The organism is Roseateles sp. GW821-FHT02E12 (genome assembly GCF_059421665.1).
Genome location: NZ_JBWKVK010000005.1, coordinates 402,761 through 459,323, shown reverse-complemented (window position 1 = coordinate 459,323; position 56,563 = coordinate 402,761). Strand labels below are relative to the sequence as shown.

The following is a 56,563-nucleotide window of genomic DNA, read 5'->3' as shown; positions in this document are numbered from 1 at the left end:
TTGAGCCACATCGCTGCCAACCCCGTGCCCAGCAGCGCCAGCGCGCTGGGCTCGGGCACAGGCGCATTGCCAATGCCGTCGCTGAACAGGAAGGCGTACTGGTCGCCCGTGCCGGCCCCAAACGAGAACACCGGATCGATATAGGCACTGGCGGTCGCGGTCGGCCCGGACACCGCGGCGGCGAAGGCGTCGGCCGTCAGCGTGACGAGGTAGATGTGGTTGGCTTTCAGCGTCAGATCGACCCTGTGGCCGAAGCTTTCGACGAAGCTGCCCTGCAGCGCGCCCGAATCAATGCCCTCGCTGAAGACCGGTACCTGGCCCAGGCTCAGGTCTTCCAGCGCCCACAGCGCCTTCACAGCAAAGCCGGCAAAGAGGTCGACGGTGTTGGACGACCCGGATGCCCGGCCAGCCACGTCGACATGCACCTGCACATCCGAGGGCTGGATCGACGTGCTGTCGACGACCTGCATCTGGAATTTGAGCTGGGCGCTCGCGCGCCCGGTGACACCCGGCTCGACCAGCACCTCGCTGAGCAGCCAGGGGCTGGGCGTGGCCGCAGCATCGACCTTCACCTGGCCGCTCGAGCCAAAGAGCGAGAAGCTGCCGAAGCCGTCGACCTGGACAGGCAGCGGCGGCACATGATTGAAGAAGACGCTGCCCGCCACCGAGGACGGCGCCAACGGCCCTGCCCACCCACTGCCGGCCACGGCCAGCAACACGGCAGCTGCGCAGCGCGCAACGATTCGAGACTTGGACATGTACGTCTCCCAGCTCGTCAACGAAGCCGAGAGGTTATGCCCGCGCGGGTGAGCACCGTCAGCCTGCATTTCTAGGGGGCCGGGCACGGCACGCACCAATCGCAGAAGCTCAGGCGATTTGCTTCGTTGGCACCAGGGCAGGCCCTGCCTAGAGTGCCGGGCATGACCACCGTCGCGGCCACCCTCAACACGCCTCCCACGCTCATCCTGCAGCGCGTGGGCCAGTCGCGCGGTGGCCGGCCGTTGTTCGAAGGACTGGACCTGGCCCTGCACCCCGGCCAGTTGCTGTGGCTGCAGGGCGCCAATGGCAGCGGCAAGACCAGCCTGCTGCGACTCATCTGTGGCCTGAGCGCCCCCCGCGCGGGCCGGGTGCATGTCGAACACGATCTGCTCTACATCGGCCATCGGCCCGCCTTGAAGGACGTGCTCACCGTCATCGAGCAGCTGCGCAGCAGCGCAGCGCTGGCCGGGCACCCCTGCAGCGAGGCCGAGGCCTTGGCCGCGCTGGCGCCCGTCGGCCTGGACGAAGCCGCGGGCCTGCGCCTGGCTCAGCTGTCCGAAGGCCAGCGCCGCCGCGCCGCACTGGCCAGGCTGTGGCTGCCGCAGGTGGCACCGCTGTGGGTGCTGGATGAACCACTGGCCGCGCTGGACGCAGCCATGGCCGACCGCCTCGCGCAGCGGCTGGACCGACATGCCAACGAGGGCGGCAGCGCCATCTTCACCAGCCACCAGCCGCTTCCGCTGAAGCGGCCCGTGCGCAGCCTCAACCTCGGGAGGCACTGATGAGCGCCGCTCTGCAAGCCGCCGCGGCACTCGCCCGGCGGGAGTGGTCGAGCACGCTGCGTCAGCCGGCTGAATGGCTGACGCCACTGGGCTTCGTCGTCACCGTGGCCGCGCTGTTCCCGCTCGGCCTCGGGCCCGACCCCGCGCGGCTGCGAGAACTGGCGCCGGGCCTGCTGTGGATCACGGCGCTGCTGGCCAGCCTGTTGTCGCTGCCGCGCCTGTTCGCACCCGACCTGGCCGACGGCAGCCTGGAGCAATGGTGGCTGGCGCCGTTGCCGCGGCCGCTGGCCGTCGGCCTCAAGCTGGCCGTGCACTGGGGCTTGAGCAGCCTGCCGCTGGTGCTGATCGCACCGTTGCTAGCCCTGGCCTTCGGCGTGGACGACCCGTGGCCGCTGGGCCTGAGCCTGCTGCTGGGCACGCCCGCGCTCGCACTGCTGGGTGGCCTGGGCGCGGCGCTGGTGCTGCATGCGCGCGCCGGCGCCGGGCTGCTGGCGCTGCTGCTGCTGCCGCTGGAGGTGCCGGTGCTCGTCTTCGGCACGGCCGCGGCGCAAGGCGGCGCCAACGCCGACACGGCCCTGTTGCTGCTCGGCGCGTGGCTGGCCGTGCTGCTCGCCCTCGCCCCCTGGGCCACCTCGGCGGCCTTGTCACTGATGCTTGATTGATGCTCGACTGATGCCTTCCTCACATCCGATCTGGCGCTACGCCAGCCCCACCCACTTCCTTGCCCTCAGCAGCCGGCTGATGCCGGCACTGTGGGTGCTGGCCGCGCTGGGCATCGCCGCGGGCCTGGCGCTGGGCCTGTTCTGGGCCCCCACCGACGAGCAGCAGGGCGAGGCCTACCGCATCCTCTACCTGCACGTGCCGGCCGCGTGGATCGCGATGGTCTGCTACGGCGCGATGGCCTTCTGGGCGCTGTGGGGCCTGGCGTGGAAGACGCGCCTGTCCTTCGTGCTGATGCGCGCGCTGGCACCCACGGGCGCCTTGTTCGCGGTGCTGACGCTGCTGACCGGCGCGCTGTGGGGCCGGCCCACCTGGGGCACCTGGTGGGTGTGGGACGCACGGCTCACGTCGGCGCTGCTGCTGGCGTTGCTCTACGTCGGCTTCATCGCGCTGACCAGTGCCGTGGACACGCCCGACGACCCACGCCGCGGAGACCAGGCCGGCGCGCTGCTGGCCCTGGTGGGCGCGCTGAATCTGCCGGTGCTGTACTTCTCGGTGAGCTGGTGGAACACGCTGCACCAGGGAGCGTCGATCAGCACCCGGGGCAGCCAGATCGCGCCGGAAATGCTGGCCAGCCTGCTGCTGTCGACGCTGGGCTTCTGGGCCTATGCCGGCGCGGTGGTGCTGACGCGCGCACGGCTGCTGCTGCAGGCCCGCGTGGAAGCCGAGACGCAATGGCCGCAACCGCTGGCGGCCGTGGGGAGCGCGGCATGAGTGAATTGTTCGGCACCCACGCCTTCTACGTCTGGGCATCGCTCACGGCTGTCGCAGTGGGCATCGCGATCGAACTCTGGTCTTTGCGACGCAGGGCCGCACGATGAAGCCCCGCCACCTGCGCCTGCTCGGCCTGCTGGCCATGCTCAGCCTGCTGGCGCTGGCCGGCGGCCTGGTGTTGAAGGCCTTCCGCCAGAACCTCGTCTTCTTCGTCACGCCCAGCGAGATCGTGCGCGGCGAGGCACCGGCCGGCACGCGCTTTCGGCTCGGCGGCCTGGTGGCACCGGGTTCGGTACACCGGGACGCAGACAGCATGCGCTTCACCGTCACCGACGGTGCGCGCGAGGTGGCCGTCAGCTACCGCGGCCCGCTGCCCGACCTGTTCCGCGAGGGCAAGGGCGTTGTCGCGCAGGGGCGGCTCGCCGGCGTGCAGTTCGTCGCCGACGAGGTGCTGGCCAAGCACGACGAGAACTACATGCCGCCCGAGGCCGCCGCGGCGCTGAAGCAGGCCTCTGCGCGATGACGGCGGAGCTGGGTCAGTTCGCGCTGCTGCTGGCGCTCGCGGTGGCATTCGCGCAGGCGGTGCTGCCGCTGTGGGGCGCGCATCGCGGCCACGCGCGCTGGATGGCACTCGCCCGGCCCCTGGCCGCGGTGAGCTTCGGTCTGGTCAGCAGCGCATTTGCTGCGCTGGTGGCCAGCTTCGTCGTGCTGGACACCTCGGTCGCCTACGTGGCCGCCAACGCCAGCCGCGAGCTGCCGCTGGGTTACCGCATCACGGCCACCTGGGGCGGGCACGAAGGCTCGCTGCTGCTGTGGGTGTGGATCCTGTCGGCCTGGGGTGCGCTGGTGGCGGCGCGCAGCAACGGCTTGCCCGCCGCGTTTGCGGCGCGCGTGCAGAGCGTGCTCGGCTCGGTAGCCACCGGCTTCATCGCGTTCATCGCGTTCACGTCCAACCCGTTCGCACGCCTGCTGCCCGCGCCCGCCGATGGCCGCGACCTGAACCCGCTGCTGCAAGACCCAGGCATGGCCGCCCACCCGCCGCTGCTTTACCTGGGCTACGTGGGCTTCGCGGTGGGCTTCGCCTTCGCTGTGGCCGCGCTGCTGGAAGACGAGCTCGATGCCCGCTGGACGCGCTGGACCCGGCCCTGGGTGCTGGCCGCGTGGTCGGCGCTGACGGGCGGCATCCTGCTGGGCAGCTTCTGGGCCTATTACGAGCTGGGCTGGGGCGGCTTCTGGTTCTGGGACGCGGTCGAGAACGCGGCCTTCATGCCGTGGCTGCTGGGCACAGCGCTCATCCACTCGCTGGCCGTGGCCGAGAAGCGCCCGGGCTTCCTGCGCTGGAGCCTGTTGCTGGCGCTGCTGGCCTTCTCGCTGTCGCTGCTGGGCACTTTCCTCGTGCGCTCGGGCGTGGTCAGCTCGGTCCACGCGTTCGCGAGCGACCCGGCACGCGGCCTCTTCATCCTGGCGCTGCTTGGCGTGTCGGTGGGCGGGTCGCTGGCGCTGTTTGCCTGGCGGGCGCACCGCGCGCCGCCGGCCGAGGGCTATGCGCTGGGCTCGCGCGAGTCGCTGCTGCTGCTGAACAACCTGCTGCTGGCCACGGCCACCGGCACCGTGCTGCTGGGCACGCTGTACCCGCTGGCCGCCGAGGTGATTGGCGGTACCAAGCTGTCGGTCGGCACGCCCTATTTCGACACCGTGTTCCCGCCGCTGATGCTGCCGCTGGTGGCGCTGCTGGTGATCGGGCCGCTGGCGCGCTGGCGCGTGGCTGCGCTGGGCGCCGTGAAGCCGCTGCTGCCGCTGGCCCTGGCTGCGCTGGTGGGCGCCGCGGCGCTGGCCTTCGCGCTGCAGGGCTCGCTGTGGCTGGCGGCGGGCGTGGCCACGGGGCTGTGGGCGCTGGGCGGCACGGTGGACCTGGCCTGGCGCCAGCGCGCTGCCTGGCGGCAAAGCCTGTCGCTGTGGCTGGCGCACGCCGGCATCGCCATCTTCGTGCTGGGCGTGACGCTGGTGCGCAGCCTGGAGCAGGCGCATGACCTGCAACTCGCGCCGGGCGAACAGGTGCGCGTAGCCGGGCACATGCTGCGCTTCGAGACGCTGGAGGCCGTGGACGGCAGCAACTACCGCGCGGCCCAGGCCCGGCTGATCTGGCACCGCGGCGGCGAGCCCGTCGTGCTGACGCCGCAAAAGCGCGTCTACGCCCGTCGCCAGGTCGCGATGACCGAGGCCGCCATCGACCGCAGCCTGTGGCGCGATCTGTACGTGAGCCTGGGCGAGGCCGATGCCGATGGCCGCTGGGCGCTGCGCGTGCAGGTCAAACCCTTCATGGCCTGGGTGTGGATAGGAGCGCTGCTGATGGCTGCCGGTGGGCTGTGGGGCGCACTGGCGCACCACCGCCGGCCGCGCACGCAGGCTGCCGCAGAAGCAACCACGCAACCCACGTCACCCCTCATCGCACCCACGCTGTCCACACCATGAAGCTCCGCCTCGCCCTCGTGCCGCTGCTCGCTACGGCTGCCCTCGTCGCCTTGCTGGCGCGCGGCCTGCTGCAGCGCGACGCCCAGGCCGAGACCGTCTCGCCGCTGATCGGCAAGCCTGCGCCAGCACTCAACCTCGAACGCCTGGACGGCGAGGCCGCACCGCTGCAAGGCGAGGTGTGGGTGCTGAACGTGTTTGCTTCCTGGTGCGCTCCCTGCCGCGCCGAGCTGCCGGTGTTGGCAGAGCTGGGTAGCCAAGGTGGCGTGCGCGTTGTCGGGCTGGACTACCGCGACACGCCCGAGCTGGGCCTGGCCTTCCTGAAGCGCCATGGCAACCCCTACGCGCTGACCTGGCGCGACCCGGAAGGGCGCGGCAGCCTGGCCTGGGGCGTGACGGGCGTGCCCGAAACCTTCGTCATCGACCGCCGCGGCATCGTGCGGCTGCGCCACACCGGGCCGGTCACGGCCGAGGACCTGAACAAGCGCCTGCTGCCGCTGATCGAAAGGCTCAAACGTGCGTAGCGTCATCGCACTGATCCTGCTGGCGATGACGCTCAGCGCGCACGCCCAAGACCTCGACACCCGCGTCGAGCGCCTGGCGCAAGAGCTGCGCTGTGTCGTCTGCCAGAGCCAGAGCGTTGCCGAGTCCAACGCGCCGCTGGCCGTGGACATGAAGCGCCAGCTGCGCGAAGGCCTGGCCGCCGGCCGCAGCGAAGCCGAGCTGCTCGACGAGCTCGTGCAGCGCTACGGCGAGCAGGTGCTCTACCGCCCCGCCCTGCACGCCGGCACGGCGCCGCTGTGGTTCGGCCCGCTGGCCCTGCTGGCCATCGCCTTGCTCGTCTACCTGCGGCAGGGCCGGCAGCGCAGGGAGCCGCAATGACGCTGTTCATGCTCGCCGCCGCCGCGCTGACGCTGGCCGCCCTGCTGCCGCTGGCGCCCGCGCTGCTCGGCCCCCGCAGCGTGCCAGGCCCACGCGCCTGGCGCACTGCCACCACACTGGGCCTGGCCTTGCCGCTGGCGGCCGCCCTGCTCTACGCCCAGATCGGCCGCCCCGATGCGCTCGATCCACCACCGCCGGCCGCGCCCGCCAACCCCGTGCAGCAGATGGTGCAGCGCCTGGTCGACCGCCTGCAGCGCGCGCCCGACGACGCCGACGGCTGGGCGCTGCTGGCCCGCGCCTACGAACAGCTCGGCCGCCCGCAGGACGCCCTGCCTGCCTACGTGCAGCTGGAACGCCTGCGGCCCGACGACCCGCAGCCGCTGAGCCAGCACGCCGTCACGCTGGCGCTCGTGAAGGGCCAAGGCCTGGATGGCGAGCCCGAGGCGCTGCTGCAGCGCGCGCTCAAGCTGAACGCCAAGCATGTGCCCACCCTCGCCCTGCTCGGCAGCGCCGCGGTGGAGCGTGGCGACAACTCAGCCGCGCTCGGCTACTGGCGCCGCGTGCTGGCCGAGGTGCCGGCCGACAGCGACATGGCGGCGGCGCTGCGCGACAGCATCGCGAAGGTCCAGGCTCGCTGAACGGTGGCTACATTGCCGGCAGCCCGCCACCCGTTCGCCAAGGCCTTGTTGAACGCCCAACCACTCGACCCTCCGCAGCCCATCGGCTTCTGGGAAGCCCTGCGCTTCTGGCTCAAGCTCGGCTTCATCAGCTTTGGTGGGCCGGCCGGGCAGATCGCCATCATGCACACCGAGCTGGTGGAGCGCCGCCGCTGGATCAGCGAGAAGCGGTTCCTGCACGCGCTGAACTACTGCATGCTGCTGCCCGGCCCCGAGGCCCAGCAGCTCGCCACCTACATCGGCTGGCTGATGCACCGCACGCGCGGCGGGCTGGTGGCTGGCGCGCTGTTCGTGCTGCCGTCGCTGTTCATCCTCATCGCGCTGTCCTGGGTCTATCTCGCCTACGGCAAGCTGCCCGTCGTGGCGGGGCTGTTCTATGGCTTGAAGCCCGCAGTGACGGCGCTGGTCGTGCATGCCGCCCACCGCATCGGCACGCGGGCGCTGAAGAACGGCTGGCTGTGGGGCATCGCCGCGGCGGCCTTTGTCGCCATCTTTGCGCTGGGCGCACCCTTCCCACTCATCGTGCTGGGGGCCGCCGCCATCGGCCGCTTCGGCGGCCGGCGGGCGCCGCACATCTTCGCCATCGGTGGCGGCCACGGCGCGGCCCAGCAGGGCTATGGCCCGGCGCTCATCGACGACGACACGCCCACGCCGCCACACGCGCTCTTCACCCGCGCCCGGCTGACCCGCGTGCTGACCATCGGCATCGGCCTGTGGGCAGCGGCCATGGCCGGCCTCGTACTCGCCTACGGCCTGCAAGGCGCGCTCACGCAGATGGGCTGGTTCTTCACCAAGGCCGCGCTGCTGACCTTCGGCGGCGCCTACGCGGTGCTGCCGTACGTCTACCAGGGCGCCGTGGAGCAGCACCAATGGCTCAGCGGCGCGCAGATGATCGACGGCCTGGCGTTGGGCGAGACGACGCCGGGACCGCTGATCATGGTGGTCGCCTTCGTCGGCTTTGTCGGCGGCTGGACGAAGCAACTCTTCGGGCCCGATTCGCTCTTCCTCGCCGGCGCTGCTGCCGCCACGGTGGTGACCTTCTTCACCTTCCTGCCGTCCTTCGTCTTCATCCTGGCCGGTGGGCCGGTCATCGAATCCACGCACGGCAAGCTGCAGTTCACGGCACCGCTGACGGCCATTACGGCCGCGGTCGTCGGCGTGATCCTGAACCTGGCCCTGTTCTTCGCGTATCACGTGCTCTGGCCCCAAGGCTTTGCCGGCCGATTCGATGGGGCGTCGGCCCTCATCGCTGTTGGCGCCGGCATCGCGCTGTTCCGCTTCAAGCTCGGCGTCATGCCTCTGCTGGCCCTGTGCGCGCTGCTGGGCCTAGGCGCCAACTGGCTGCAAGGCGCATGAGGCGCCGCGAGGCCTGCGCCGCACTGGCCGCCACGCTCGGCATGCCGGCCTTCGCCGCGCCCGACGACGGCGCCCTGCCCGCAGCGCTGGCCATCGCGCGCCGGTACACCGCGCCACCGGCGCCTCACTACGCAGCGGCCTTGCTGATCAGCGCCCAGCGGCGACTGGCCGCGCCGGCCCAGGCGCCCGACCTGGCCCGCGCGGCACGCGCCGCCACGCAGGGCTTGCGAGATGCCATGGGCGAACCGGGCCAAGCCCTGCCCACCGACTGGCCGCGCCTGGCCGGCTACGCCGCGCTGGCCGAAGCCGCCACCCAGGACGGCGACACCGCGGCCGGCGCGCTGGCCGTGAAAGCGCTGCGTTCCGTGCTGACCGACACCGCCCACGGCCCTCGGCTCAGCGGCCTGCGGCCTTGGACGGACGACCTCTTCCTGGCCACGCTGCTACTGGACCGCACGGCACCGCTTCTGCCGGCCCCGGAACGCGCCCGCGCGGCCGCCGCACTGGGTGCCACCCTGCAAGGCCTGACCGAACTGCTGCAGCGCCCGGACGGCCTCTTCAACCACGCCGAGGGCTCGCCGGTCGCCTGGGGTCGGGGCAACGGGTTTGCGGCCCTGGGGCTCGCCCTGGCGCTGGCCGGCCCGCTGCAGGCGTCAGGCGCTGCCGCGCCGCCGCGGACGAGCCTGCAACGGCATCTGCTGGCCCTGCTGCCCCTGCAGGGCCCCGACGGCCTGTGGCGCCAGGTGCTGGACCACGACGGCGCTACCCCCGAGTTGACCGTGACGGCCATGAATCTCGCAGCGCTTGCGACGGCACGCCGCCACGGCTGGCTGCCAGCGAGAACGACTGACGCAGCCATCACACGCGCGTGGGCAGGTGTGCGCTCGCGCATCGATGCAGAGGGTGGTTTCCAGGACGTCTGCGCCGGTACGCCAGCCGGGCCGACGCTGGACTTCTACTTGCAGCGCCCCATCCTGCACGGCCGCGACGAACGCGCCGCCGCGATGGTGCTGACGGCGGCACTTTCACTCGGGTGAACCCGGGGCCATCTATGCCGTTTTCAGCGGCTGCTATCTCGCGTCGAGATAGCAAATGGTTTCGCTGCAACGCATTCCGAAAACGCGATAGCTGCGGGCAAAGAAGGCATATCTGGCGCATGTAACCGCTTCGTACCATGGTTTTCAGCCGGCCCCTCAGAGGGCCGTCTTCATTAAGAAAACCACGGAGACCCCATGCCAAAGATCCCCTTCACCCCGACCCGACTCGCCTTGCTGCTGCAGGCCCTGGTGCTGCTGCCCGCAGCTGCTCAGACGGCACCCAATGACAGCGATGCCAAGCTGGACACCGTCGTCATCAGCGGCATCCGCGCCTCGGTGCGCAAGGCGCTGGACACCAAGGAGGCGTCCAACAGCATGGTGGAGGTCATCGCCTCCGAGGACATCGGCAAGCTGCCAGACACCACCATCGCCGAATCTCTGGCGCGCCTGCCTGGCCTGTCCGCCGGCATCGACCGCGGCAACGCCAGCCAGATCGTCGCGCGTGGCCTGGGCCCGCGCTTCGTCGGCGCCACCTTGAACGGCCGCGAGTTCGCGTCATCTGAACCCGACCGCGCCGTGCGCTTCGAGATGTTCCCGGCCGAGTCGGTGTCGGGCGCCACGGTCTACAAGACGCAGTCGGCCGAGATCGTCGAAGGCGGCATCGCCACCACCATCGACCTGCAGACCGTGCAGCCCCTGGCCTACCGCGAGCGCACCGTGTCGCTGAAGGCTGATGCGCTGTACTACCAGCTGGGAAAAAGCATCCAGGGCGCCAAGAAGTACGCGCCGCGCCTGGGCGGCATCTATGTGGACCAGCTCCTCGACCGCACGCTGGGCGTGGCGCTGGCCTTCAGCTACTACGACCAGCCCTCGCTGGAGGACCGCGTCGACAACTGGGGCTTCAACGAGACCCACTCCGCCGACGTGACCGGCGACGGCAAGGTGGACAAGACGCCCTGGGGCTTCCAGAACGGCGTCAAGAAGGGCACCGACAAGCGCTCCAGCCTGCTGGGCAAGATCGAATACAAGCCCAACAGCGCGGTGGCCATCACCGGCGACGTCTACGCCGCACGCTCCAACATCCTCGAGCCCACCCTCGTGCACGTGGAAGGCAATGTCGGCAACTGGGACGGCTGGCAGAGCGGCTCTTTCAGCAAGGTCACGACCGATGGCGGCTACGTGACCGGCGCGACGGTGTCGGGTGTGAACCTCGACAACCTGAACGCGCGCTGGAAGCAGAACATGCGCAACTTCGCGGCGGGCCTGAACGGCAAGTTCAAGCTCGACGACTGGCAGCTCGATGCCGACGTGGCCCGCTCCACTGCCGCCCGCGACACGATGTGGACGGCCGTGCAGATGAGCATGCTGCAGCCTGGCAGCGTGACCTGGAGCTTCCCGCGCGATGGCTGGATGACCTACAGCTTCAGCGGCGACAGCGGCAACCCGGCCGCCTTCTCCACCAACGTCACCGAGCAGTGGGGCCCGAGCTATGCCGGCAAGCTCAACGACTCGCTGAACTCCCAGCAGTTCAACGCCAGCCGCGCCGTGAAGTGGGGCGACGTGAACAAGCTCAAGTTCGGCCTGCGCGCCACGCAGCGCGACAAGTCCTACGCCCAGACCTCGTGGAACTATTCGGGCGCGGCCACCATCCCGACCAGCGCGTTCCAGCGCGTGCAGGTCGACGGCCGGCCCGACTTCATCGAGTTCGCCGACGGCTTCGGCAGTGCGGTCAGCAAATACTTCGGCGCCAACACGCTGAGCGCCGACGGCCGCAGCCCCACCGCCAGTGACCTGGTGCAGAACAGCTGGCGCGCCAAGGAGAGCAGCAGCGCCGCCTTCGCCCAGGCCGACCTGAACGGCAGCGCCTTCGGCGACCTGAGCTACCGCGGCAACGTGGGCCTGCGCGCCGTGCACACCAGCCAGACGGGCTACGGCATGGAGCAGGTCAACGGCGGCGCGCCCACGCCTGTCTCGGCCGGCACCAGCTACACCCGCTTCCTGCCCAGCCTCAACCTCATCCTGAACCTGGATCAGGACGACGTGAACCAGCTGCGCTTCGGCGTCTCGCGCGCCATGGCCCGCGCGCCGCTGGACGTGATGAACGCGGCCCACACCGTCAGCATCGACCCCAACGGCGTCAACCCGACGACGGTCTCGGGCGGCAACCCGCAGCTCAAGCCGATGATGGCCAGCCAGGTTGACCTGACCTTCCAGCGCTACTTCGACAAGGACAGCCTCGTCTCGGTCGGCCTGTTCTACAAGAAGATCAGCGACTACATCGGCATCGCCTCGGTGGCCGGCACCTTCAACGGCAAGGCGGCCTACTACACGCAGCAGGTCAACCGCGACGGCGGCAACGTACAGGGCGTGGAGCTGGTCTACCAGCAGGCCTTCACCAAGCTGCCCGAGCCCTGGAACAGCCTGGGCCTGCAGGCCAACTACACCTACAGCGACAGCAACATCAAGGAAAACGGCGACCGCAGCGGCGGCAGCTTCACGCCCATCGCCACCAACGGCTTGATGAAAAGCAACGGCGGCCTGACCCTCTGGTACGCCCGCAACGGCTTCGAGGCCCGCCTGGCCGCCAACCACCATTCGGCCTACAACCGCGCGCCGACGTGGGACTCCACGGCCTTCCAGCTGAACGGCGCCGAGACCTGGGTGTCGGCGAACGTGTCGCAGCAGATCACACCGCAGCTGCAGGCCCGATTCGGCATCGAGAACGCGACCAACCAGCGCGTGACCTACACGGACCCGCTCAACCCCTGGCACCAGTCGAACTTCCAGTTCGGGCGGCGGTTCAACGTGGGGCTGACGTACAAGCTGTGACGGGGCTTGGAGGGCACAGCGGCGGCAGCGCGGCCGTGCCCTCAACTCGCCGAACGTCGGCGCAGGCCAACGGCTCGGCCCGCCTGCGCCCGACCCGCGGGGCAATACTCATCTGGCAGAGGCCAGGAGCCGCCCGACCAGGGCGGTGAGGTCACGGAACGTGTCTTCCTTTTCAAGCACGGCGCGCACACCTGCGGCCGTTGCTTGTTCGCGCAACTCGTCAGTGATCAGGCCCGAGCTGATGACCACCGGCAACCCGGGGCGGGTGGAGGCAATCTCGCGTGCGACATCAAGGCCCGAGCGGCCAGGCATGTTGTAGTCGGTCACGAACAGATCCACCGCATCGGGCGCGCCGCTGATGGCTGCAAGCGCCGCGGCTACCTCGGTGAAGCCGCTGCAGCGATAGCCGGCGCGCTCCAGAAGGCGCACGACAACCAGCATGACCGTCTCGTCGTCGTCGAGATAGATCACGTGTTCGCCGTGCCCGCGGGACGGCGCATCCGACAGGCGCTCGACGTTCATCGCCGGCAGCGGTGGGTTGACTGCGGGCAGGTAGAGGTGGAAGGTGCTGCCCTGGCCAGGAATGCTGTTCACGGCAATGCCGCCCTGGTGAGCCACGACGATGCCATGGACGACCGCCAGGCCCAGGCCCGTACCCTGACCGGTCGGCTTGGTCGTAAAGAAGGGCTCGAAGATCCGCTCGCGCGTCGCGGCGTCCATGCCCCGGCCCGTATCACTCACCCACAGATGGGCATAGGGGCCGGCGACCAGGCCGGACAGGGCTCTGGCAGTGGCTGAGTCCAGATGCACCGCCTCAAGGCCGATGACGATCTTGCCGACACCGCCACCCAGCGCATGCCAGGCATTCGTGCTCAGATTCATCACCACCTGCTGGAGCTGGGTGGCGTCGCCATCGACGTGGAGGGGCTCATCGCTCAGGCGCAATTCGAGCTCAACCCCTGCCGGCAGGGTCACGCGCAGCAGGCCATAGGTCTCATCAACGATCGGCCGCAGCGCGACGTTGCGCAATTGCTGTGGCTGGCGGCGGCTGAAGGTCAGGATCTGGCGGACGAGATCACGCGCACGCAGGCCGGCCTTCTGGATTTCACCAAGCATCGTCAGCACCGGATGGCCGTCATCGACTTCACCCCGCGCGAGCTCGACGTTGCCGAGGATCGCGCCAAGGATGTTGTTGAAGTCGTGGGCGATGCCGCCCGCCAGCGTCCCGAGGGACTCCATCTTCTGAGCCTCGCCCAGCTGCGCCTCGAAGCGCCTCAGCTCGGCCTCCGCCTCTCGATGAGCGGCTCGGCGAGCGGCTTGCACGAGCTCACGCTCGAGCACCGGCGCCAACCGGCTCATGTTGTCCTTCATCACGTAGTCGTTGGCGCCGGCCTTCATCGCGACCACGGCCGTTTCCTCACCGATCGTGCCGGAGACGAAGATGAAGGGAATGTCCAGACCGCTGGCGCGGAACGTGGTGAGCGCTTCCAGGCCACTGAAGCCCGGCATGCTGAAGTCGGAGATCACCGCATCCCATGGGCCCTGGACAAGGGCCGATTGCAGCGCAGCCAGATCCTGCACCCGATGGAATTCAGGCGCGAAGCCGGCGCGCCGCAGCAGGCGCATCGCCAGGCGTGCGTCGTTCTCCGAGTCCTCGACGGCAAGAACCTTGATCGGCCGTGCGTCCACGGGGGCACCCTTCACGCTGCGCGCCGTCCCGCCAGGCGGGAGCTGAGTGCCTTCGGGCGGCTGGGCGGCGCTCATGACGAGACCGGCCGCGGCGGCAATTGGTTGAGCGCGAGCCAGTAGATGCCGAGCACCTTGACCGCCTCGACGAACTCGGTGAAATCAACAGGCTTGCGAACATAGCTGTTGGCGCCGAGCTTGTAGCCCGAAACGATGTCCTGCTCTTCCTTCGAAGAGGTCAGGATCACGGCGGGAAGCAGCGCCGTGCGGGGGTCGGCGCGCAGCGCCTTGAGCACGCCAAGCCCATCCAGTCTGGGCAGCTTCAAATCGAGAATGACCAGCGTTGGCAGCGGCGCACCCGCACGATCGGCATAGGCCCCGCGCGCGAATACGAAATCGAGCGCTTCCACGCCGTCGCGGGCGACGGCCAGCGGATTCATCAGATGGCTGCGCTTGAACGCACGCAGCGTCAGCGCGACATCGTCCGGGTTGTCCTCAACCAGCAGGATGACCTTGCTCTCGTTGTTCATCGGTTCGCTCCAGGAAACGGAAGAAGAAGCTGGCCCCGCCACCGAGACTGGCCTGCGCCCACAGCGGCCAGCCATGGCGGCGCAGCACGCGCTGAACGATCGCCAGGCCGACGCCGGTGCCGGGGAAATCGCTTTCGTGGTGAAGGCGCTGGAACGCGCCGAACAGGCGGTCGGCGTAGGCCATGTCAAAGCCGGCACCGTTGTCGGCGACAAAGCAGACCCGCCCTCCACCCTCCTGGCGGGCGCCCACGCGAATGACGGCGTCGACGGTCTTGCCCGTGAATTTCCAGGCGTTGTCGAGCAGGTTCTGCAATGCGATGTGGATCAACTCCCGGTCGGCCTGCACCGTGATGCCCTCGTCAATCTCCCAGCCCACGCTGCGCTCGGGTTGCGTCCGGGCCAAGGTGGCCGCCATCTCGCGGGCCATGGCGCTGATATCCACCTCCTGGATTCGCAGCTCGGCCCGGGTCACGCGCGCCAGGCCGAGCAGCTCATCGATCAACCGCCCCATGCGCTGGCTGGCGGCGCGGATGCGGTGCAGGCTGTCGCGGGCCTCTTCATCGAGCTGGTCGCCATAGTCCTCGAGCAGGGCCTGCGAGAAGCCATCCATGCTGCGAAGCGGGCTGCGCAGGTCGTGCGAGACCGAGTAGCTGAACGACTCGAGCTCGTTGTTCAGCGAGACCAGTTCTCGATTGCTGAGCTCGAGCTGGCCGAATGAGTCGCGCAGCGCGCGCGTCATCGCGTCAAAGTGGCGCGCCATCTCACCGAGTTCATCGGCATTGCCTACATCCAGCTCAAACGACCAGTTGCCAGCGGCCACTTCGCGGGTGGCCTGCTCAAGCTTCGCAATCGGGAGGAGCACGTCGCGCCGGAAAATCCAGACGGCGGCCACCGTGATCAGCGCCATCAAGCCCAGCCCAGCGGCCGTCACGAAGACAACACGCCGCTGGGTCTCATCGATGCGCAGGCCCGCATCGTCGATCAGCTGCGCCGCGTCGACGAGGCTCCTTTGCTGCAGGATCAGCAGCCGGCTGGAGACCTGGACCTCGAAGCGCTGCTGGATCTCGTCGGCGACGCCACCGGCCCCTCGTACGGGGTCAACCTCACCGAACAAGCGGTGGCTGGCCTCGCCGTTCGCCCGCAACTCGGCCAGCGTCCTTACCGCGGCTTCATCGAGATGGACCGGCCGGGCGAGCAGCCCCTCAAGCCGCTGCCAGACGGCCTGCTCCTGAAGCCGCGCGCGTTCGCGACGGTTGAGCAGGTACTCGAAGGTCACCATGCGCATGTCGTTGAGCGCACTGGCAATCGCAGCGCTGTGGTGACGCTGCTCGACGGCGGCGCTGACCTGGGTGTTGGCCCAGCCGATGCTGGCAGCGATCAGCGCCATGGCGCCGAACATCAGCGCCGCAGCGAACTTGGCCTTGCTGCTGATCTTCATCGCACCACCGTCACCCGCCCCGGGCTCGCGGCCTGCAAGGCCTCAAGACTCAGATGGGACAGGAAGTTCGGCATCGGCTGCGTTGGCGCATAACCGCGCGCCATCGCCCAGCCCGCCACGTCTTCGAGCGTGACCAGCTGTGCCTGCTGCTGATCGACCTCCAGGTCCAGGGCCTGCCAGGCCGGCTCGATCGCGTCGGGGCTGAGCTTCAAGCGTGCGGCCAGGAGCGCCTTCGCCTGCAACGGGTCGGCATGCACAAAACGCTCGGCATCCAACAGTGCCAGCAGAAGCCGGCGCAAGGCTTCGCCGCGGGTTGACAGAAACTCGCTGCGGGCGACGAGCACGTAGTTCTGTACATAGGCACCGGGGGCGCTGAACGAAACGATGGTGCTGCCGAGGGCCACCTCGGCTTCGTGTCGGATCGGCTGCCAGGCCGCGATCGCATCCACGCTGCCGTCTCGCAGCGCGGACACCAGGCGAGTCGGCGGTAGATCCACCAGGATCAGCGACTGCGGCGCCAGGCGATGACGCACCATGAAGGCCCACAGGAAGTACTCACCGCTGGTACCCAGCGTGACCCCCACCCGGCGCCCCTGCAGGCCGGCTGGCGAACTGATTTCGCGGTCGCGCCGCGCAAGCACTGCCAATTCATTGGACGCGCTCGCCACCGCGGCAGCAATGCTCAGCGGCGCACCCTTGAGCAACTCGATGACGACGGGCACGTCCGCCGCGGCGGCGAGATCGGAGCCACCTCGCAAGAGCTCGGCCAACGCAGCCTTGCCATGCGTTTGCGCCAGCATCGTCACCGCCAGCCCGCGCTCATCGAAGAAGCCCCGTGCTGCCGCGATATGAAGAAGCCCAGCGTGTGGCGCCTGCGGAAGCGCGATCGAGAGCCTCTCGGTCACCGCAGGCAAGCCTGTCCGGCGCCGGCTCAGGCCAAATGACGCGGCAAGCACGGCGAGAGTGGCCAGACCTATCAGATGGCGTCGATTCAGGCTGCGGCCCGCCGGGGTCGTAGCGCTCATTTGGTCCTCCCGAACCCAACACGCCAAGGCATGAAGCCACCTGGATAACGGGTTAAGTGTGTTGTCTGAATCCGTTCGAACGAAGAGTACGGGCATGGCTTCCGTCTTGCAAGGCCTGTTGCGCGGCGTGCGGCCTAACTTGTCAAAACGGTGGCATTCGGCATTTTTCGTTGCCAAATCACGCAAATCCGGAAACGCTTGAGCCTGGAAGTCGTGAACAGCCTGCGCACGATGTGGAGGGCATGCGTCTGTGGGGCACCGCCTTCCAAGCACCCCTTCTCCTCATTGCCGCCCCGGCTCCTGGAGAGCGGCGCCGCCGCCTTCGCGGCTGGCTCCTGGGTTCGTACAGTCCGGGGTTTCGCGTCATGTCGTGCTCCTGGAGTTCCCTTTGAACACACCTGCGGCCTTCACCGTGGTTCTCGTGCTGAACACGCTCTGGTTTGGCGCCGGCTTCCAGTACTTCAGCCTCAGGCCGAACGCGGCCGCCAAGCTCCTGGTGCCACCATCCGCACGCCAGTCGCCACTCTTTCCAACGATCGCGGCGTCGGTCCGGTTTCTTGGCGGCATGAACTTCGCCTTCGCGGCGTTCGCGGTCTTGCTGCTTCTGAATGGATCGCTCTTTCCGGAGCCTGCACAGCGAGCACTGTTTGCCGGCGTCTTCTCGGTGGCGCACGCCAGTCAGTTTGTCGCCAACCTGCCGGTGGCGCTCAAAGGCGGAAGAGTCGGCGAGTCCTATTGGCCGGTGCTGTCAGGCCCGATGCTGTTCATCTTCACCGTTGACATTGCGCTCATGGTCGCGAATGCGGTGCTCGCGGCCATGTTGCTGTCGACATAACGCCTGGCCGAGGATGCGCGGCAGTCGTCCTTGACGGACGGAGTAGTCTCCCGCAGCCACGTGAGCGCCACGAGACAACCTCTGAGGACTACCAATGCCCGAAACCGCATCGCCTTTTGATCTGAGCGGTCGAGTCGCCATCGTGACAGGTGGCAACGGGGGCATTGGCCGCGCCATCGCGTTGGGCCTGGCTCGCGCGGGCGCTTCTGTTGCAGTGCTGGCGCGCAATGAAGAGAAGAATCGTCTCGTCCTCGCTGAGCTTCAGGCCATCGGCCGGCCGGCGCTTGCCATCCAACTGGATGTCATGAACCGCATGGAACTGGCGCCCGCCATTGCACAGGTCGAGCGGGAGCTCCGCGGGCTGGACATCCTGGTCAACAACGCGGGTATCGCGTCGCCAAACTACGGCGTGCTGAACGAAGCCGCCGAGAACTGGGATGCCGTGGTTGAAACCAACCTGAACGCCTGCTTCCTGTTGTCGCAAATGGCCGCCAGATCAATGGTCGGCCGCAAGAGGGGCAAGATCATCAATCTGGCCAGCATGTATTCGTTCTTCGGCTCCGGTTTTCAGCCGGCGTACAGCGCAGCGAAGGGCGCCGTCGTTCAGCTGACGAAGTCCATGGCCATCGAGCTCGCCCCTCACAACATCCAGGTCAACGCCATCGCACCGGGATGGATCGCGACGGACATGACCGCGCGGGTTCGGAGCTCGCCCATGAACGATGCAATCCTTGCGCGCACACCGGCCAACCGCTGGGGAACGCCAGACGAACTTGTTGGCGCCGCCGTCTTCCTGGCCTCCCAAGCTGCCGACTTCATCACTGGTGTCACTCTTCCAGTCGATGGCGGCTATTCGATTCGGTAAGCCAGGCTGCTGGACGTAGCTGGTTCACTCTTCTCTCTAGTAGTCCTCGCGCAGTGAGGTTCTACAAGCTCGTCGCGCCCGAAACATCGCCATCCATCAACAGATCGCCACCCAATACCGACGGCGAGAAATCAGCCGTGCCGGCGGGCTTTTGCCCGTCGGCCCAGGCCTCGAGCATCTCGGCCGCCATCGGTCGCGCCAGGAAATAGCCCTGCAGCTCGTCGCAGTGCAGCGCCAGCAGGATGTCGCGCTGCCCCTTGGTTTCCACGCCTTCGGCGACGACGCGCAGCCCGAGCTCGTGGGCCAGCTGGATGACGGCGCTGACGATCGCTCGGGCGTCGGCGCTGGTCTCGACGTCGGCGACAAAACTGCGGTCGATCTTGAGCTGGCGCGCGGGCAACTGGCGCAAATAGCTGAGGCTTGAATAGCCGGTCCCGAAATCGTCGATGGAGAGAAAAACGCCGATGCGGGCCAACTCCTCGAAGGCGCGCTGGGTGCTCTTGATGTCCTCCATCGCGACGGACTCGGTGATCTCGCAAAGCAGTTGCGAGGGCTCGACCAGGTTCCTGGAAAGGGCCGCCTCGATCCGCGCCGCGAGGTCGTCTTCGCGCAACTGATGCACCGACAGGTTGATCGCCACGCGCATGTTCAGGCCGATCTCTGCCCAGGCGTGCATCTGCCGGCAAGCCTCGTCGATGACCCAGTTGCCCAGGCTGTTGATGAGGCCGAAGCGCTCGGCAATGGGAATGAACACGGCCGGGCTCAGCAGGCCGCGCTCCGGATGATTCCAGCGCACCAGGGCTTCGACGCCGCGAATATGCCCATGCTTGCCGTCGATCTTGGGTTGGTAGTGCAGCTGCAGCTGCCCGTGCTCGATGGCATGACGCAGGTCGTTCAGCAGATTGAGCTGCTCCCGCGCGCCCTCGTCCATGTGCGCCTCGTACAGCGCATAGGTGCTGCCGCCGGCGCGTTTGGCGGTGTACATCGCGGCGTCCGCATGCATGACCAGCTTGTCGCGGTCGCCGTGGTCGGGGTAGGCGGCGATGCCGATCGATCCCGACAGGGCGACCCGCTGGCCGCCGATCTCGAGAGGCGCCGACAGCGCCGCGATCAGGCGGCAGGCGAGGCTGACGCAGTCGGCCAGGCTGCTGACGTCCTCCATCAGCAACACGAACTCGTCACCACCGATGCGCGCCACCGTGTCGGCCTCGCGTGCCGCACTGCTCAGACGCGCGGCGACCTCCTTCAGCACCGTGTCGCCGGCGGCGTGGCCGAGGGAATCGTTGACCGGCTTGAAGCCGTCGAGGTCGACAAACAGCACGGCCACCTTGCCGGCATTGCGCTCCGAGATCTGCTCCCCGGTGCGCGCGTGGCGCTGAAGCGCATGGGCCAGGCGGTCCTCGAACAGCATGCGGTTGGGCAGGCCGGTGAGCGGGTCCTGGAACGCACGCCGCCGCAACTCCTCGTTGGCCGTTTCCAGCTTCACGTTGGCAACCTTCAGCGAGCTGCGCATGCGGGCATCGAGGGTCGACGTGAACAAGGTCATCGCCAGCAGCGCAATGGACGACACGGACACCACCATGCCGAGTTGCGGGCCGGCCAGCGCATCCGCGCTCAGGCAGACTGTGCCCACCGGGAAATTCGCCGCCGCCATGCCCGTGTAGTGCATGCCGCAGATGGCGATGCCCATCACCAGCGCGGCCAGCGGCTGGAAGATGACGCCGCGCCGCTCGCCCATCTTGCGCAGCCAGAAGAAGATCAACAGCGCCGCCGCCGACGCGGCGACCGCGATCAGCGCCGATGCCACGACCAGCAGCGGATCCCAGACGATGCCGGGCGACATGTCGAGCGCGGCCATGCCGGTGTAGTGCATCGCACAGATGCCCAGCCCCATCGCGATGGCGCCCCCGGTCAGGCGGCGCCAGGTGAGCTCGCCATGGCTCGCGACATACAGCGCGATGGCCGACACGGCAACCCCGGCGACCCACGACGCCACCGTGAGCACCACGGTATAGCCCAGCGCAATCGGCAGCGAGAAGGCGAGCATGCCCACGAAGTGCATGCACCAGATGCCGGTGCCCATCGCCACCGAGCCGCCGGCCCACCAGCTGACGGCGACGCCGCGGTCGCGGGTGCGGACGCGTTTGGCGAGGTCAAGCGCGACGTAGGACGCAAAGCTGGCGATCAGCAGCGATGCGGCAACAATCCACGGGGCATAGCTGGAGGGCAGAAATTGCATGTGCTGAGTGTTCGCTTCCCGGGGCACCAGCGGGCGCCTGTGGAACTATCAAGTTCAGCGTCCCGCCACTGCAGCCAACTCTACCCCGCCAAATCGATGCAAACGACGCCCGGTGCCGTGCCCCTTGGTCAGCCTCCCGGCCGATCCGCCTGCACCTTCGGGCTGATCTTGTAGCTCCTCACGTCATCCGTGATCGGGAGCATCCCCGAACTCCACGCCACCCAGTCGGCACGCAGCTTGTTCAACCGCTCGGGTTCGCGCTCAGCCAGATTGGCGCGTTCGCGTTGGTCCTGTGCGAGGTTGAACAGGAACTCGTTGCCATTGATCTGCAGGTACTTCCAGTCGCCTTCGCGCAGCGCGCGCTGGGCGTTGGACTTGTAGCGCCAGAAGAGCTTGCGCTCCGTCGTCGCGGCCTGGCCCAAGATCTGCGGCAGCACGTTCACCCCGTCGCTTGGATAGTCGGCATGCGGCGCCCCGCCGGCCGCGGCGAGCAGCGTGGGCAGCCAGTCCATGCTGATGACGACCTGGTCGCTCACCTGCCCAGACTTCACGCGCGCGGGCCAGCGCAGCAGCGTGGGCACGCGGATGCCGCCTTCCAGCAGCTCGGACTTCTGGCCGCTGAAGGGCCAGGTGTTGGAGAAGCGCTCACCGCCGTTGTCGCTGGTGAAGACGACGAGGGTGTTCTGCGCCAGCCCTTGCGCCTCCAGCGTGGCGAGCACACGGCCCACCGCTGCGTCCAGCGCGCCGACGATCTCGCCGTACTTCTTCAGGCTGCCGCCGTCGGTGTGGTTCAACGTCTTGAGTTGTCGCGACACGGGCTCGTCGCCCGGTCCCTCCCAGGGCCAGTGCGGCGCGGTGAAGTGCAATGACAGCAGAAAGGGTTGGGCGGCGGTCTGCTTGCGCAGGAAGGCCTGGCCATGCTCGGCGATGAGGTCGGTGTAGTAGCCGGCCTTGTCGACGCGCACCTCGCCTTCGAACAAGTCCGGCGGCAGGTTGGCACCGACGCCGGCCTTGTGCGTGAAGTAGTCGACCGCGCCGCCGGTGTTGCCGAAGAACTCGTCATAGCCGCTCTTCAGCGGGCCGTACTTGGGCAAGGCGCCGAGGTGCCATTTGCCAAACAGCGCCGTGCGGTAGCCGCGCGCCTTCAGCAGCGAAGGCAGCGTGGGGTGATCGGGTGGCAGGCCGAGCTGGTCGCCGCCGACAGGTTCCTCCAGCCCGCCACGCAGCCGGTACTGATAGCGCCCGGTGATGAGGCCGAAACGCGTGGCCGAGCAGACGGCCGAGTTGGCATAGCCCTGCGTGAAGCGGATGCCCTGGGCCGCGAGCTTGTCGAGGTTGGGCGTGGCGAAATCGCGCTGGCCGTAGACGCCGAGATCGGCGTAGCCCATGTCGTCGGCCAGGATGAAGAGGATGTTGGGCGGCGTGTCTGCCGCGCGGCTGGTTGTTGGCAAGAGGGCGAGTGCACCCAGGCCTTGCAGCAGGCCGCGTCGAGAAGGAGAGCTCATTCAGGAAAAGATGACGGGGAGAGAGACCTGCACTTCATCGGCACCACCGGCCGTGCAGCGCATGCGCTTGACCGCGGCCTGGACGTACTTGTGGTACTCCTTGGGCCCGGAGGTGGGCGTGACCTCGACGACCTGGTTGCCGCGGATCTTGATCAGCGTCTGCACCGTGCCCTTGAGGCCGACGCGGTCGATGGCTTCCTCCAGCGCCGAGGCCAGCACGGCTTCGTAGCCAGGGCAGGCGAGGCTGATCTCGCGCTTGACGATGGGTGGCGCCGCGGGTGGCGCGGGAACCGCCACGGGCGCGGGCGCCGCGGCCACGACGACAGGCTCCTTGGGCGGCTGGGCCTGCACGACCTGGATGGGCGCTGGCGGCGGCGTGACGACGGGCACGATCTCGGGCGGCGGCACGTAGGACGGCGGCGGCACGACCTTCTGCACCGGCTCGATCTTCACGACCTTGGGCGGCGGGGGCGGCGGTGGAGGCGGCAGCACCTCGGGCAGCAGCGCCATCTCGATGGGCTTCTTGATGGCCTCGACGGCCTTGGACGCGAGGCCCGTGGTCAGGGCCCAGCCCAGCACGACGTGCAAGCCGACGACAACGGCGATGCCCGTGCCGCGGTTGGCGCTGGCCGGGGGCTTCAGCTGCGAGCGAAGGGGCACTGCGGCGGACAGCGCCGGCGGCGGTGGCGGCAGCTGAGGCTCCAGGCGGCGCGGCGCGGGGCGGGTGTCGTCCAGCGTCAGGCCGCCGGAGATACCGGGCGAAAGAACTGCACTCATGAATCTCTCCTACTGCTTTTCGTCGAGAAATTGCTCGCTGCCGGTCACGCCGAGCTTGCTGAGGCCGGCCGCGTGGGCCGCCGTCATGACGGCCGCGAAGCTGTCGTACTTGGCACCGGGCTGCGGGCGCACGTGCACTTCGGGCTGCACGTCCTGCCGGCCGGCGGCGTTCAGGCGCTGGCGCAGCGCCGCTTCGTCGGCCACGGCCTCGCCGTTCCACAGCACGACGTTGCCGGGCGCGATGTCCAGGCGAACCACTTCAGGCGGTACCGGCGGCGGCGCGGAGGGCGGCGCGATGGGCAGGTTGAGGTTGACGCTGTGCAGCTGGACCGGGATGGTGATGATGAGCATCACCAACAGCACCAGCATCACGTCGATCAGCGGCGTAGTGTTGATGTCGGGCACGGGCAGGGCTGACGTGATCTGGCGGCGCGCGCGGGCCGCCTTGCGCAAAGGTCCTGCACTCATAGCGAACGAGCCGGCGGTTCGGTGATGAAGCCCACCTTGGCGATGCCGGCACGCTGGGCGGCCAGCAGCACACGGCCCACGAGGGCGTAGTCGCTGCCCGCGTCACCGCGCACATGCACCTCGGGCTGGGGATGCTGTTGGGCAATGCCCTTGAGCCGCTCGAACAGGGCGTCCTTGTTGGCCACGGGCGCGTCGAACCAGTAGAGCTTGCCCTCGCGCGAGACCGTGATGACGATGTCCTTGGGCTGGCTCTCGCGCACTTGGTTGCGCTGATGCGGCAGCTCCACGGGCACCGAGAAGTTCACGACCGGGATCGTGATGAGGAAGATGATGAGCAGCACCAGCATGACGTCGACGAGCGGCGTCGTGTTGATGGACGAGACCGCCTCGTCGGCTCCTTGAGCGATCTGGATGGCCATCGTGCAGTGCTCAGGCCAGCGCTGGGCTCAGGCCAGTGGCATGCTGCGGATGCTCGGCGGCGGCGGGCTGTTCATGGCCCGAGCCCAGCAGCACGGAGTGAAGCTCGCCGGAGAAGTCGCGCACGTCGTCCAGCACCAGCGCGTTGCGGCGCAGCAGCGCGTTGTAGCCCAGCACCGCAGGCACGGCGACGAACAGGCCGATGGCCGTCATGATGAGCGCCTCGCCCACCGGGCCGGCAACCTTGTCGATGGAGGCCTGGCCGGCAACGCCGATGGCCGTCAGCGCGTGATAGATGCCCCAGACCGTACCCAGCAGGCCGACGAAGGGCGACGTGGAACCGACGGTGGCCAGCAGGCTCAAGCCGGTGGAGAGCTGGCGCTGCACGCGCTCGGTGGCACGGTGCAGGGACAAGTCCACCCAGTCGGCAAAGTCGACCTTGGCGCGCAGGCCGTGGTGGCGCTGCGTGGCCTCCAGGCTGGCCTCGGCGATGTAGCGGTAGGGGCTCTTGGGAGACAGCTTCTCGGCGCCCGCCTTGACGGTGCCGGCGTTCCAGAAGTCGCGCTGCGCGGCACGCGACTGCGCACCCAGCCTGGCCTGCTGCAACAGCTTGGTGATGATGACGTACCAGCTGCCCGCGCTCATCGCGACGAGGGTGAAGAGCACGGCCTTGGTGACGGCATCGCTCTTGTCCCAGACGGAGCCGACGCCGTAGGGGTTGTCGCCCTGGGCCTGTGCGGCCGTGGCAACGAGGAGCAGCACGAAGGGCGCGATCGCGCGGCGGGCAAAGGTGGATGAGTTCATGGGTGTGGTGGCAGAGATCTGAAGAGCTGAGTCAGTGTGCGCAGCAGCGGCATGAGTGCGGAACGAAGGTTTTCGCGTTAGCTCATGCGGCGGCATGGATACGCGCTGGGGGCGAGGGTTCGCGTGCAACCTCGTGCCCGAGCTGAGGCACGCCCAGGCGCGACGGCGGCAGCAGCCCCAGACGCTTGAGCTGGGTGCGCAGCACATTGCGCGTGATGCCCAGCAGCGCTGCCGTGTGCACCTGGTTGTGATGGCAGTGGCGGTAGGCCGCGCGAATGAGGGCGGACTCGACGCGTTCATGAAGGGCCTGCGGCGCTTCGTCGAAGAGCCGCTCGAAGACGCGCTCCAGCACGTCGTCTTCGTCGCCCACATTGCCCGTTGACGCAGGCGGCGCAAGCTGGGGCCCCGAGACGGCCCGCAGCTGCAGGTCCTCGCGGACGATGCGGCTGTCGCGGCAGATGATCAGCGCGTAGTGGATGACGTTTTCCAGCTCGCGGATGTTGCCGGGCCACGCATAGGCAAGCAATGCGTCGCGCGCGTCGCCGCTGAGGCGCACGTCGGTCAGGCCCAGCCGCCGGCTGTAGACGCCGATGAAATGCTCGGCCAGCGCCAGGATGTCACCCGGACGCTGGGCCAGGGGCGCCAACTGCAGCGTGGCGACGCTGAGGCGGTAATAGAGATCGGCGCGGAAGTGGCCCGCCGCCACGGCCTGCTCCAGCCGCACGTTGGTGGCAGCCACGAGGCGCACGCGAACATCGATGGGCTTGCGCGAACCGATGCGAACCACCTGGCGCTCCTGCAGCACGCGCAACAGCTTCACCTGCACGGACAGCGGCAGGTCACCCACCTCGTCGAGGAACAAGGTGCCGTCGGCCGCGGCCTCGAACCAACCGGCGCGCGCGCTCGTGGCCCCCGTGTAGGCACCGGCCTCGTGGCCGAAGAGCTCCGCCTCGACGAGCTGCTCGGTGAAGGCGCCGCAGTTCACCGCCAGGAAAGGGCCCCGCCGGCCGCTGCTGTTGTGGATATGGCGGGCGATCAGCTCCTTGCCGGTACCGGTCTCGCCAATGATGAGCACCGTGGCATCGCTCGCCGCCACACGCTCGGCCTGGGCCAGCAACGCACGCGAGGCCGGGTCGTCGAACACCAGCGCCTTGGCGCGGATCGACAGCACCTGGTGCTGGGAGTCGGGGAAGGTGAGCAGGCGTGTCATTGCCCGGCACTCTAGGCAGCACCCTCCAAAGAGGGAACGCCTCTTTGCGCAGATGGATATGCGCTTGGTTGTATCAAGGTTGTTGGCAACGCGCGCTACAGATACGCGTTGGCGAGGATCCGACGCAAAAACAGCTCAACGATCGGAATGCCACTGGCTTCAGTGCGCCCAACGTGTTGGCAGCGCGTTCCAGCTGGAGCCCCGACAGCCCGTCCGCGAACCCACAATTCTTAGGACGCGAATTCCGGCGTTCCGCAATAAGCTGACGTTGCCTACACGCGTCCAGGCTGGCGGACTGTTCGAGACGCTGCGCGACCGGGAACGCAAAGACCGATGAAAGGGAGGCGCCATGCGCTGCTTCGTGATCCGGGGGTTCGGCGAAAAGAAAGACAGCAAGGGCCGGGACATCGACTTTGAGCGGACGCATACAGAGCTGATCGCGCCGGCGCTTCAGGCATGCAAGATCGCCGGAGACACCACGGTGGAGGTGGTGGGCGCGGGGCAGGTCCATCAGGACATGTTCCAGCTGATCCTGCAGGCCGACCTGGTGGTGTGCGACATCACGGTGAACAACGCCAACGTGTTCTACGAGCTGGGCGTGCGCCACGCGCTGCGCAAGAAGTACACGGTGCTGATCAAGGGCAAGCCGTCGGGCGACGCGACGCCGTTCGACATCGCTGGCGCCCGTTACGTGACCTACGCGGTGGACGCGCCGGAGAAGGCGCTCCCCGATCTCATCGACGCGATCAACGCCACGCTGGCTCGCGACCGCGAGACGGACAGCCCGGTGTTCCTGATGCTGCCGCAGCTGCCTGAGGCGGACGCCACGCGCGTCACCACGGTGCCACTGAGCTTCACCGAGGAGGTGCAGCTGGCCGCGGCGCGGGGCGACAAGGGCTGGCTGCGGTTGCTGGCCGAGGACGTACGCGGCCAGCCTTTCGAGCAGGAGGCGCGTCGCCTCATTGGCCAGGGGCAGTGGCAGGCGGAGGACTACGAGGTGGCCGCGCGGACGTGGGAGCAGGTGCGCGAGGGCGACGGGCAGGATCTGCAAGCCAACCTGGCGCTGGCCAACCTGTACGAGCGGCTCTACAAGCAGGCCGGCAAAGCCGCCGACCCCGTCAACCTGGAGCGCTCCAACCAGGCGCTGGCGCGGGTGCTGGCTCGCAAGGACCTGTCGCCCGACCAGCGATCCGAAGCACGCGCGCTGCAGGGCCGCAACCTCAAGACACTGTGGCGGGCGGATTTCGCCCAGTTGGACAGCCTGGAGGCCCGTCGCCAGCGGGCCATCGACCCCCGGGCCAAGGCCTGCTACGAGGCCTACCGGGATGCCTACGACGCCGACCTGAATCACTTCTCCTCCGGGCTGGCGGCCTTGCAGATGGGGCGCATCCTGCAATCGCTGGCCTCGCACCCGCGCTTCAGGAACCTGTTCGGGGGCGATGAGGACGACACCGAAAACTATGTGCGCTCACTCGGCAAGGCGCTGACGGCGCTGACGTACGTGGTGCGCGCATCGATCAAGCGGGCCTGCGCTACCGAGCAAGGCGAGGCGTTGGTCTGGGCCCAGATCAGCGCTGCGGACCTGCTGTTCATCGACCGGGCCATCGCCCCCCCGGAGGCGGACCGTTCGGTCGTCTTGGACGCTTACCAGGGCGCAATACCGCGGGAACACGGGTTTTACTGGAATGCCGCACGCGGCCAGTTGCAGCTGTTCGAGCAACTCGGCATTGACGCCGAGACCGCGCGCTCGGTGATCGCATCCTTCGATGGCCCCGTACCGGTGCAGGCGCCCTCGCCCGCACCGAAGCGCCCGCGCCACCTCATCATCTTCAGCGGCCACAACGTGGACCGGGCAGACGCCAGCCCGCCGCGCGCGCCGCGCTTCCCCAGCACCGCGCAGGCCAGTGCCCGCGCGCGCGAGCTGATCGAGGCCGAGTTGCGGCGGCTCCAGGACACGGGCGACGAGATCACCGTGCTCGCCTCCGCTGCGCCCGGGGCCGACATCCTGGCGCTGGAGGCCTGCCAGGCCCTGGGCGTTGCCACATGGCTGTGCCTGCCGCTGGAGCGTGCCGCCGTTGCCCGCGAGGTGTTCCGCCACTACGACGACAACTGGCGCAACCGCTTCCTGGCACTGGCCGACGCGCATGAACAGCCAACGCCCCGCGTTCGCGTGATGAGCGATTCCGAGCAGCTGCCGACCTGGCTGCGCGGGCGAAAGGAAAAAGCCCCGGACGGCCGAGCAGAGCCCATGACGCCGTGGTCGCGGGGCAACCGCTGGATGCTGCACCAGGCCCAGGCCTGGGGGGCAGACCGGCGCACGCTGCTGGCGCTGTGGGACCACAACGAGGCCGACAACTCCCTCGGCGGCACTGCCGCCATGGTGCGCCTGGCCCGCGACGCCGAGTTCTTCATCCAGTACATCGACAGCCACCCGCTGACGGGCGCGTGACCGACGCAGTACCCAGCATTTCCAGCAACGGAGTTCCCATGAGCAAGACCTACCGCAGCTTTGATCAACACCGCAAGCCCGACGGCACCCCCAAGCGCATCCTGTCGCTGGACGGCGGGGGGCTGCGCGGCATGATGTCGCTGCAGGTTCTGTACCGCATCGAGAGCCTGCTGAAGGAGCGCTTCAACGACGCGGGGCTGCGGCTATCGGACTACTTCGACCTCATTGCCGGCACGTCCACCGGGGCCATCATTGCGGCGGGGTTGTCGCTGGGCATGAGCGTGGAGGAGATCGAGGGCCACTACCTGCGGCTGGGCAACAAGGTGTTCAAGCGCAGCTTCTGGCGCCGTGGCGTGCTGCAGGACTCCTACAGCGCCGAGGACGTGGCGCAGGCCCTGAAAGACGTGTTCGGCACCGGCACGCTGGCCCGCAAGGATTTCCGCACCGGGCTGCTGGTGGTGGCCAAGCGGCTGGACACGGGCAGCACCTGGGTGCTGACCAACAACCCCGACGCCCGGTATTTCAAGGCCAACCCGAAGCGCCCGGCCACCATCCCCAACGGCGAGTACCCGCTGTGGCAGGTGGTGCGCGCCAGCACCGCAGCGCCCACGTTCTTTGCGCCGGAAATGATCAGCATCCAATCCAAGGCCAGCCCTGAGCGCGAGGACCTGGACGGCTTCTTCGTGGATGGCGGCTGCAGCCCGCACAACAACCCCTCGCTGCAGGCGCTGATGGCCGTCACGATGGCGGGCTACCAGTTCAACTGGGAGGCCGGCGCGGACAAGCTGCTGATCGTGTCGGTGGGCACCGGCAAGGCCAACTCCGCCGTCAACACCCGCGGCAAGCTCGCAGGCCTGGCCGCGGGCGAAGGCGTGATGGCGCTGAAGAACCTGATGGAAGACTGCTCGGACCTGGTGGAGACCATGCTGCAGTGGGTCTCCTCGCCGGCCCGCGCCAGGGAAGGCGAACAGCCCGCACCGCCCAACCCCACCTCGCGCGAGATCGACCGCGAGATGGGGCACTGCCACCCGGCGTTCGGCAACCAGCCCCTCGTGACCTACCACCGCTACAACGCGATTTTCACCAAGGATTGGTACAAGAAGGCGCTGGGCCGCGACGTGACCAACGACTACCTGGACGACATGCAGGAGATGGACAAGCCCGGGAACATCCCGGCGCTGCGCGAGCTGGGCCAGGAGGTGGCGCGGCAGGTGCAGCCGGAGCACCTGCCCGACGCGTTCGACAAGGGCGTGCGGGTGTGACCGCCGCCGCACCCAAGCCGCGTGCCAGCATGGCGGGCGGCTGGGCGCGCTACTTCGGCTACGACATCTTCATCTCGTTCGCGCTGGGCCCGCTGCCGCGCGGCTGCCGGGCCTATGCGTCGGACCTGGCGCGGCGGCTGCGCGAGCGTGGCTTCACGGTGTTCTTCAGCGAGGACGAAGCGCCCGTGGGGGCCGAGCTGGACGGCACGCTGCGCCGGGCGCTGCGGCGCAGCCGCATCCTGGTGGTGGTGGCCAACCGCGGCACGCTGGCCGACCCGCGCTGGGTGCGCGTGGAAATCGAGGCCTACCGCGTCACGCGGCCACGCGCGGCCATCGTGCCCATCAGCGTGGATGGCGCGCTGCAGGAGCCGGCGCTGGCGGAGCTGACGCAGCCGTGGCTGCCGTTTGCCGGGCGCATCTGGATCGACGAAAGCGCGCAGGCCTGCGAGACCGGCCGTGTGAGCGACGAGGTGGTGGAGCGGCTCGTGACGGCGCCGCATGCGGTGCGCTCGGTGGTGCGGTTGCGTGCGGCAATCGCGCTCACGCTGGCCGGCTTTGCGCTGCTGGCGGCGTTTGCACTGCTGCAGCGCAATGCTGCCATCGACGAGCGCGACCGCGCTCAGCAGCGGCTGCTGTCATCGTCGGCGCAGCAGGCCTTGCTGCTGTCGCGCGACGGGCGCGCGCACGAAGGCTGGGACGCGCTGGTGGACGCGCTCGCACAGGCCCAGCCGCGCGTGGACGGGGCGCTGCCCGAGGGCTTCCTGGAGGCCGCCCTCACCGCGCTGGTGGAGAACCGGCGCGGGCCCACGCTGGCGTTCGACACGAGCGCCCCCACGCCCGCCGCCCGCGAGGAAGGCGATGTCACGCCACCCGTGTTCGCCTTCGATGCGCGCGGCGCCCGCGTGGCCGTGGCGGCGGGGTTGCAGCTGGCTGTGTGGTCCACGGCGGACGGGCGGCGCCTGGCCCAGGTGGCGCTGCCGTTGCTGGCCGAACGGCTCACGTTCGCGGCGGGCGGCGCGGTGCTGGTGGCCGAAGGGCCCGAGCCGGCGCCGCCGAAGAAGGCGGGGCAGGATGAGGAGTCCGAGCCCGTACGCGTGCCGCGCGCTGCGGCCGTGGACCTGGCCCCGGGCTCTGGGCTCGGCCATGTGACGGCGCTGCCGCTGTCGCTGTGCGAGGGCGGCATCCCCTGCATCGGCGGTGACGCCAACACCACAAAGCTGCTGCGCCTGAGCGAGTTGCCGGGCCGCGCCCGGCCGCCCGGCACAGCCTATGTGGCCGCCGCTGCGGGGCCTGTGCGCGTGTGGGGCATGTCCGGCCAGCGCTTCGTGCTGCTTTCCCGTGACGAGCCCGGCGCGCCCCGCAGCTGGCAGCTGCTGGACCGCCAGGGCGGCGGCGCGTTGGCGCTGCAGATGCGGCTGCGTGACGGAGAAGGCGACGCGAGCGCCACTGACTACAACCTGGCCCGCGACGCGCCCGTGCTGGTGGCCAGCGCGATGAACGATTCCGCCATGGCGGTGTACCGCATCGAGCCCGGGCCGGTGCTCGTGCCCACGCACCGCCTCCAGGCCCGCCAGGCCAGTGCCACGCAGGGGGTGCAGCTGGACGCGCAGGGCCGCACGCTGCGTTACCAGAACTACCGCTTCGGCACGGGCACCGGCGTGGGCGTGGGCCGCACGGTGGTGCTGGACGTGGAGAGCGGGCGCGAGACCTGGGCACGCAGCGAGGGTGAAGTGGCCTGGGGCGACACGCTGGTGGCCCTGCAGGAGGACTGGGCCGAGACCCAGGTGCTGGCGGCCGACACGGGCGCCACCTGGTTCATCGCACCGGGCCGGCCGCTGGGGTTCGATCCCACCGGCCGCATGCTGCTGATGTGGGACCGGGCCCGCAACGGCACGCCCACGCCGCCCTGGCCGCGCGTACGGCTGCTGGAGACGCTGCCCGTGCGCCAGTTCGCACGCGACCCGCGCGGCCCGGCCAGCGCTCGCAGCGCCTGCCTGCCATCGGATGAGCTGCGCTTCCTGACGCTGGCTGAGCGCGCGGACCGCCTGTGGAACCGCGACGACTGGCACCGCCAGCCCAAGGTCAAGGCGGCTGGGCCTGCGGCGTCCGCCACGCCATCGCTAGCAGCGCCGTCCAGCCAGTCGGTGCACCTGCGGGCCCGCGGTTCGAAATGGCGGCTGCTGACGGACGATGAGAGCAAGCCCGCGAAGCCCGTCGACATGGATCGTGCGCAGGTGATGCGCGCCTACCCGCTGCTCGCCGCAGAGCTGCGCCCTGGCAAGGACCTGGAGGCGCTGCTGTCGGTGTCGCCCGATGGCCGCTGGACGGGCGTCGTGACGCGGCTGGACGAAACCGATACGGCCAGCGCTGACCCCGCCTGCAAGACGGCCTGGGCGCGCTGGCGCCTGCACCGCGGGCAGGAGCCCCAGCCCGTGCGCTCAGGCTGCACGACGGGCGACCAGGCCGGGCCGGGCCAATTCCCCGAGGTGCAGTTCCTGCCCGCCGATGCCCAGGCCGGCGCGCCGCTGCTGGTTGCCGTGCCGGCCGACACCTGCCGCATCGAGCTGCTGGACCCGGAAAGCGGCCAGGTGCAAGGCACGGTGATCCCGGCGTTTGGCAACGGCCTGAATCTGGCACGCATCTCGGCGGACCTGCTGGCCGTGAGTTCCACGGACTGGTATGGCGCCACGCTCGCCTACCAGCTTCACCGCCTGGGCACGCAGGAAGCCGGCCCCGTGTTCATGATCGCGGACCGCAACGAAGGCGATGACGACAACGCCCCGGCCAAGGCGGCGCCGGCTGGGCGGGCGCTGTACCCACTGGGCGCGGCGTCGGACGCAGGCGCCACGGTCGCGGTCTCTGCCGCCTTCGACCCTGGCGGCCGCGTGCTGAGGGTGACAGGCCCGGCGGGTGCCACGTCCATCGGCGTGCCGCCCTGGGGCCAGCGCCTGCGCGAGCAGCTGAGGCAGGCCGTGCAGGCGCGCCAGGCGGCAGCGAGCGCACCGCGCTGAGCGGGCCGCCCCGTCGGCCCGCTATCCTGGGTGCCATCGATGACCAGCGGGCCAATTGGCGCATCCGGCTAGACACCGCCGCCACGCCCTCGGGAGCACCCATGTCCACACGCCCACACGCCTTCGTCGCCATGCCCTTCGGGCGCAAGCCCGGTCCCGATGGTGTCGAGGTCGACTACGACCTCGTCTACAGGAAGCTCATCGCACCCGCCATCGACGCCGCCGGGTTGACAGCCTTTCGCGCAGACCAGGAGCTGGCGGGCGGCAGCATCCTGGGCGACATGTTCGAAGAGCTGCTGATCGCCGATCTCGTCGTCGCCGACCTCTCCATTCCCAACCCCAACGTCTGGTACGAAGTCGGCGTGCGGCATGCACTGCGCTCGCGCGGCGTGGTGCTGCTGTTCGGCGGAAGGGCTCCGAGCGCCTTCGACCTCTACACCGACCGCAAGCTGCGCTACACGCTCGCCGGCGACGGCCCCGACGCCCAGACGCTGCAGGCCGACATCGACGCGCTCACCGCGATGATCAAGGCCACGATGGCGGCCTGGCACGAGCGGCGCATCAGCCCGGTCTACCAGCATCTGCCCCAGCTCCAGGAGCCGGACTGGAAATCGTTGCGAAACGCGGGCGACGTGCGGGAACTCTGGGAAGCGCATGACCGCTGGGAAGACCGGCTGACCCTCGCCCGCGAAGAGGGCCGCATCGGCGACATGCTGGTGCTGGCCGACGAAGGCCCGGTCGCCGCCTTTCGCGCCGAGTCCTGGATCAGGGCTGGCATCGCGCTGCGCAAGGCCGGGCAATTCCTGCTGGCGCTCGACTATCTGGGCAAGGGACTCGAAGTGGAGCCCGGGCACCTGAACGGGCTGCGCGAAACCGGCATCTGCCTGCAGCGGCTGGGCAGCCAGAGCGCGCCGGGGCACTCTCTGAACCGGGCTCGCCTGCATTACGAGACCATGCTCGAGGACCACCCGCGCGACGCCGACACGCTGGCCCTGCTCGGCCGAGTGGACAAGGATGCCTGGGTTGCCGCCTGGCGACGCGAGGGCAGCGACGCAGCCGCCCGACGTGCTGACGCAAGCTACGAGTATGCGCTGCTGCATGCAGCGATCCGAAGCTATGAGCGCGCCTACCGACTCAACCCGGGGCACTACTTCTCGGGCATCAACATCGTCACGTTGCTGCACCTGGCAGCCCACTTGGGCGTGGACGGCGGCGTCAGCGCACAAACCCGCGACAACATGGGCTGCGCCGTGCGCTTCGCCGCTGAAAGCGAGGCCGACGAGGCGCAGCACTACTGGGCCGCAGTGACGCTGGCCGACCTCGAGCTGCTGACCGGCACGCCGCAGGCCGTGGGGCTTGCGTACAGGGAAGCCGTCGCCCTGCCAGGTATCACCTGGTTCGATCTTCAATCCTCGCGCGCGCAATTGCAGATGCTGGCCGAACTGGAGTTCCGCCCCGAGGCGGTGGCTGCCGGGCTGGCCGTGTTCGACCGCCAACTGCAGCGCTTGCCCACGCCGCTGAAAGGCTGGCTGCCGCGCAAGGTGGTGCTGTTCAGCGGCCACATGGTGGATGCGCCCGGGCGCAAGGTGCCACGCTTCCCCGCCTCGGCCGAGCCGCTGGCGGCACAGGCGATCGCCAAGGCGCTGGAGGCCCTGGACACCGACGACCGAGACCTCGCGCTCAGCCAAGCCGCCTCGGGCGGCGACCTGCTGTTCATCGAAGCCTGCCAGCGACGCGGCATGCGTTGCCAGGTGCTGCTGCCCTTCGAGCAGCCAGAGTTCATCGAACGCTCGGTCATGCCTGCAGCCAACGGCGCAAGCTGGCGCGACCGTTTCTATGCCGCGCTCGGCGCTGCTAACACCTCGCTGCGCGAGATGCCCGTCGAACTCGGCCCGGCACCGGCCGGCAGCGACCCCTTCGAGCGCTGCAACCTCTGGCTGCTGTACAGCGCGCTTGTACACGGGGTGCAGAAGGTCAGCCTCGTTGCTCTGTGGAACGGCGCGGGAGGCGACGGCCCGGGCGGCACCGCGCACATGGTCGCGGAAGTCAAGCGGCTGACAGGGCGCGTCGCGCATCTCGACACGCGCGAACTTTTCCGCGAGTTGCTGCCGGCGGACCCACGCTGATGAACATGACCGTCACCCGCCGCGTCAACGTCATCCTGCCCATCGACCACTGGTGCAGCCCGGCGGAGAACGAGTTCAAGTGGGCCATCGTCGAGCGCATCGAGGCGCTCGGCTTCGTGACCGAGATCTTTCACGACACGCGCGGCAAGGCGAGCCTTTGCGAGGCGATGGCCTGGTCGGCCGCGAATGCGGAGTACGTGTCGCGGCGCTGCGTGGGCGTCGTCCTCATCGGCCTGCCGCGCTGGCGCTTCGACGGCCCCCGCGGCCCGGTTCGGCTGCCCACCGAGTTCACCCACTTCGAAGCCGCGCTCGCCACACAGCTCGGGCTTCCGCTGCTGGCGCTGGTGCAGGAGGACGTCGAGCGGCGCGGCGCGTTCGACAACAGCTTTCACGGCCGCGTCGGCGTCTTCCCCGTCGGCGCGGACCTCGCCTGGCTTCAGACCGGCGGCTTCACGGCGCCTTTCGACATCTGGCGACGGCAGGTCGAGGAGCGCCGCGATGTGTTCATCGGCTACTGCGGCGCCTCCACGGCGACGGCGCTCGTCATCAAGGCCCACCTGGCCAGCCTCGGCGTGACCGTGCTGGACTGGAAGACCGACTTCCAACTGGCCGGCAACATCCTGGACCAGATCGGCCTTGCCAGCGACCGTTGCAGCGCCGGCATCTTCCTCTTCACACGGGACGACGAGTTGGCTTCAACCGGCGAAGGCCACAGTGCCGTGCCGCGCGACAACGTCGTCTTCGAAGCCGGCTACTTCATCCACGCCAAGGGCAAGGATCGCGTGCTCATCGTGAAAGAGCAAGGTACCAAGATGCCAGTCGACCTGGGCGGGGACATCTATGTGGAGCTGCCGAGCGGTGGCGACATCGAGCCTGTGCTGGAGCAGCTGAGGCGGTTTGCAGCGCGGCTGTAGGCGTGCCGATGCACGGATGTGCATCAAGTGGTAGGCCGTGTTGGACTTGAACCAACGACCAAAGGATTATGAGTCCTCTGCTCTGACCAACTGAGCTAACGGCCCCCGGGAAGGAGGCGCGAATTCTAGTCAGCGTTGACTGAGTGCCTGACCGACCATGCGCGACGTGATGTCGACGATCTGGATCATGCGGTCGTAGGCCATGCGCGTGGGGCCGATGACGCCCAGCGTGCCCACCACCTGGCCGTCGACCTCGTAGGGCGCGCTGACGATGGAAAGCTCCTCGTACGGCACGACCTGGCTTTCGCCGCCGATGTAGATGCGCACACCCTCGGCGCGGCTGGACGTGTCGAGCAAGCGCATCAGCTGCGTCTTCTGCTCGAAAAGGTCGAAGAGGCGGCGCAGGCTGCCCATGTCGTGGCTGAAGTCCTGCACGGTCAGCAAATTTCGTTCGCCGGAAACGATGACTTGCTCGTCCTGCTGCGCCATGGCCTCGGTGCCGACCTGCACGGCGGCGCTCATCAGCCCGGCGATCTCACCGCGCAGCGCGTCGACCTCATGGCGCAGGCGCTCGCGCACGCCTTCGAGGGTGAGGCCCGCGTAGCCGGCGTTGAGCCGGTTGCTGGCCTCGGCAAGCTCGCCCTGGCTGAGGTCTTGCGCTGTGAAGATGACGCGGTTCTGCACGTCGCCGTCGGGCGACACGAGGATGACCAGCACGCGGCGCTCGCTAAGGCGCAGGAACTCGATGTGGTGGAAGACGCTGGGCTTCTTGGGCGACGTGACGACGCCGACGAAGCTCGACAGGTTGGACAGCATCTGCGCCGCGCTGGCGATGACGCGCTGGGGCTGGTCGGGCTGCAGCTGGGCCGTCTCCACGCCGATCAGGCCGGGCTGGGCCGTCAGCATGGTGTCGACAAAAAGGCGATAGCCACGCGCCGTCGGGATGCGGCCGGCGCTGGTGTGCGGGCTGGCGATGAGGCCGAGCTCTTCCAGATCGGCCATGACGTTGCGGATGGTCGCTGGACTCAGCTCCAGACCCGAGGCTTTGGACAGCGTGCGCGAGCCGACCGGCTGCCCGTCCGCGATATAGCGTTCGACCAGGGTTTTCAGCAGGGATTTGGAGCGCTCGTCGAGCATCTCTCCATTCTATGGACACCCCCAATCCTTGGGAGAGAGGCGATACCCCTGTGGTGTAATTTGATGCATGGCCGAGCGCTTCAGACATGTCGCCATCGTGGGCAAGCATCAGGCGCCGGGCATCAAGCCGGTGCTGGAGGAAATCGCCCAATTCTTGTGCGCCAGCGGGCTGGATGTTTCCCTCGAAGCCGAGACCGCCCTGAACACGGGCCTGAGTGGCTACGACGCCCTCTCGCATGACCAGCTTGGCCGCAACTGCGACCTGGCCGTCGTCGTCGGTGGCGACGGCACGATGCTGGGCTTTGCCCGCGAGATGGCGCCCTACGGCATCCCGCTGCTGGGCATCAACCAGGGGCGCCTGGGCTTCATCACGGACATCCCCATCGAGCGCTGGCGCGAGTCGCTGGCGCCGGTGCTGGCGGGCGACTACGAGGTCGAGCCCCGCGCGATGCTGGAAGGTGCAGTCTGGCGCGACGGCGAGTCCATCTTTTCGGGCCTTGCGCTCAACGACGTGGTCGTTAGCCGTGGCGCGACGGCCGGCATGGTGGAGCTGAAGATCGAGGTCGGCGAGCAGTTCGTCGCCAACATGCGGGCCGACGGCCTCATCGTGGCCTCGCCCACCGGCTCCACGGCGTATGCGCTGTCGGCCGGCGGGCCTCTGATGCACCCCAGCATCGCCGGCTGGCTGATCGTGCCGATCGCGCCTCACACCCTGTCCAACCGGCCCATCGTGCTGCCCGACCTGGGCGAGGTGCGCCTGGAGATCGTCGCCGGGCGCGATGCGTCGGTGAACTTCGACATGCAAAGCCTGGCGAGCCTGCTGCACGGCGACACCATCACCGTGCGGCGTAGCCAGCACCAGGTTCGTTTCCTGCACCCCAAGGGCTGGAGTTATTACGCGACCTTGCGTCGCAAACTGCGTTGGTATGTCTAGATGCTGCGGCACCTGAGCCTCAAGGATTTCGTCATCGTCCCCACGCTGGAGCTCGACTTCGAGCCCGGCTTTGCCGTGCTGACCGGCGAGACGGGCGCGGGCAAGTCCATCCTCATCGACGCGCTGCAACTGGCCCTCGGGGGCCGGGGCGACGCCGGCGTGGTGCGCGAAGGCGCGGCCAAGGCCGAGATCTGCGCGGAGTTCGACACGCCGGCGCATCTGCGCGCCTGGCTGGACGAGGCCGGTTTCGATGCAGACGACGCCCTGTTGTTGCGCCGCGTCATCGACGCCGCCGGCAAGAGCCGCGCCTGGATCAACGGCGGCGCTGCCACGCTGACCCAGCTGCGCGAACTGGCCGACCACCTGCTCGACATCCACGGCCAGCACGCCTGGCAAGGCCTGACCCGCCCCGCCGCCGTGCGCGAGCTGCTGGACGGCTTTGCCGGCCTGGACACCGCGCCGCTGGCCCGCGCCCACGCTGCCTGGAAGCAGGCCGCCGAGGCCCTGCAGAAGGCCCAGGGCCAGCAGGCCGACGCGCTGCGCGAGCGTGAGCGCCTGGCCTGGCAGATCGGCGAGCTCGATGGCCTGGCACCGGCCGAAGGCGAGTGGGAGGAGCTGAACGCCGAGCACGGGCGTCTATCCCACGGCCAGTCCCTCATCGATGCGGCCAAATCGGCCCTGGAGGCGCTGGACGAAGCCGAGCCCAGCGCCCAGTCCCTGGCTGGCGGCGCGCTGGACCAGCTCGAACGCGTGCTCGACCACGACGGCCGCCTGCTGTCCGCCGTGCAGGCCCTGCGCGACGTGCAAGCCCAGTTGCAGGACGCCAGCCACACGTTGTCGGCCTATCTGCACAAGGCAGACCTCGACCCGGCGCGGCTGGCCGAGCTGGATGAACGCGTATCCGCCTGGATGACGCTGGCACGCCGTTACCGCCGCCAGCCCCAGGAACTGCCGGCGCTGCTGGCCCAGTGGCGGGCCGAGCTCGCGACACTCGACGCCGCCAGCGACCCCGCCCAGCTCGAAGCCGCGCTGGCCACCACGCGCAAGGCCTTCGACGCCGAGGCCCAGGCCGCCAGCCGCGCCCGCAGGAAGGCGGCGCCGCAGCTCGCCTCGGCCGTCACGGCCGCGATGCAGCAGCTCGGCATGGCCGGTGGCCAGTTCGACATCGCCCTGAACCCGACCGACGGCCCGCAGAGCTTCGGCGTCGAGTCCGCCGAATTCCTCGTCGCTGGCCATGCCGGCAGCACGCCGCGGCCGCTGGGCAAGGTGGCGTCCGGTGGCGAGCTGTCGCGCATCGCGCTGGCCATCGCCGTAACGGCCAGTCAGGCGGCAACCGGCAATGCGCCCGGCACGTTGATCTTTGACGAGATCGACGTCGGCATCGGCGGCGCTGTCGCCGAGACCGTGGGCCGACTCATGAAGCAGCTCGGGCATTCGTCCGATGGGCGGCGCCAGGTGCTGGCCGTCACCCACCTGCCCCAGGTCGCCGCCTGTGCCGACCGCCACCTCGTCGTTGCCAAGGCCGTGCAAGGCAAGAGCACCGTCAGCTCCGTCAGCCCGGTGGCCGGCGAGGCGCGCGTCGCCGAGATCGCCCGCATGCTGGGCGGCGAGCGCCTGTCGTCCACCAGCCTGGCGCACGCGCAGGAGATGCTGGACGCGTCCACCGCCATGAAACCGCGCAAGGCCAAATCTTGAGTCCCGATACCGAACTGCAGGGTGACGTCGTGCTGCTGACGGGCATGTCCGGCGGCGGCAAGTCCGTGGCCATGCATGCGCTGGAGGACGCCGGTTATTTCTGCGTCGACAACCTACCCGCCGAACTGCTGCTGGACTTCCTGAGGCTGGAGCAGCAGCGCGGTGAGCGCCGCGTCGCCATCGCCGTGGACGTGCGCTCGGCCAGTTCCCTGCCGCTGCTGCTGCCGCTGATCAAGGAGCTGCGCGCCAAGGGCGTTGCGGTGCGGTCCATCTTCCTGGACGCCAACAACGACGCGCTGATGCGTCGCTTCTCCGAGACGCGCCGCCCTCACCCGCTGCGCGAGGATCGCGACACCGGTTTCGGCACGCTGGACGGCGCCGCAGAGGACAGCCACCGCCTGCTGCTGGACGCCATCAAGCTGGAGCGCGAGCTGCTGGGTGGCCTCAAGGCCGAGTCCACCGTCATCGACACCAGCCAGCTGCGCCCAGCCCAGTTGCGCGCCTGGCTGTCCGGCCTCGTCGGCCCCAACGCCGGCGCCAAGCTCACGCTCGTCTTCGAGAGCTTCGCCTTCAAGCACGGCGTGCCCAGCGACGCGGACTTCGTCTTCGACGTTCGCGTGCTGCCCAACCCCTACTACGACCGCGAGCTGCGCCCGCTGACTGGCCGCGACGCGCCGGTGGCCGCCTACCTCGCGGCCCAGCCGGAAGTCGGCTTGATGATGGGCCAGATTGCCGGCTTCCTGTCGCGTTGGCTGCCCAACTTCGCGGCCGACCAGCGCAGTTACCTGACTGTGGCCATCGGCTGCACCGGCGGCCAGCACCGCTCGGTCTATCTCGTCGAGATGCTGGCTCGCCAGTTCGGCCATCACGGCCATGTGCTGAAGCGCCACCGCGAGCTGGACGCAAAGTCGTGAGCCCCTCGCCCAAGCGAAGCCGGCTTGGGAGCCGGCCCGGCGCTCGACCCGCAACGGTCAGAACGGATCCAGCGCGCTCGTGAAGTAGCCTGAGCCGTTCAGCGCACCCCAGGTGTAGCCCTGCCAGCCGGGGTAGGCCTGCGGTTCCCAGTACATGACGCCCAAGCCGTTGGAGCCCAACGCCGAGAGCCGCGTCATCACATCGGCCAGCATGGCCTTGGCCGCGCTGGCCTGCTGCCAGTCCATGCCCGTCTCGGCCACGATCACCGGCTTGCCGTAGCGCGACACCATGTCGGCCATGTTGGTGGACAGCTGGGCATTGAGGCTGCTCCAGTTGCTGGCCGTGGGGTAGTGCGACAGGCCGATCACGTCGTACTTCGCGCCATTGGCCTTCATGCCGTCGAAGAACCAGCGGAACACGGTGTTGTTGTAGCCGTTGGCGAGATGCAGCACGACCTTGGCGCTCGGGAACACGGCCTTGGTGGCGCTATAGCCGTTGTTGATGAGCGAGACGAGGTTGCTGAAGTTGGAGCCCGAGGCCTGGCCCTGGGGCCACAGCATGCCGCTGTTGATCTCGTTGCCCACCTGCACGTAGTCCACGGTCACGCCGTTGGTCTTCAGGTAGCTCAGGATGCCCTGCGTGTGCGCGTACACGTCGGCCTGCAGCTGCGTGAGCGTGTGGCTGGCCCAGGCGGCGGGCTTGGTCTGCTGGCCAGGGTCGGCCCAGGAGTCGCTGTAGTGGAAGGTCAGCATGATCTTCTGGCCCTGGGCCACGGCGCGCTTGGCCTTGTAGAGCGTGTCGGCACCGTTGCACCAGCCGCCGCTCGGGTTCACCCAGACGCGCAGCCGGATGGTGTTCACGCCCAGGTTTTTCAGCAGCACGAAGGGGTCGGTCTTGGCGCCCGACGAGTTGTAGAAGCTGTAGCCGGCCGACTCCTCCTGGCTGACCCAGCTCACGTCCGCTCCTTTGACCAGCGCTGCGGCAGGCCCGGCCGCCAGGGCCGCGGCGGCACCCAAAGCCAGGCCCGCGCACCAGCGGCGCAGGCTCCATGTCGTCCTCAACATCGCCATTTCTTGTCTCCGGTTTTGTTTATGAATGGATGGCGAGGCCAGCTTAGGCGGCGAGGCTGCGCCGCAAATATGCTTTGTTGAACGGCTCCTATCGCACTTTCGGATAGTGGTTTGCCGGATTCAGAACATCAGTTCTAGACATTACGTTCTAGAACGTTTATGCTGAATTCCATGAACACCAAGCCCCCCGCCACCGCGCGGCCCACGGCCGCCGAGCTGGACCTGCTGCAAGTGCTGTGGCGCCTCGGGTCCGCAGACGCCAAGGCCGTGCACGAGGCCCTGCTGCCCGACCGCCCGGAGGCCACCTACGCCACGGTGCTGCGGCAGTTGCAGGTCATGCACGGCAAGGGGCTGCTGACCCGCGACGAAAGCCAGCGCCCGCAGCTCTATGCCCCCGTCCACGCCCAGGACAAGCTGCAGCAATCCCTCATGAAGGACTTCATCAGCAAGGCCTTCGCCGGCTCGGGCAAGGCGCTGGTACTGGCGGCCCTGAAGAACCATGTCAGCGCCAAGGAACGCGCCGAGATCCGCCAGCTGCTGGCCAGGAAGGGAGACGAAGCCTGATGAGCCTCGACCTCGCCATGAATGCCTGGGGCTGGGCCCTCGTGAACTTCGTCTGGCAAGGCACCATCGTTGGCGGCGCCGCCGCGCTGCTGCTCGCGCTGATGCGCGGCGCGTCGGCACGCTGGCGCTATGCCGTCTGCTCGGCCGGCCTGGGGCTGTGCCTGGCCTTGCCGCTGGCCCAATGCCTGGACCTGGCTCCTGCCGACGCCGAATTCATCGGCGAGCTGCCACCGCTGGCCGAGCAGATGCCGGCGCTGGTCATGGCGTGGGCGCTGGGCACGACGCTGATGCTGGCCCGCCTGGCGCTGGGCCTGGCCTGGGTGGGCCGTGCACGGCGGCGCAGCACGCCGGCACCAGCCGAGTGGCAGGCACGCCTGGATGCGCTGGCCCGCCGCCTCGGCCTGAAACGCAGCGTGCCGCTGCGCCTGCTGCCCGAGCTGGCAGGCCCGATCGCGATCGGCATGCTCAGGCCCTGCGTGCTGCTGCCGGCCGCGCTGCTGAGCCGCCTGCCGGTGGATCTGCTCGAAGCCTTGCTCGCCCACGAACTGGCCCATGTGCGGCGCTGGGACTACCTCGCCAACCTGCTGCAGAGCGCCGTCGAGGCCCTGCTCTTCTTTCACCCCGTCGTCTGGTGGCTGTCGGCTCGCATGCGTCATGAACGCGAGCTGGTGGCCGACGAGATCTCGGCCGAACTGCTCGGCGATTCACGCCGCCTGGCCCTGGCCCTGCACGCCCTTTCCGAAATGGATGTTTCCGACATGACCCCCTCTCCCGCAATCGCTGCTCGTGGCGGCGATCTGCTCGCCCGCATCGAGCGTCTGCTCGCCCCCAAGCCTCAAGCCACCGGCTGGAAGTTGGCCCTGCCGGCTCTCCTGATCGCCGCGACCAGCTTCGTCGTGCAAGCCAAAGGCCGCGACCCGGTCGAGGCGCCACCGAGCCCAGCCGCCATCGAGGCCGAGGCCCCGCCAGTTCAGCAGCTGCGGCTGCCCGTCAATGCCAAACATGTGGTCGTCATCGACGACGTGAGCGGCAGGGTGTTGATGTCGCGCGATGCCGATGCCGTCGTGCCCATCGCTTCGCTGACCAAGCTGCTGACGGCCATGGTCGTGCTCGATGCCAAGCTGGACCCGGGTGAGAAGCTGCGCATCACGAGCGACGACGTCGACACCCTCAAGCACAGCCGATCGCGGGTGCGCGTGGGCACGCAGATGAGCCGGCAGTCCGCACTGGAACTGGCGCTGATGGAGTCCGAAAACCGCGCCGCCGCGGCGCTGGCACGCACCTTCCCCGGCGGCGAGGCTGGCTTCGAGAAGGCCATGCAGGCCAAGATCCGCGCCCTCGGCCTGAAACACACCGCCATCACCGACCCGACCGGCCTGTCGCCGGCCAACACCTCGACGGCGACGGAGATGGCGGCCATCACGGCAGCGGCAGCGCGCTACGGCGAGATCGAGCGCATCACCAGCGTCAAGAAGGCCCAGGTGCCGGTCGATGGCCGCCAGCGCGAGGTGCGCAACACCAACCGGCTGGTGGGCGCCAAGGGCTGGAACATCCGCATCTCCAAAACCGGCTACACCGAGGAGGCGGGCCGCTGCCTGGCCATGCGCATCCTGAACGGCAAGCGCCCGGTCACCGTCGTGCTGCTGGACGCCGATGGCTCGGCCAACCGCCTGCGCGACGCGGCGCTGATCCGCAAGTCGCTGGCAAAACAAGCCTCCTGATCGTGCAGCGCCGTCATCTGCTTGCGGCCGGCAGCGCTGCCCTCGCCCTGCCCGCCTTCGGCCTGGACTTCGCGCCGCAGCGCCTGCCGGCCGCGATGCGCGCCAGCGTCGACCGCATCATCGACATCGCCGTCGGCATCCGCCCCTTCCGCACCCAGGGCCCGCGCATCGAGGCCGAGCGGCGCTGGGGCAAGACCCTCGTCCACCACTACGGCCACGGCGGCAGCGGCTGGTCGCTGTCCTGGGGCTCGGCGCAGCAGGCGCTGGCGCTGGTGCAGGCCAGCGGCGCACGGCCGGGCGAACGCATCGCCGTCATCGGCTGCGGTGCCATCGGGCTGACGACGGCGCGCACGGCACAACAAGCTGGCTACAAGGTGCGCCTCTACGCCAAGGACAGGCCACCGCGCGTGCACTCCTCGGCCGCGACGGGGCTGTGGACGCCGGACTCGCGCATCGTCACCGAGGCGCATGCCGACGAGGCCTGGACGGCCGGTTGGGAAGCGATGGCACGAGCCTCGTTCAAGGTACACCAGAGCTATCTCGGCCTGCCCTCCGGCCCGGTCGAATGGCATGACGGCTTCGTCGTGGCCGATGAGGGTTTCGACCAACCTCTTCCGAGCTACGCAGGCCATGTCGAGGAACCCGACTACCCCGACCTCGGCTCGCGCGTCGCCGACCTGCGCCCGCAAGGCAAGGCGCTTGCGGCCGCCGAGCATCCGTTTCGCAAGCCGCACGTGCGCCGCTTCACGCAGCTCGTCTTCAACATCCCGGCCTACCAACGCCTGCTGCTGGACGACTTCGCGCGCGACGGCGGCGAACTGGTGCAGCGCGAGTTCCGCCAGCCGCGCGAGTTCGCACGCCTGCCCGAGCGGTTGATCGTCAACTGCACCGGCGACGGCGCGCGCACGCTGCTCGGCGACACGAGCCTGACGCCGGTACGCGGCCAGACGGCCCGCCTCATCCCGCAGCCCGAGGTGGACTACGCGCTGATCTACCGCGGCCACAACCTCGTGGTGCTGCCGCGCCGCGACGGCCTGCTTGTCGCCGCCATGGGTGAAGGCGATTTCGGCAACGCCGACCTGCAGCCCGACCGCGCGCAGTCCGAGGCCGCCGTGCAGCGGCTGGCGAGCCTCTTCTAGAACGTCTCCCAGTCGCCCTCGGCCGTGCTGGGCGTGGGCGCCGCGGCCATGGGGGCCGGGGCCGGTGTCGGTGTCGGTGTCGGTGCTGCGCTCACCGGCGCGGGCCGCGCCTGAGCAGAGACCTTGGCAGTGGGCTTGGGCGCCGCCGGCCTGGGTGCGGCAGGCCGGCCCGCCATCGCAGGCCGTGGCGCCGGCTTGGGCGTGCTGCGCGCAGCAGCCGGCGCAGCCGCAGAGTCGACACGGAAAGCCGCCACGGCCTCGCTCAGCTTGGTGGTCTGCTGGCGCATGCTCTCGGCGGCGGCAGCCGTCTGCTCCACCAGCGCGGCGTTCTGCTGCGTCGCCTGGTCGAGCTGACTGACGGCGGCGTTGATCTGACCCACGCCCTCGCTCTGCTCGCGGCTGGACACGGTGATCTCGCCGACGAGGTCGGTCACCTTGCGCACCTCGTTGACCATCTGGCCGATGGTCTCGCGCGCCGACAGCACCTGGGCGCTGCCACTCTCGACCTTGCTGACGCTGTCGCCGATGAGGCTCTTGATCTCCTTGGCCGCCTCGGCGCTGCGCTGGGCCAACAGGCGCACCTCGCCGGCCACGACGGCGAAGCCGCGGCCCTGCTCACCCGCACGCGCCGCCTCGACTGCCGCGTTCAGCGCGAGGATGTTGGTCTGGAAGGCGATGCCGTCGATGGTGCCAATGATGTCGGAGATCTTGCGGCTGGAGGTCGAGATGGCGTCCATCGTCGTGACGACCTCGCCGACGGCGACGCCGCCGGCCCCGGCCACTTCGGACGCATGGTTCGCAAGCTGGTCGGCCTGGCGGGCGTTGTCGGCATTGGCCTTGATCTGCGCGGCCATCTGCTCAACCGAGGCCGCCGTTTCTTCAAGGCTGGACGCCTGGCTCTCGGTGCGCGCTGACAGGTCGGCATTGCCCTGGGCGATCTCGGAGGCCGCGACATTGAGCTGGTCGCAGCCCTGGCGCACACCGGACACCATGCGTGCAAGGTTCTGCGTCATCTCGTCCAGCATCGTCAGCAGCTGGCCGAGTTCGTCGCGCGAGCTGCTGTGCAGGCGCTGCGTCAGGTCGCCGCTGGCCACGGCCTTGACCGCGTCGGAGGCAAGCTGCACGGGGCGGGTGATGGAACGCGTGATCCACAGAGCCGCCAGCACGCCGATGACCAGGGCCACGGCCGAGGCGAGAGCGAAGATCCACAGCACACGGCGGTAGGCGGCGGCGGCCGACTCCGTGGTCGCGGCGGCCAGCTGTTCGTTGTAGACCCACCATTCGTTGACCGCCTCGCGCACCGGGGTGAAGGCGGCGCGCGCGGCGCCGAAGGTCAGGTCCTTGGCTGCCGTGCCCTGGGTCGGGTCGGACGCGCTCTCGTCGGAGGCCTTCAGCACCTTGTCCTGCACCGCGAGATAGGCAGCCAGGCCGTCGCCGACTTTCTTCAGCAGCGCACGGTCCTTGTCGTCCGCCACCAGCGGCTCGTAGTCCTTGAGGCGCTTCTGCAGGTCATCCCGGGCCTTGGCGATGCGACCACCGAGCGACTTCTTCTCCTTGTCGTCGTCGGTCAGGATGTGTTGCTGCTCCAGCCGCCGGGCGTCCGAGATGGCACCGTCGATCTGGTGGATGTTGCGCAGCGACGGCAGGATGTTGGTGGGGTAGTACTCGGCGTAGTAGTTGATCGACTTCGCGAGCAGCGTTCCAACGCCGGCCATCCCGAGCATCAGCGCCAGCAGGATGGCAAACGCAAGGCCAAGGCGCGCTCCAACGCGCAGGTTCTTCAAGGCGTCCAAGGCTGTCCCCTTTAGTCGTTGTGCTGGGGACTTTGCCCTTTACTCCTCGGGCAGGCAATGCGATCAGGCGTGAAGACTGCGCAGTGTCAGCTTTCCGCTGCGTCCGCGTCGCCCAGCAGCATCGCCAGCAGCACCGCCGTGCCGATGGGCATGAAGAGGACGATGGCAACGAACCAGGGCCAAAAAGCTCGGCCCGTACGTCGCACCAGTTGCATCATGAACACGCAATGCATGGTGCCGGACACGGCCAGGCCCAGCGCCGTGAGCGTCAGCATGGACGCCGGCGGCTCGCCGTCCTGCGTGCTGCTGATGAGCTGCCAAAGGCACAGGCCGGCGACCAGCAGGGTGATCACCGCGTACTCGATGCCGCTTTTGACGTGGGCGTTCATGTCAGCACCGCCCGGCCGCCCGAAGGCGCTGACACACCCCCTGGGGGGGCAGTGAACGTAGTGAGCGTGGGGGCAGCATCATTCAGCTTTCCTGGATCATCTTTTTGAGCGGCGCGGGAAGCGCGTAATCCACAAGTCTCTCCCGCGCCACCCAGGTGCCGCAAGGCGTCACACCCTCAACCGCCTCGGCTCGCAGCGTATGCAGCACCCAGTCGAAGTGCGTCAGCGCGTGCTGCAGCCGCGGCAGCGTCTCCAGTTCGCCGCCGGGCAGGGCAGCGCGGGCACTGGCTTCGTCGTCGAACATCGGCAGTGTCCACAACCCGGCCCATACGCCGGTGGCCGGGCGCTGTTGCAGCAAGACCTGGCCCCCTGCCTTTTCCACCCACAGCCACCAGTTCTCGCGCCGGCCACGCTTGAGTTTCTTCGTCTTGATGGGGTAGCGCGTCGGGTCGCCTTGCTGCTGGCCGCGGCACATCGGTTGTACGGGGCAGATCAGGCAGTCGGGCGAGCGCGTCGAGCAAACGGTCGCGCCCAGGTCCATCAGGCCCTGCGTGTAGCGGTCGACATCCTGCTGCGGCAGCAGCTCGGTCGCACGATCCCAGAGCTTTTTCTCGGCGGCGCTGCTGGCCAGATCGCCGTCGAAGGCGAGCACGCGGCCGAGCACGCGCTTCACGTTGCCATCGAGGATGGCCACGCGCTCGCCGAAGCAGAAGGCCGCGATTGCCGCCGCAGTGGAGCGGCCGATGCCGGGCAGCGTCTGCAGACCGGCCGCCGTGGGCGGGAACTCGCCGCCATGCAGTTCGGCCACGGCCTTGGCGCAGGCGTAAAGATTGCGCGCACGGCTGTAGTAGCCCAGGCCGGCCCACTGGGCCAGCACTTCGTCCAGCGACGCCGCCGCCAGGTCGGTGACCTTGGGCCAGCGCGCCAGGAAGCGCTCGTAATAACCCAGCACCGTCGCAACCTGGGTCTGCTGCAGCATGACTTCCGACAGCCAGACGCGGTAGGGATCACGCGTGTTCTGCCAGGGCAGCGTATTGCGGCCGTGGCGACGCTGCCAGGCGACGACGGTCTTGCCGAAATCGGTGAAATCGGCAGTCAACGTTTCTGGCATTGGGGACAAAAGAAGGTGGAGCGCTGGCCCTGCACGATGCGCTTGATGACCGTGCCGCAGCGCCGGCAAGGCTGGCCCTCGCGGCCATAGACCTGGGCCTGCATCTGGAAGCTGCCAGCCACGCCGTGGGCGTCGCGGAAGTCGCGCAGTGTCGTGCCACCAGCTTCCAGCGCCTGGCCAAGCACCGTGCGCACGGCGAGCGCGAGTTTGTCGGCACGCGGGCGGCTGAGCTTGCCGGCGGGCAGGCGCGGGTCGATGCCGGCCATGAAGAGGGCTTCGCAGGCGTAGATGTTGCCTGCGCCGACGACGATGTCGCCCGCCAGCAGGGCCTGCTTGATCGCGACACGCCGGCCGCTCAGCGCGGCATGCAGATGCAGCCCGTCGAAGCGCTCGTCGAAGGGCTCCAGCCCCAGGCCGCCGAGCAGCGTCGCCACCGGCTCGGCCTCCAGCGCCGCGCCCCAGACGACGGCGCCGAAGCGGCGCGGGTCGGTCAGGCGCAGCAGGCCGCGGTCGGTATGCAGGTCGAAATGGTCGTGCACGCCCGCCGCCGGCGTCGTGTCCAGGAAGGCCAGCGACCCCGACATGCCCAGGTGCATCAGCAGCCCGCCGGCACTACCGAGCGGAAGCCACAAATATTTACCCCTTCTTTGCACGTCGCCGACGCGGCTGCCGAGCAGGGTTTCGGGGTCTACGCCGAGCGGCCAGCGCAGGGGTTTCCCCAGGCGCAGACCGGTCACCCGGGCTCCGTGGATGGCGCCGGCAAAGCTGCGGCGCGTGACTTCTACTTCGGGTAACTCGGGCATGGAGCGGAAATCATAATCAGCGGAAATGCTGAACAGGTACTGAACGAGCGCGCGCGCCTGGGTGTGGGATGCAGCGCAAGGCGCAAAGCGCAGCCATAGCTGAGGCTATGGTGAGCATTTGCAACGCGGCGATGCGCCCACAGCCAGGATGCGCGTGCCGTGAAGAACCTGTTCAGCGTTTCCATCGTCCCTGGAGTTCGAATGCCCCTGCCCCTTCGTCGCGTGATCGCCGCCGCCGCCCTGCTGATGGCTGCCCTGCAAGCTCACGCCCAAGATGACGCGATCACGACCGCGCCCGCGGAGGCTCCGACGAACTCGGCGATGGATGCGCCGCTGTTCTACCAATTGCTGATCGGCGAGATCGAACTGCAGAACGGCCAGGCCGGCGTCGCCTTCCAGGTGCTGCTGGACGCCGCGCGGCGCACGTCCGACGAGGAGCTGTTCAAGCGCGTCGTCAACATCGCCATCCAGGCCCGCGCCGGCGACCAGGCGCTGCTGGCCGCGCGCGCCTGGGCCGAAACCGTGCCCACGTCGACCGACGCGCTGCAGAGCGTCGTGCAACTGCTGTCCCTGATGAACAAGCCGGCCGAGGTGGCGCAGCCGCTGTTGGCCCTGCTGCGCATCGCACCCGCACCGCAGCGCCCCGGCTACATCCTCGCGCTGCCGCGCCTGTTCCAGCGCTCGCCCGATCCGAAGTCCGTGCTCGCCGGGCTTGGCCCGGTGTTGCGGGCCCAGACCGGCCCGCTCAAGCCCGCCGCCCTGTACACCGAGGCGCGCCTGTCCATCAACGCCGGCGAGAACGCGCGCGCGCTGGCGCTGACCCGCGAACTCAACCAGGCGGTGCCCGATGGCGACGACGCGATGCAGCTCGCTGTCGACCTCATGCCCGCCGAGCCACAGGCCGAGAGCCTCATCAGCACGCGCCTGCAGCAAAAGCCCGACCAGCACGCACTGCGCCAGGCCTATGGCCGGGCGCTGATCCAGGCGCAGCGCCCGGCCGAGGCCGCGCGCGAGTTCCGCCTGCTGACCGAAACCACGCCCGACAACCCCGCGCCCTGGCTGGCCCTGGGCGCCATCGAACTGGAACTCAAGCACCCGGCCGCCGCCGAAACCGCCCTGCGCGAAGGCCTGAAGCGCCTGGACACGCCGGCCGCCGGCACCGATGCCGAGATCAAGGCCCGTGCCGACGGCCGCCAGCAGGCCTGGCTGATGCTGTCCCAGGCAGCCGAGCAGCGCGGTGATTTCAAGGCTGCCGAGGCGGCGCTGCAGAAGGTCGACAGCAGCGGCCTGGACGTGCGCTACCGCCGCGCCAGCCTGCTGGCCCGCCAGGGCAAGCTGGCCGAGGCCCGCAAGCTGCTGCAGCCGGCCGCCGATGCCGGCGACACCGAAACCCGCGCCGCGCTGCTGGCCGAGGCCCAGCTGATGCGCGACCAGCGCGACTACGCCGCCTCGCTCAACGTGCTCAAGGCCGCGACGGCACGCTTCAGCGGCGACGCCGACCTGATTTACGAGCAGGCCATGATGACCGAGAAGGTCGGCAAGTTCGACGAGATGGAGGCGCTGCTACGCAAGGTCATCGAGATCAAGCCCGACTACCACCACGCCTACAACGCGCTGGGCTATTCGCTGGCCGAGCGCAATCTGCGCCTACCCGAGGCCAAGCAGCTCATCGAACAGGCGCTCAAGCTCGCGCCGGGCGAGCCCTTCATCGTCGACAGCCTGGGCTGGGTCGAGTTCCGCCTGGGCAACCTGACCGAAGCCGCCAAGCTGCTGCGCCAGGCCCACACCGGCCGGCCTGACGCCGAGATTGCCGCCCACCTCGGCGAGGTGCTGTGGGCCAGCGGCGCCCAGGACGAGGCTCGCCGCGTGCTCGCCGACGCCGCCCAGCGTGACCCGAGCAATGAAGCATTGCGCGAGACGCTGGACCGGTTGAAGGTCAAACCTTGAAGCTCGCCGCGTTTTTCCTCGCGCTGGCGCTGGCTGGCTGCGCGCAACTGCCGCAGACACCGCCAGCCACGAACGAATCCCGCCTCAGCGGCCGCATCAGCGTGACCGTGGCCGGCGATGTGCACAGCCGCGGCACCGGCGGCGCGGCCAGCTTCGAGCTCTTCGGCGGCCCGACAGCTGGCCGGCTGGAGTTGACATCGCCGCTGGGCTCGCTGGTGGCCCGCGCCAGTTGGCAACCGGGCCTCGTCACGCTGCAGACGCCCAACGACGAGCGCCGTTTCGACGACCTCGACGCACTGACCCGTGAGCTGCTCGGCGAGACCGTGCCCGTGGCGGCGCTGTTCGACTGGCTGCAGGCCCGCCCGTGGCCGGCCGCTGCACACAGCAAGACGGCCAACGGCTTCGAGCAACTGGGCTGGCGCATCGAGCCCAAGCTGCCCGCCCTCGTCGCGACACGGCTGGCCGACCCCGTCGTCACGCTGCGCGCCCGCCTGGACGGAGGCGATGAAAGCTCTCCATGACCTGGCCGCGCCGGCCAAGCTGAACCTGTTCCTGCACGTCGTCGGCAAGCGCGCGGACGGCTATCACCTGCTGCAATCGGTCTTCGTGCTGATCGACTGGGCGGACACGCTGCATGTCGAAGCGCGCGCCGATGGCATGCTGGCCCGGCACGACGTGCTCGGCGGCGACCTTCCCGCTGACGACCTCTGCCTGCGCGCCGCGCGGCTGCTGCAGCTTGAGACCGGCTGCGCGCTGGGTGCCGACATCCATCTCGAAAAACGCCTGCCCGCCGGTGCGGGCATGGGTGGCGGGTCGTCCGACGCCGCGACGACGCTGCTTGCGCTGAACCGGCTCTGGGGCCTGCGCCTGCCGCTGGACAAGCTTATGGCCCTGGGCCTGAAGCTCGGCGCTGACGTGCCCTTCTTCCTGGGCGGCGGGCCGGCCTTCGTCGAAGGCATCGGCGAGATCCTGCACCCGCTGGCCCTGCCCGAGCAGCGCTTCGCCGTGCTCAAGGGGCCGGCAGGACTGGCCACCAAGGACATCTTTTCGAGCCCACTCTTGGCAAGGAGCGAAAACCTGGCTATAGTCGCGGGCTTTCCCGCCCTGGCTGGAACTGCAGAAAACCTGGTGAACGGTTTCGGTCGCAACGACCTTCAACGTGCCGCCGAAGGAATCAGCAGTGAAGTGCAAGACGCGGTAGCGTGCATGTCGAAGCAGTTCGACAACGCCCGGATGACGGGCTCAGGCGCTGCGGTGTTCTCCGTACTGGCTGGGGATGGAAAAGATGGCAAGGACGACCAGTCCCTGGCGACATTGCTGCAGGCCAGGCCTGCAGAGTGGACCGGTCGAATCTGCCGCAGTTTGGCTCAACACCCGCTCGCGGGCTGGGCTGACTGAAAGGTTATAGGGTGCAGCAGCTCTGCTGTGTCCTGTGTAGGGGAGTCGCCAAGTTGGTCAAGGCATCGGATTTTGATTCCGACATGCGAGGGTTCGAGTCCTTCCTCCCCTGCCAGATTTTTGTTTTTCGCTGAACCGGCTTGCGCTTCAGCGAGCCACTGACACCAGAGGCTCCCAGTGCTGCTCAACACGGTTCTCTTCACCGGCAACGCGAATCCGGTCCTCTCCCAGGAAATCGCCACCCATCTCGGACTCGAGCTGGGCAAGGCCGTGGTCGGCCGCTTCTCCGACGGTGAAGTCACCGTCGAGATCCAGCAGAACGTCCGCGCTCGTGACGTCTTCGTCGTGCAGCCCACCTGCGCGCCGACGAACGAGAACCTGATGGAACTGCTGATCATGGTGGACGCGCTCAAGCGCGCCAGCGCTCGCCGCATCACCGCCGTGATCCCCTACTACGGCTACGCCCGCCAGGACCGCCGCCCGCGCAGCACGCGCGTGCCGATCTCGGCCAAGGTGGTTGCCAACCTGCTGGAAACCGTCGGCGTCGAGCGCGTGCTGACGATGGACCTGCACGCCGACCAGATCCAGGGCTTCTTCGACATCCCGGTCGACAACATCTACGCGTCGCCGGTGCTGCTGTCGGACCTGAAGAGCCGCAATTACGCGGATCTGGTGGTCGTCAGCCCCGACGTGGGCGGCGTGGTGCGCGCACGCGCCCTGGCCAAGCAGCTCGGCTGCGACCTGGCCATCATCGACAAGCGCCGCCCGGCTGCCAACGTGTCTGAAGTGATGCACGTCATCGGCGAGATCGACGGCCGCAACTGCGTGATCATGGACGACATGATCGACACCGCAGGCACCCTCGTGAAAGCGGCCGAGGTGCTGAAGGCACGCGGCGCCAAGAGCGTGTTCGCCTATTGCACCCACCCCATCCTGTCGGGCCCGGCCATCGAGCGCATCGCCGGCTCGCAACTGGATGAAGTCGTCATCACCAACACCATTCCGCTGACCGACGCGGCCAAGGCCTGCAAGAAGATCCGCCAGCTGTCGGTGGCCTTCCTGTTTGCCGAGACCATCCGCCGCATCTCTGATGGCGAGTCGGTCACCTCCCTCTTCTCGGACCAGAACAACAACTTCTGATCCTTGAAACCGCCGCGGCCTCGGAAGGGGCCGCATTTTCAACGGCGCCTGGTCGCGGGGGCCGTTTCTCTTTTTGGAGAAAACCATGAAGTTCGTCGCTTTTGAGCGCAAATTGCAGGGGACCGGAGCGAGCCGCCGCCTGCGAGTCGCCGGCAAAGTGCCCGGTATCGTTTTTGGCGCTGGTGAGCCCGTCATGATCGAACTCGATCACAACGCGCTGTTCCACGCCCTCAAGAAGGAAGCCTTCCACAGCTCGCTGCTGGACATGGAACTGGCTGGCGCCACCACGCAAGTGCTGCTGCGCGATTTCCAGATGCACCCGTACAAGCCGCAAGTCCTGCACTGCGACTTCCAACGCGTGGACGCCACGACCAAGATCACGAAGAAGGTGCCCCTGCACTTCATCGGTGAAGACACGTCGCCGGCCGTCAAGACCGATCACTGCACGGTCAACCACGTCGTCACCGAGCTGCTGATCACCTGCCTGGCCAAGCAACTGCCCGAGTTCATCGAGGTGGATCTGTCGGGCCTGACCCAGGGTCACTCGCTGCACGTCAACGACATCAAGCTGCCGGAAGGCATCAAGGTCGTGACGCACGGCAAGCCGAACCCCGTCATCGCGACGCCGATCGCACCGGCCGCTGAAGAAGTCATCGTCGTCGCTGCCGCTCCGGTGGACGACGGCAAGAAGAAGAAGAAGAAGTAATTTCTTCCCGGCTTCAAGCCAAAGACGCAGGGCTCCGCAAGGAGCCCTTTTTCATTGCTGCGTCGTCGCCGGCGGCAGCCGACCGCCCAGGTTCTTCAACAGCAGATTGGCCGCCACGAGCTGGCGGTTGCGCGAGCTGAGCAGGCTGCCCTCGGCCGAAAGCGCCGTCGTCTGCGCCGCGCTGACGTTCAGAAAGCTCACCGTGCCGGCGCGGTATTGGGCCAGCACGATCTCGAGATTGCGCTCCGCCGCTTCGAGGGCGTCGCGCTGCAGCGCCAGCGCGGCGCCGGATTCGGCGAAATCGACGAGGTTGTCCTCGACCTCCTGGAACACCGTCAGCACGGCCTGGCGGTAGTTGGCCGTCGCGGCATCGGCCGATGCGCGGGCCTGCGCGCTCGCGAGGCGGCGCTGGCCGCCGTCGAAGATGGGTGCGGCCACTGCCGCGCCCAGCGACCAAACCAGATTCGGCGCCGAGATCAGGTTGGACCAGGACGAGCCGCGATAGCCCGCGCTGGCAGACAGGTCGACCGATGGAAAGAAGGCCGCGTCAGCAATGCCGATCTGCGCATAGGCCGCCGTCTGGCGGGCGCGCGCGGCGGCGATGTCAGGGCGCTGGGCCAGCAGCGTCGACGGCACCAGGTCGGGCACGGGCGGCAGCTCGGGCAGGCGAGCGCTGGGAAGCAGCTGGAACTGCCCCGGCAGCTTGCCGAGTTGGGTGGCGATGGAATGCTCCAGTTGGGCGCGCTGGGAGCGCATCTCGCTGAGCTGCGACTGCACGCTGCGCAGCTGCGTGCGCGCCTGCAATACGTCGGTCTGCGCGACCACGCCGCTGGCGTAGCGCACCTGCGTCAGCTCCAGCGCACGCTGGTTGGCGGCCGCCGTGCGCTCCAGCAGCGCCTGCTGGGCCTCGGCGGTGCGCAGCGCGAAATAGCTCTGCGTCAGCGTCGCCTGGGCCGACAGGCGCAGCGCGGCCAGGTCGGCCTGGCTGGCCTGGTAGTTCGCGCCGGCCGCCTTGACGCCTTCGGCCAGCCGCCCCCACAGGTCGATCTCCCACGCGGCGTTGGCCGTCAGCGAGTTGTTGGTGGACACGGTGCGCTGGCCGTTGCTGTTCTCCGCCGTGGCGGAGCGCGTCGTGCCGCCACCGATGGACAGCGTCGGGAAGATGGCCGAGCCGCTGGCCTTCAGCACCGCGCGGGCAGACGCGACCTGGGCCAGCGCCGCAGCGAGGTTTTGGTTGCCGACGACGAGATCGGCCTGCAGACTGTCCAGCACCGGGTCCTTGAACATCGTCCACCAGGCCTCGGGCACAGCCACGTCGGGCGCGACGCGCTGCCATTCGGCGGAGCCGGTGAAGCTCGCGGGCGGCGGGCCTTCAGTGGGCGGGCGCTGCGAGGTCACGGCGCAGCCGGCGAGCAGCAGGGCCAGGGTCAGAGGTGTGAAAGCAGTCTTCAGCATGGCTTCAGGTCGCGGTCTGGATGACGGCTGCACCGGACGGCGCGGGCGCGCGCTTCTTGCGGCTGAGCCGGTCCATGCAGCAGAACACGACGGGCGTGGTGTAGAGGGTGAGCAGTTGGCTCAGCAGCAGGCCGCCGACGATGGAGATGCCCAGCGGCACGCGCAGTTCCGCGCCTTCGCCTTGGCCCACGGCCAGCGGCACGGCGCCGAAGACGGCGGCCACGGTCGTCATCAGGATGGGCCGCAACCGCAGCAGGGCTGCGCGGTAGATGGCGGCGCCAGCGGTCATGCGACGGCCGCGCTCGGCAGCCGCGCGCTGCGCCGAGATGGCGAAGTCCAGCATCATGATGGCGTTCTTCTTGACGATGCCGATCAGCAGGATGACGCCGATCAGCGCAATGATGGTGAAGTCGGTCTTGAAGGCCATCAGCGCCAGCAGCGCGCCGACACCGGCCGAGGGCAGCGTCGACAGGATGGTGATCGGGTGGATGAGGCTCTCGTAGAGGATGCCCAGCACCAGGTAGATGGTCACGATGGCCGCAAGAATCAGCAGTGGCTGCGACTTCAGCGACGCCTGGAAAGCCTGGGCTGTGCCCTGGAAGCTGCCACGCACCGACACCGGCGCACCGCTGCCCGCCACGGCGTCGTTGACGGCGTCGACCGCGTCCGACAGCGACACGCCGGGCGCGAGGTTGAAGCTGATGGTGCTGGCCGGCGTGCCGCTCTGGTGACTGACGGACAGCGGCGTGGCCGTCGTCTCCACGCGCGCCACCGCCGACAGCGGCACCTGCAGCCCGGCGCTGCTGGTCAGCATCAACCGGTCCAGCGTCTGCGGGCTCTGCAGCCAGGTGGGAGCCAGT

General features: G+C 68.8%; 49 protein-coding genes and 2 tRNA genes (2 of these 51 cut by a window edge). 30 read left to right on the top strand and 21 right to left on the bottom strand.

Annotated features, from left to right (window positions below):
- A protein-coding gene (locus AC07V5_RS29330; RefSeq protein WP_495119145.1) for a PEP-CTERM sorting domain-containing protein crosses the window boundary here: on the bottom strand, positions 1 to 758 show its 5' portion. Its footprint begins 40 nt before the window's first position; the window shows 758 of its 798 coding nt (coding positions 1-758); its start codon is at positions 756 to 758; the stop codon falls past the left edge of the window.
- Positions 759 to 920: 162 nt separating this feature from the next.
- On the opposite strand from AC07V5_RS29330, the gene ccmA reads away from it, so the two are divergent.
- The 11 genes from ccmA (at position 921) to AC07V5_RS29275 (ending at position 12,225) form a co-directional block, all read left to right on the top strand.
- Positions 921 to 1,541, top strand: coding sequence for a heme ABC exporter ATP-binding protein CcmA (gene ccmA, locus AC07V5_RS29325; RefSeq protein ID WP_495119144.1), 621 nt, complete (start codon positions 921 to 923; stop codon positions 1,539 to 1,541).
- Entirely contained in the window at positions 1,541 to 2,203 is a 663-nt protein-coding gene (gene ccmB, locus AC07V5_RS29320; RefSeq protein ID WP_495119143.1) for a heme exporter protein CcmB, read from the top strand. Before ccmA ends, ccmB begins: the two co-directional genes overlap by 1 nt.
- Positions 2,204 to 2,213: 10 nt before the next feature.
- Entirely contained in the window at positions 2,214 to 2,975 is a 762-nt protein-coding gene (ccmC, locus tag AC07V5_RS29315) for a heme ABC transporter permease CcmC (protein ID WP_495119142.1), read from the top strand.
- Between the two features lie 103 nt (positions 2,976 to 3,078).
- Positions 3,079 to 3,498, top strand: coding sequence for a cytochrome c maturation protein CcmE (gene ccmE / locus AC07V5_RS29310; RefSeq protein ID WP_495119141.1), 420 nt, complete (start codon positions 3,079 to 3,081; stop codon positions 3,496 to 3,498).
- A complete protein-coding gene (locus AC07V5_RS29305; RefSeq protein WP_495119140.1) occupies positions 3,495 to 5,447 on the top strand; it encodes a heme lyase CcmF/NrfE family subunit in 1,953 nt (650 codons plus the stop codon). Before ccmE ends, AC07V5_RS29305 begins: the two co-directional genes overlap by 4 nt.
- The gene (locus AC07V5_RS29300) at positions 5,444 to 5,968 is read left to right on the top strand and encodes a DsbE family thiol:disulfide interchange protein (protein WP_495119139.1); all 525 of its coding nucleotides are present in this window, start codon (positions 5,444 to 5,446) and stop codon (positions 5,966 to 5,968) included. The genes AC07V5_RS29305 and AC07V5_RS29300 overlap by 4 nt, the downstream gene beginning before the upstream one ends.
- The gene (locus AC07V5_RS29295; protein ID WP_495119138.1) at positions 5,961 to 6,326 is read left to right on the top strand and encodes a cytochrome c-type biogenesis protein; all 366 of its coding nucleotides are present in this window, start codon (positions 5,961 to 5,963) and stop codon (positions 6,324 to 6,326) included. Before AC07V5_RS29300 ends, AC07V5_RS29295 begins: the two co-directional genes overlap by 8 nt.
- Entirely contained in the window at positions 6,323 to 6,964 is a 642-nt protein-coding gene (locus AC07V5_RS29290; protein ID WP_495119137.1) for a tetratricopeptide repeat protein, read from the top strand. Before AC07V5_RS29295 ends, AC07V5_RS29290 begins: the two co-directional genes overlap by 4 nt.
- 48 nt (positions 6,965 to 7,012) lie before the next feature.
- A complete protein-coding gene (gene chrA / locus AC07V5_RS29285) occupies positions 7,013 to 8,359 on the top strand; it encodes a chromate efflux transporter (protein WP_495119357.1) in 1,347 nt (448 codons plus the stop codon).
- Positions 8,356 to 9,396 carry a glycoside hydrolase family 88 protein gene (locus AC07V5_RS29280; RefSeq protein ID WP_495119136.1) on the top strand — a complete coding sequence of 347 codons (1,041 nt, stop codon included), beginning with the start codon at positions 8,356 to 8,358 and terminating at the stop codon, positions 9,394 to 9,396. The genes chrA and AC07V5_RS29280 overlap by 4 nt, the downstream gene beginning before the upstream one ends.
- Positions 9,397 to 9,591: 195 nt before the next feature.
- On the top strand, positions 9,592 to 12,225 hold the full coding sequence (locus AC07V5_RS29275; protein WP_495119135.1) for a TonB-dependent receptor: 2,634 nt from the start codon (positions 9,592 to 9,594) through the stop codon (positions 12,223 to 12,225).
- A gap of 108 nt (positions 12,226 to 12,333) precedes the next feature.
- Here the strand turns inward: AC07V5_RS29275 and AC07V5_RS29270 are convergent, their stop codons facing one another.
- The 4 genes from AC07V5_RS29270 to AC07V5_RS29255 all read right to left on the bottom strand — a co-directional run bounded on the left by AC07V5_RS29270 (position 12,334) and on the right by AC07V5_RS29255 (position 16,904).
- The gene (locus tag AC07V5_RS29270) at positions 12,334 to 13,989 is read right to left on the bottom strand and encodes a response regulator (protein WP_495119134.1); all 1,656 of its coding nucleotides are present in this window, start codon (positions 13,987 to 13,989) and stop codon (positions 12,334 to 12,336) included.
- Positions 13,986 to 14,441 (bottom strand): response regulator, encoded by a 456-nt coding sequence (locus tag AC07V5_RS29265; protein ID WP_495119133.1) that lies wholly within the window; start codon positions 14,439 to 14,441, stop codon positions 13,986 to 13,988. Before AC07V5_RS29265 ends, AC07V5_RS29270 begins: the two co-directional genes overlap by 4 nt.
- The gene (locus AC07V5_RS29260; RefSeq protein WP_495119132.1) at positions 14,407 to 15,720 is read right to left on the bottom strand and encodes a sensor histidine kinase; all 1,314 of its coding nucleotides are present in this window, start codon (positions 15,718 to 15,720) and stop codon (positions 14,407 to 14,409) included. Before AC07V5_RS29260 ends, AC07V5_RS29265 begins: the two co-directional genes overlap by 35 nt.
- Before the next feature lie 155 nt (positions 15,721 to 15,875).
- Positions 15,876 to 16,904 (bottom strand): ABC transporter substrate-binding protein, encoded by a 1,029-nt coding sequence (locus AC07V5_RS29255; protein ID WP_495119131.1) that lies wholly within the window; start codon positions 16,902 to 16,904, stop codon positions 15,876 to 15,878.
- A gap of 388 nt (positions 16,905 to 17,292) precedes the next feature.
- On the opposite strand from AC07V5_RS29255, the gene AC07V5_RS29250 reads away from it, so the two are divergent.
- Positions 17,293 to 17,739: a hypothetical protein gene (locus AC07V5_RS29250; protein ID WP_495119130.1), complete on the top strand. Its 447-nt coding sequence runs from the start codon at positions 17,293 to 17,295 to the stop codon at positions 17,737 to 17,739.
- Between the two features lie 94 nt (positions 17,740 to 17,833).
- Entirely contained in the window at positions 17,834 to 18,604 is a 771-nt protein-coding gene (locus AC07V5_RS29245) for an SDR family NAD(P)-dependent oxidoreductase (protein WP_495119129.1), read from the top strand.
- Positions 18,605 to 18,665: 61 nt separating this feature from the next.
- On the opposite strand, the gene AC07V5_RS29240 is transcribed toward AC07V5_RS29245, so the two are convergent.
- The 7 genes from AC07V5_RS29240 to AC07V5_RS29210 form a co-directional block, all read right to left on the bottom strand.
- Positions 18,666 to 20,843, bottom strand: a complete 2,178-nt coding sequence (locus AC07V5_RS29240; RefSeq protein WP_495119128.1) for a putative bifunctional diguanylate cyclase/phosphodiesterase — start codon at positions 20,841 to 20,843, stop codon at positions 18,666 to 18,668.
- 128 nt (positions 20,844 to 20,971) lie between these two features.
- On the bottom strand, positions 20,972 to 22,348 hold the full coding sequence (locus AC07V5_RS29235) for a sulfatase family protein (RefSeq protein ID WP_495119127.1): 1,377 nt from the start codon (positions 22,346 to 22,348) through the stop codon (positions 20,972 to 20,974).
- Positions 22,349 to 23,125 (bottom strand): energy transducer TonB, encoded by a 777-nt coding sequence (locus tag AC07V5_RS29230; protein WP_495119126.1) that lies wholly within the window; start codon positions 23,123 to 23,125, stop codon positions 22,349 to 22,351.
- A 9-nt stretch (positions 23,126 to 23,134) separates the two neighbouring features.
- Positions 23,135 to 23,593: an ExbD/TolR family protein gene (locus AC07V5_RS29225; RefSeq protein ID WP_495119125.1), complete on the bottom strand. Its 459-nt coding sequence runs from the start codon at positions 23,591 to 23,593 to the stop codon at positions 23,135 to 23,137.
- A complete protein-coding gene (locus AC07V5_RS29220) occupies positions 23,590 to 24,012 on the bottom strand; it encodes an ExbD/TolR family protein (protein ID WP_495119124.1) in 423 nt (140 codons plus the stop codon). The genes AC07V5_RS29225 and AC07V5_RS29220 overlap by 4 nt, the downstream gene beginning before the upstream one ends.
- Before the next feature lie 10 nt (positions 24,013 to 24,022).
- The gene (locus tag AC07V5_RS29215) at positions 24,023 to 24,814 is read right to left on the bottom strand and encodes a MotA/TolQ/ExbB proton channel family protein (protein ID WP_495119123.1); all 792 of its coding nucleotides are present in this window, start codon (positions 24,812 to 24,814) and stop codon (positions 24,023 to 24,025) included.
- A gap of 82 nt (positions 24,815 to 24,896) precedes the next feature.
- The gene (locus tag AC07V5_RS29210) at positions 24,897 to 26,024 is read right to left on the bottom strand and encodes a sigma-54 interaction domain-containing protein (protein ID WP_495119122.1); all 1,128 of its coding nucleotides are present in this window, start codon (positions 26,022 to 26,024) and stop codon (positions 24,897 to 24,899) included.
- Positions 26,025 to 26,373: 349 nt separating this feature from the next.
- On the opposite strand from AC07V5_RS29210, the gene AC07V5_RS29205 reads away from it, so the two are divergent.
- From AC07V5_RS29205 to AC07V5_RS29185, 5 genes are all read left to right on the top strand, one after another.
- Positions 26,374 to 28,473, top strand: coding sequence for a hypothetical protein (locus AC07V5_RS29205; RefSeq protein WP_495119121.1), 2,100 nt, complete (start codon positions 26,374 to 26,376; stop codon positions 28,471 to 28,473).
- 38 nt (positions 28,474 to 28,511) lie between these two features.
- Positions 28,512 to 29,735 carry a patatin-like phospholipase family protein gene (locus tag AC07V5_RS29200; protein WP_495119120.1) on the top strand — a complete coding sequence of 408 codons (1,224 nt, stop codon included), beginning with the start codon at positions 28,512 to 28,514 and terminating at the stop codon, positions 29,733 to 29,735.
- Positions 29,732 to 32,746, top strand: coding sequence for a TIR domain-containing protein (locus tag AC07V5_RS29195; protein WP_495119119.1), 3,015 nt, complete (start codon positions 29,732 to 29,734; stop codon positions 32,744 to 32,746). The genes AC07V5_RS29200 and AC07V5_RS29195 overlap by 4 nt, the downstream gene beginning before the upstream one ends.
- Before the next feature lie 101 nt (positions 32,747 to 32,847).
- Positions 32,848 to 34,872 carry a TRAFs-binding domain-containing protein gene (locus AC07V5_RS29190; RefSeq protein ID WP_495119118.1) on the top strand — a complete coding sequence of 675 codons (2,025 nt, stop codon included), beginning with the start codon at positions 32,848 to 32,850 and terminating at the stop codon, positions 34,870 to 34,872.
- Positions 34,872 to 35,786, top strand: a complete 915-nt coding sequence (locus AC07V5_RS29185; protein ID WP_495119117.1) for a TIR domain-containing protein — start codon at positions 34,872 to 34,874, stop codon at positions 35,784 to 35,786. The genes AC07V5_RS29190 and AC07V5_RS29185 overlap by 1 nt, the downstream gene beginning before the upstream one ends.
- Positions 35,787 to 35,814: 28 nt before the next feature.
- On the opposite strand, the gene AC07V5_RS29180 is transcribed toward AC07V5_RS29185, so the two are convergent.
- A tRNA-Ile gene (locus AC07V5_RS29180) sits at positions 35,815 to 35,891 on the bottom strand.
- Positions 35,892 to 35,915: 24 nt separating this feature from the next.
- Positions 35,916 to 36,923: a heat-inducible transcriptional repressor HrcA gene (gene hrcA / locus AC07V5_RS29175; RefSeq protein ID WP_495119116.1), complete on the bottom strand. Its 1,008-nt coding sequence runs from the start codon at positions 36,921 to 36,923 to the stop codon at positions 35,916 to 35,918.
- 67 nt (positions 36,924 to 36,990) lie between these two features.
- Between hrcA and AC07V5_RS29170 the strand changes: the two genes are divergently transcribed.
- The 3 genes from AC07V5_RS29170 to rapZ are packed head-to-tail and all read left to right on the top strand — an operon-like array spanning position 36,991 to position 40,466.
- A complete protein-coding gene (locus AC07V5_RS29170) occupies positions 36,991 to 37,857 on the top strand; it encodes an NAD kinase (RefSeq protein ID WP_495119115.1) in 867 nt (288 codons plus the stop codon).
- On the top strand, positions 37,858 to 39,552 hold the full coding sequence (gene recN / locus AC07V5_RS29165; RefSeq protein WP_495119114.1) for a DNA repair protein RecN: 1,695 nt from the start codon (positions 37,858 to 37,860) through the stop codon (positions 39,550 to 39,552). It abuts the gene before it with no gap.
- Positions 39,549 to 40,466 carry an RNase adapter RapZ gene (gene rapZ / locus AC07V5_RS29160; protein WP_495119113.1) on the top strand — a complete coding sequence of 306 codons (918 nt, stop codon included), beginning with the start codon at positions 39,549 to 39,551 and terminating at the stop codon, positions 40,464 to 40,466. Before recN ends, rapZ begins: the two co-directional genes overlap by 4 nt.
- A gap of 57 nt (positions 40,467 to 40,523) precedes the next feature.
- On the opposite strand, the gene AC07V5_RS29155 is transcribed toward rapZ, so the two are convergent.
- Positions 40,524 to 41,537 carry a glycoside hydrolase family 53 protein gene (locus tag AC07V5_RS29155; protein WP_495119112.1) on the bottom strand — a complete coding sequence of 338 codons (1,014 nt, stop codon included), beginning with the start codon at positions 41,535 to 41,537 and terminating at the stop codon, positions 40,524 to 40,526.
- 171 nt (positions 41,538 to 41,708) lie between these two features.
- On the opposite strand from AC07V5_RS29155, the gene AC07V5_RS29150 reads away from it, so the two are divergent.
- From AC07V5_RS29150 to AC07V5_RS29140, 3 genes are read left to right on the top strand one after another with little or no spacing between them, the layout of a single operon-like run.
- Entirely contained in the window at positions 41,709 to 42,101 is a 393-nt protein-coding gene (locus AC07V5_RS29150; RefSeq protein WP_495119111.1) for a BlaI/MecI/CopY family transcriptional regulator, read from the top strand.
- Positions 42,101 to 43,822 (top strand): M56 family metallopeptidase, encoded by a 1,722-nt coding sequence (locus AC07V5_RS29145; protein ID WP_495119110.1) that lies wholly within the window; start codon positions 42,101 to 42,103, stop codon positions 43,820 to 43,822. Before AC07V5_RS29150 ends, AC07V5_RS29145 begins: the two co-directional genes overlap by 1 nt.
- Positions 43,823 to 43,824: 2 nt before the next feature.
- Complete coding sequence (locus tag AC07V5_RS29140) at positions 43,825 to 44,961, top strand: FAD-dependent oxidoreductase (RefSeq protein ID WP_495119109.1); 1,137 nt, start codon at positions 43,825 to 43,827, stop codon at positions 44,959 to 44,961.
- Here AC07V5_RS29140 and AC07V5_RS29135 read toward each other — a convergent pair.
- From AC07V5_RS29135 to mutM, 4 genes are all read right to left on the bottom strand, one after another.
- Complete coding sequence (locus AC07V5_RS29135) at positions 44,958 to 46,754, bottom strand: methyl-accepting chemotaxis protein (RefSeq protein WP_495119108.1); 1,797 nt, start codon at positions 46,752 to 46,754, stop codon at positions 44,958 to 44,960. The genes AC07V5_RS29140 and AC07V5_RS29135 overlap by 4 nt on opposite strands.
- Positions 46,755 to 46,840: 86 nt before the next feature.
- Positions 46,841 to 47,143: a hypothetical protein gene (locus AC07V5_RS29130; RefSeq protein WP_495119107.1), complete on the bottom strand. Its 303-nt coding sequence runs from the start codon at positions 47,141 to 47,143 to the stop codon at positions 46,841 to 46,843.
- Positions 47,144 to 47,225: 82 nt separating this feature from the next.
- On the bottom strand, positions 47,226 to 48,254 hold the full coding sequence (mutY, locus tag AC07V5_RS29125; protein WP_495119106.1) for an A/G-specific adenine glycosylase: 1,029 nt from the start codon (positions 48,252 to 48,254) through the stop codon (positions 47,226 to 47,228).
- Entirely contained in the window at positions 48,239 to 49,057 is an 819-nt protein-coding gene (gene mutM, locus AC07V5_RS29120) for a bifunctional DNA-formamidopyrimidine glycosylase/DNA-(apurinic or apyrimidinic site) lyase (RefSeq protein WP_495119105.1), read from the bottom strand. The genes mutY and mutM overlap by 16 nt, the downstream gene beginning before the upstream one ends.
- Before the next feature lie 201 nt (positions 49,058 to 49,258).
- Here mutM and AC07V5_RS29115 point away from each other — a divergent pair, with 201 nt between their 5' ends.
- The 6 genes from AC07V5_RS29115 (at position 49,259) to AC07V5_RS29090 (ending at position 54,248) form a co-directional block, all read left to right on the top strand.
- The gene (locus tag AC07V5_RS29115) at positions 49,259 to 51,004 is read left to right on the top strand and encodes a tetratricopeptide repeat protein (RefSeq protein ID WP_495119104.1); all 1,746 of its coding nucleotides are present in this window, start codon (positions 49,259 to 49,261) and stop codon (positions 51,002 to 51,004) included.
- Positions 51,001 to 51,525, top strand: a complete 525-nt coding sequence (locus AC07V5_RS29110; RefSeq protein ID WP_495119103.1) for an outer membrane lipoprotein LolB — start codon at positions 51,001 to 51,003, stop codon at positions 51,523 to 51,525. Before AC07V5_RS29115 ends, AC07V5_RS29110 begins: the two co-directional genes overlap by 4 nt.
- Positions 51,509 to 52,402: a 4-(cytidine 5'-diphospho)-2-C-methyl-D-erythritol kinase gene (gene ispE / locus AC07V5_RS29105; protein ID WP_495119102.1), complete on the top strand. Its 894-nt coding sequence runs from the start codon at positions 51,509 to 51,511 to the stop codon at positions 52,400 to 52,402. Before AC07V5_RS29110 ends, ispE begins: the two co-directional genes overlap by 17 nt.
- A 38-nt stretch (positions 52,403 to 52,440) precedes the next feature.
- Positions 52,441 to 52,517: transfer RNA gene (locus AC07V5_RS29100), tRNA-Gln, on the top strand.
- Between the two features lie 62 nt (positions 52,518 to 52,579).
- Positions 52,580 to 53,542, top strand: a complete 963-nt coding sequence (locus AC07V5_RS29095) for a ribose-phosphate pyrophosphokinase (RefSeq protein WP_495119101.1) — start codon at positions 52,580 to 52,582, stop codon at positions 53,540 to 53,542.
- Positions 53,543 to 53,627: 85 nt separating this feature from the next.
- A complete protein-coding gene (locus AC07V5_RS29090) occupies positions 53,628 to 54,248 on the top strand; it encodes a 50S ribosomal protein L25/general stress protein Ctc (protein WP_495119100.1) in 621 nt (206 codons plus the stop codon).
- Positions 54,249 to 54,299: 51 nt separating this feature from the next.
- Here the strand turns inward: AC07V5_RS29090 and AC07V5_RS29085 are convergent, their stop codons facing one another.
- Together AC07V5_RS29085 and AC07V5_RS29080 are read right to left on the bottom strand one after the other, a co-directional pair.
- Positions 54,300 to 55,703, bottom strand: coding sequence for an efflux transporter outer membrane subunit (locus AC07V5_RS29085; protein WP_495119099.1), 1,404 nt, complete (start codon positions 55,701 to 55,703; stop codon positions 54,300 to 54,302).
- Between the two features lie 4 nt (positions 55,704 to 55,707).
- On the bottom strand, positions 55,708 to 56,563 hold the end of the coding sequence (locus AC07V5_RS29080) for a multidrug efflux RND transporter permease subunit (RefSeq protein WP_495119098.1). It continues 2,258 nt past the right edge of the window; 856 of the gene's 3,114 nt are visible here — the last part of the coding sequence; the start codon falls outside the window, past its right edge — the gene reads right to left on this strand; it ends in the stop codon at positions 55,708 to 55,710.

Bases quoted from the DNA above. Each gene is read 5' to 3' on its own strand.
- AC07V5_RS29235 (WP_495119127.1), bottom strand. From the start codon at position 22,348: ATGAGCTCTCCTTCTCGACGCGGCCTGCTGCAAGGCCTGGGTGCACTC.
- hrcA (WP_495119116.1), bottom strand. From the start codon at position 36,923: ATGCTCGACGAGCGCTCCAAATCCCTGCTGAAAACCCTGGTCGAACGC.
- mutY (WP_495119106.1), bottom strand. From the start codon at position 48,254: ATGCCAGAAACGTTGACTGCCGATTTCACCGATTTCGGCAAGACCGTC.
- AC07V5_RS29225 (WP_495119125.1), bottom strand. From the start codon at position 23,593: ATGAGTGCAGGACCTTTGCGCAAGGCGGCCCGCGCGCGCCGCCAGATC.
- AC07V5_RS29115 (WP_495119104.1), top strand. From the start codon at position 49,259: ATGCCCCTGCCCCTTCGTCGCGTGATCGCCGCCGCCGCCCTGCTGATG.
- AC07V5_RS29240 (WP_495119128.1), bottom strand. From the start codon at position 20,843: ATGCAATTTCTGCCCTCCAGCTATGCCCCGTGGATTGTTGCCGCATCG.
- AC07V5_RS29260 (WP_495119132.1), bottom strand. From the start codon at position 15,720: ATGGTGACCTTCGAGTACCTGCTCAACCGTCGCGAACGCGCGCGGCTT.
- AC07V5_RS29085 (WP_495119099.1), bottom strand. From the start codon at position 55,703: ATGCTGAAGACTGCTTTCACACCTCTGACCCTGGCCCTGCTGCTCGCC.
- ccmC (WP_495119142.1), top strand. From the start codon at position 2,214: ATGCCTTCCTCACATCCGATCTGGCGCTACGCCAGCCCCACCCACTTC.
- AC07V5_RS29280 (WP_495119136.1), top strand. From the start codon at position 8,356: ATGAGGCGCCGCGAGGCCTGCGCCGCACTGGCCGCCACGCTCGGCATG.
- AC07V5_RS29230 (WP_495119126.1), bottom strand. From the start codon at position 23,125: ATGAGTGCAGTTCTTTCGCCCGGTATCTCCGGCGGCCTGACGCTGGAC.
- AC07V5_RS29220 (WP_495119124.1), bottom strand. From the start codon at position 24,012: ATGGCCATCCAGATCGCTCAAGGAGCCGACGAGGCGGTCTCGTCCATC.
- AC07V5_RS29130 (WP_495119107.1), bottom strand. From the start codon at position 47,143: ATGAACGCCCACGTCAAAAGCGGCATCGAGTACGCGGTGATCACCCTG.
- ccmB (WP_495119143.1), top strand. From the start codon at position 1,541: ATGAGCGCCGCTCTGCAAGCCGCCGCGGCACTCGCCCGGCGGGAGTGG.
- AC07V5_RS29200 (WP_495119120.1), top strand. From the start codon at position 28,512: ATGAGCAAGACCTACCGCAGCTTTGATCAACACCGCAAGCCCGACGGC.
- AC07V5_RS29170 (WP_495119115.1), top strand. From the start codon at position 36,991: ATGGCCGAGCGCTTCAGACATGTCGCCATCGTGGGCAAGCATCAGGCG.
- mutM (WP_495119105.1), bottom strand. From the start codon at position 49,057: ATGCCCGAGTTACCCGAAGTAGAAGTCACGCGCCGCAGCTTTGCCGGC.
- AC07V5_RS29150 (WP_495119111.1), top strand. From the start codon at position 41,709: ATGAACACCAAGCCCCCCGCCACCGCGCGGCCCACGGCCGCCGAGCTG.
- AC07V5_RS29290 (WP_495119137.1), top strand. From the start codon at position 6,323: ATGACGCTGTTCATGCTCGCCGCCGCCGCGCTGACGCTGGCCGCCCTG.
- recN (WP_495119114.1), top strand. From the start codon at position 37,858: ATGCTGCGGCACCTGAGCCTCAAGGATTTCGTCATCGTCCCCACGCTG.
- AC07V5_RS29185 (WP_495119117.1), top strand. From the start codon at position 34,872: ATGAACATGACCGTCACCCGCCGCGTCAACGTCATCCTGCCCATCGAC.
- ispE (WP_495119102.1), top strand. From the start codon at position 51,509: ATGAAAGCTCTCCATGACCTGGCCGCGCCGGCCAAGCTGAACCTGTTC.
- AC07V5_RS29245 (WP_495119129.1), top strand. From the start codon at position 17,834: ATGCCCGAAACCGCATCGCCTTTTGATCTGAGCGGTCGAGTCGCCATC.
- AC07V5_RS29300 (WP_495119139.1), top strand. From the start codon at position 5,444: ATGAAGCTCCGCCTCGCCCTCGTGCCGCTGCTCGCTACGGCTGCCCTC.
- ccmE (WP_495119141.1), top strand. From the start codon at position 3,079: ATGAAGCCCCGCCACCTGCGCCTGCTCGGCCTGCTGGCCATGCTCAGC.
- AC07V5_RS29155 (WP_495119112.1), bottom strand. From the start codon at position 41,537: ATGGCGATGTTGAGGACGACATGGAGCCTGCGCCGCTGGTGCGCGGGC.
- AC07V5_RS29145 (WP_495119110.1), top strand. From the start codon at position 42,101: ATGAGCCTCGACCTCGCCATGAATGCCTGGGGCTGGGCCCTCGTGAAC.
- AC07V5_RS29215 (WP_495119123.1), bottom strand. From the start codon at position 24,814: ATGAACTCATCCACCTTTGCCCGCCGCGCGATCGCGCCCTTCGTGCTG.
- AC07V5_RS29270 (WP_495119134.1), bottom strand. From the start codon at position 13,989: ATGAGCGCCGCCCAGCCGCCCGAAGGCACTCAGCTCCCGCCTGGCGGG.
- AC07V5_RS29205 (WP_495119121.1), top strand. From the start codon at position 26,374: ATGCGCTGCTTCGTGATCCGGGGGTTCGGCGAAAAGAAAGACAGCAAG.
- AC07V5_RS29255 (WP_495119131.1), bottom strand. From the start codon at position 16,904: ATGAGCGCTACGACCCCGGCGGGCCGCAGCCTGAATCGACGCCATCTG.
- AC07V5_RS29190 (WP_495119118.1), top strand. From the start codon at position 32,848: ATGTCCACACGCCCACACGCCTTCGTCGCCATGCCCTTCGGGCGCAAG.
- AC07V5_RS29265 (WP_495119133.1), bottom strand. From the start codon at position 14,441: ATGAACAACGAGAGCAAGGTCATCCTGCTGGTTGAGGACAACCCGGAC.
- AC07V5_RS29090 (WP_495119100.1), top strand. From the start codon at position 53,628: ATGAAGTTCGTCGCTTTTGAGCGCAAATTGCAGGGGACCGGAGCGAGC.
- ccmA (WP_495119144.1), top strand. From the start codon at position 921: ATGACCACCGTCGCGGCCACCCTCAACACGCCTCCCACGCTCATCCTG.
- AC07V5_RS29275 (WP_495119135.1), top strand. From the start codon at position 9,592: ATGCCAAAGATCCCCTTCACCCCGACCCGACTCGCCTTGCTGCTGCAG.
- AC07V5_RS29210 (WP_495119122.1), bottom strand. From the start codon at position 26,024: ATGACACGCCTGCTCACCTTCCCCGACTCCCAGCACCAGGTGCTGTCG.
- AC07V5_RS29305 (WP_495119140.1), top strand. From the start codon at position 3,495: ATGACGGCGGAGCTGGGTCAGTTCGCGCTGCTGCTGGCGCTCGCGGTG.